At 72.1% G+C, this 54,573-nt stretch carries 51 protein-coding genes, 7 tRNA genes and 1 pseudogene (1 of these 59 cut by a window edge); 19 read left to right on the plus strand and 40 right to left on the minus strand.

Going from position 1 to position 54,573, the window contains the following annotated elements:
- Positions 1-1,167: the 3' portion of an ATP-binding protein gene (locus tag PV410_RS13985; protein ID WP_500324426.1), read on the plus strand. The gene continues 981 nt to the left of window position 1, outside the view; only the last 1,167 of its 2,148 coding nucleotides appear in the window; the start codon falls outside the window, past its left edge; the stop codon is at positions 1,165-1,167.
- 98 nt (positions 1,168-1,265) lie between these two features.
- Here PV410_RS13985 and rpsD read toward each other — a convergent pair whose 3' ends face one another.
- Entirely contained in the window at positions 1,266-1,877 is a 612-nt protein-coding gene (rpsD, locus tag PV410_RS13990) for a 30S ribosomal protein S4 (RefSeq protein ID WP_018564200.1), read from the minus strand.
- Positions 1,878-2,076: 199 nt separating this feature from the next.
- Between rpsD and PV410_RS13995 the strand changes: the two genes are divergently transcribed.
- Positions 2,077-2,793 carry a DUF2470 domain-containing protein gene (locus PV410_RS13995; protein WP_500324502.1) on the plus strand — a complete coding sequence of 239 codons (717 nt, stop codon included), beginning with the start codon at positions 2,077-2,079 and terminating at the stop codon, positions 2,791-2,793.
- Between the two features lie 43 nt (positions 2,794-2,836).
- On the opposite strand, the gene PV410_RS14000 is transcribed toward PV410_RS13995, so the two are convergent.
- Positions 2,837-4,186 carry a replication-associated recombination protein A gene (locus tag PV410_RS14000; RefSeq protein WP_500324427.1) on the minus strand — a complete coding sequence of 450 codons (1,350 nt, stop codon included), beginning with the start codon at positions 4,184-4,186 and terminating at the stop codon, positions 2,837-2,839.
- Between the two features lie 44 nt (positions 4,187-4,230).
- Positions 4,231-4,875: a vitamin K epoxide reductase family protein gene (locus tag PV410_RS14005; RefSeq protein WP_500324428.1), complete on the minus strand. Its 645-nt coding sequence runs from the start codon at positions 4,873-4,875 to the stop codon at positions 4,231-4,233.
- Between the two features lie 280 nt (positions 4,876-5,155).
- Between PV410_RS14005 and PV410_RS14010 the strand changes: the two genes are divergently transcribed.
- Positions 5,156-5,965: an SAM-dependent methyltransferase gene (locus tag PV410_RS14010; protein WP_500324429.1), complete on the plus strand. Its 810-nt coding sequence runs from the start codon at positions 5,156-5,158 to the stop codon at positions 5,963-5,965.
- Entirely contained in the window at positions 5,962-8,067 is a 2,106-nt protein-coding gene (locus tag PV410_RS14015) for a putative bifunctional diguanylate cyclase/phosphodiesterase (RefSeq protein ID WP_500324430.1), read from the plus strand. Before PV410_RS14010 ends, PV410_RS14015 begins: the two co-directional genes overlap by 4 nt.
- 94 nt (positions 8,068-8,161) lie before the next feature.
- Here PV410_RS14015 and hisS read toward each other — a convergent pair whose 3' ends face one another.
- Together hisS and PV410_RS14025 are read right to left on the minus strand one after the other, a co-directional pair.
- Complete coding sequence (gene hisS, locus PV410_RS14020; RefSeq protein ID WP_500324431.1) at positions 8,162-9,424, minus strand: histidine--tRNA ligase; 1,263 nt, start codon at positions 9,422-9,424, stop codon at positions 8,162-8,164.
- Between the two features lie 13 nt (positions 9,425-9,437).
- The gene (locus PV410_RS14025; RefSeq protein WP_500324432.1) at positions 9,438-10,154 is read right to left on the minus strand and encodes an MBL fold metallo-hydrolase; all 717 of its coding nucleotides are present in this window, start codon (positions 10,152-10,154) and stop codon (positions 9,438-9,440) included.
- 194 nt (positions 10,155-10,348) lie between these two features.
- Between PV410_RS14025 and PV410_RS14030 the strand changes: the two genes are divergently transcribed.
- Together PV410_RS14030 and PV410_RS14035 are read left to right on the plus strand one after the other, a co-directional pair.
- Entirely contained in the window at positions 10,349-11,173 is an 825-nt protein-coding gene (locus tag PV410_RS14030; RefSeq protein ID WP_500324433.1) for a peptidylprolyl isomerase, read from the plus strand.
- Between the two features lie 220 nt (positions 11,174-11,393).
- The gene (locus tag PV410_RS14035; protein WP_500324434.1) at positions 11,394-12,623 is read left to right on the plus strand and encodes a DUF349 domain-containing protein; all 1,230 of its coding nucleotides are present in this window, start codon (positions 11,394-11,396) and stop codon (positions 12,621-12,623) included.
- Positions 12,624-12,731: 108 nt separating this feature from the next.
- Here the strand turns inward: PV410_RS14035 and PV410_RS14040 are convergent, their stop codons facing one another.
- From PV410_RS14040 to pgsA, 15 genes are all read right to left on the minus strand, one after another.
- Positions 12,732-15,284 (minus strand): RelA/SpoT family protein, encoded by a 2,553-nt coding sequence (locus PV410_RS14040; protein ID WP_500324435.1) that lies wholly within the window; start codon positions 15,282-15,284, stop codon positions 12,732-12,734.
- A gap of 244 nt (positions 15,285-15,528) precedes the next feature.
- Positions 15,529-16,089 carry an adenine phosphoribosyltransferase gene (locus PV410_RS14045; RefSeq protein ID WP_499510796.1) on the minus strand — a complete coding sequence of 187 codons (561 nt, stop codon included), beginning with the start codon at positions 16,087-16,089 and terminating at the stop codon, positions 15,529-15,531.
- A gap of 55 nt (positions 16,090-16,144) precedes the next feature.
- Complete coding sequence (gene secF / locus PV410_RS14050; RefSeq protein ID WP_500324436.1) at positions 16,145-17,284, minus strand: protein translocase subunit SecF; 1,140 nt, start codon at positions 17,282-17,284, stop codon at positions 16,145-16,147.
- Entirely contained in the window at positions 17,284-19,044 is a 1,761-nt protein-coding gene (gene secD, locus PV410_RS14055) for a protein translocase subunit SecD (protein WP_500324437.1), read from the minus strand. The genes secF and secD overlap by 1 nt, the downstream gene beginning before the upstream one ends.
- Before the next feature lie 105 nt (positions 19,045-19,149).
- Positions 19,150-19,575: a preprotein translocase subunit YajC gene (gene yajC / locus PV410_RS14060; protein ID WP_500324439.1), complete on the minus strand. Its 426-nt coding sequence runs from the start codon at positions 19,573-19,575 to the stop codon at positions 19,150-19,152.
- 161 nt (positions 19,576-19,736) lie between these two features.
- Positions 19,737-20,801, minus strand: a complete 1,065-nt coding sequence (gene ruvB / locus PV410_RS14065; protein WP_500324441.1) for a Holliday junction branch migration DNA helicase RuvB — start codon at positions 20,799-20,801, stop codon at positions 19,737-19,739.
- Between the two features lie 31 nt (positions 20,802-20,832).
- A complete protein-coding gene (ruvA, locus tag PV410_RS14070; RefSeq protein ID WP_500324442.1) occupies positions 20,833-21,447 on the minus strand; it encodes a Holliday junction branch migration protein RuvA in 615 nt (204 codons plus the stop codon).
- Positions 21,444-21,974 carry a crossover junction endodeoxyribonuclease RuvC gene (gene ruvC / locus PV410_RS14075; RefSeq protein WP_499510802.1) on the minus strand — a complete coding sequence of 177 codons (531 nt, stop codon included), beginning with the start codon at positions 21,972-21,974 and terminating at the stop codon, positions 21,444-21,446. Before ruvC ends, ruvA begins: the two co-directional genes overlap by 4 nt.
- A gap of 136 nt (positions 21,975-22,110) precedes the next feature.
- Complete coding sequence (locus PV410_RS14080; RefSeq protein WP_499510803.1) at positions 22,111-22,863, minus strand: YebC/PmpR family DNA-binding transcriptional regulator; 753 nt, start codon at positions 22,861-22,863, stop codon at positions 22,111-22,113.
- A 61-nt stretch (positions 22,864-22,924) separates the two neighbouring features.
- Entirely contained in the window at positions 22,925-23,524 is a 600-nt protein-coding gene (pdxT, locus tag PV410_RS14085; protein WP_500324444.1) for a pyridoxal 5'-phosphate synthase glutaminase subunit PdxT, read from the minus strand.
- Positions 23,525-23,609: 85 nt separating this feature from the next.
- Positions 23,610-24,524, minus strand: a complete 915-nt coding sequence (pdxS, locus tag PV410_RS14090) for a pyridoxal 5'-phosphate synthase lyase subunit PdxS (RefSeq protein ID WP_500324446.1) — start codon at positions 24,522-24,524, stop codon at positions 23,610-23,612.
- A 148-nt stretch (positions 24,525-24,672) separates the two neighbouring features.
- Positions 24,673-25,230: a LemA family protein gene (locus PV410_RS14095; RefSeq protein ID WP_500324448.1), complete on the minus strand. Its 558-nt coding sequence runs from the start codon at positions 25,228-25,230 to the stop codon at positions 24,673-24,675.
- Positions 25,231-25,331: 101 nt separating this feature from the next.
- Positions 25,332-26,519, minus strand: coding sequence for a glycosyltransferase family 4 protein (locus tag PV410_RS14100; RefSeq protein WP_500324449.1), 1,188 nt, complete (start codon positions 26,517-26,519; stop codon positions 25,332-25,334).
- Positions 26,516-27,499: a phosphatidylinositol mannoside acyltransferase gene (locus tag PV410_RS14105; protein ID WP_500324451.1), complete on the minus strand. Its 984-nt coding sequence runs from the start codon at positions 27,497-27,499 to the stop codon at positions 26,516-26,518. Before PV410_RS14105 ends, PV410_RS14100 begins: the two co-directional genes overlap by 4 nt.
- Complete coding sequence (gene pgsA, locus PV410_RS14110) at positions 27,496-28,155, minus strand: phosphatidylinositol phosphate synthase (RefSeq protein ID WP_499510809.1); 660 nt, start codon at positions 28,153-28,155, stop codon at positions 27,496-27,498. Before pgsA ends, PV410_RS14105 begins: the two co-directional genes overlap by 4 nt.
- A gap of 247 nt (positions 28,156-28,402) precedes the next feature.
- Between pgsA and PV410_RS14115 the strand changes: the two genes are divergently transcribed.
- Positions 28,403-30,607, plus strand: a complete 2,205-nt coding sequence (locus tag PV410_RS14115; RefSeq protein WP_500324452.1) for an elongation factor G-like protein EF-G2 — start codon at positions 28,403-28,405, stop codon at positions 30,605-30,607.
- Between the two features lie 179 nt (positions 30,608-30,786).
- Complete coding sequence (locus PV410_RS14120) at positions 30,787-32,430, plus strand: AbeC-like domain-containing protein (RefSeq protein ID WP_500324454.1); 1,644 nt, start codon at positions 30,787-30,789, stop codon at positions 32,428-32,430.
- Between the two features lie 64 nt (positions 32,431-32,494).
- Here PV410_RS14120 and PV410_RS14125 read toward each other — a convergent pair whose 3' ends face one another.
- Entirely contained in the window at positions 32,495-33,055 is a 561-nt protein-coding gene (locus tag PV410_RS14125; protein ID WP_499510812.1) for an HIT family protein, read from the minus strand.
- A 66-nt stretch (positions 33,056-33,121) separates the two neighbouring features.
- Here PV410_RS14125 and PV410_RS14130 point away from each other — a divergent pair, with 66 nt between their 5' ends.
- Entirely contained in the window at positions 33,122-33,796 is a 675-nt protein-coding gene (locus tag PV410_RS14130; RefSeq protein ID WP_500324456.1) for a potassium channel family protein, read from the plus strand.
- A 37-nt stretch (positions 33,797-33,833) separates the two neighbouring features.
- Here PV410_RS14130 and thrS read toward each other — a convergent pair whose 3' ends face one another.
- The 3 genes from thrS to PV410_RS14145 form a co-directional block, all read right to left on the minus strand.
- Positions 33,834-35,816 (minus strand): threonine--tRNA ligase, encoded by a 1,983-nt coding sequence (gene thrS / locus PV410_RS14135; RefSeq protein ID WP_499510814.1) that lies wholly within the window; start codon positions 35,814-35,816, stop codon positions 33,834-33,836.
- Between the two features lie 133 nt (positions 35,817-35,949).
- Entirely contained in the window at positions 35,950-37,137 is a 1,188-nt protein-coding gene (locus PV410_RS14140) for a hypothetical protein (RefSeq protein ID WP_500324458.1), read from the minus strand.
- A complete protein-coding gene (locus PV410_RS14145; protein WP_499510816.1) occupies positions 37,137-37,703 on the minus strand; it encodes a DUF4365 domain-containing protein in 567 nt (188 codons plus the stop codon). Before PV410_RS14145 ends, PV410_RS14140 begins: the two co-directional genes overlap by 1 nt.
- Before the next feature lie 172 nt (positions 37,704-37,875).
- Here PV410_RS14145 and PV410_RS14150 point away from each other — a divergent pair, with 172 nt between their 5' ends.
- Positions 37,876-38,616 carry an exonuclease domain-containing protein gene (locus PV410_RS14150; protein ID WP_500324460.1) on the plus strand — a complete coding sequence of 247 codons (741 nt, stop codon included), beginning with the start codon at positions 37,876-37,878 and terminating at the stop codon, positions 38,614-38,616.
- 47 nt (positions 38,617-38,663) lie between these two features.
- On the opposite strand, the gene PV410_RS14155 is transcribed toward PV410_RS14150, so the two are convergent.
- Positions 38,664-38,735 (minus strand) — tRNA-Val (locus PV410_RS14155).
- Between the two features lie 38 nt (positions 38,736-38,773).
- Entirely contained in the window at positions 38,774-39,250 is a 477-nt protein-coding gene (locus PV410_RS14160; RefSeq protein WP_500324462.1) for an SRPBCC family protein, read from the minus strand.
- Between the two features lie 80 nt (positions 39,251-39,330).
- Here PV410_RS14160 and PV410_RS14165 point away from each other — a divergent pair, with 80 nt between their 5' ends.
- Positions 39,331-41,676, plus strand: a complete 2,346-nt coding sequence (locus PV410_RS14165; protein ID WP_500324464.1) for an SCO7613 C-terminal domain-containing membrane protein — start codon at positions 39,331-39,333, stop codon at positions 41,674-41,676.
- Positions 41,677-42,216: 540 nt separating this feature from the next.
- Here PV410_RS14165 and PV410_RS14170 read toward each other — a convergent pair.
- The 6 genes from PV410_RS14170 to PV410_RS14195 form a co-directional block, all read right to left on the minus strand.
- Positions 42,217-42,798: a DUF624 domain-containing protein gene (locus tag PV410_RS14170; protein ID WP_500324466.1), complete on the minus strand. Its 582-nt coding sequence runs from the start codon at positions 42,796-42,798 to the stop codon at positions 42,217-42,219.
- Positions 42,799-42,803: 5 nt separating this feature from the next.
- Positions 42,804-43,661, minus strand: a complete 858-nt coding sequence (locus tag PV410_RS14175) for a carbohydrate ABC transporter permease (RefSeq protein ID WP_500324468.1) — start codon at positions 43,659-43,661, stop codon at positions 42,804-42,806.
- The gene (locus PV410_RS14180) at positions 43,658-44,617 is read right to left on the minus strand and encodes a carbohydrate ABC transporter permease (protein WP_500324504.1); all 960 of its coding nucleotides are present in this window, start codon (positions 44,615-44,617) and stop codon (positions 43,658-43,660) included. The genes PV410_RS14175 and PV410_RS14180 overlap by 4 nt, the downstream gene beginning before the upstream one ends.
- A 32-nt stretch (positions 44,618-44,649) precedes the next feature.
- Positions 44,650-45,930 carry an extracellular solute-binding protein gene (locus tag PV410_RS14185; RefSeq protein WP_500324470.1) on the minus strand — a complete coding sequence of 427 codons (1,281 nt, stop codon included), beginning with the start codon at positions 45,928-45,930 and terminating at the stop codon, positions 44,650-44,652.
- A gap of 223 nt (positions 45,931-46,153) precedes the next feature.
- A tRNA-Val gene (locus tag PV410_RS14190) sits at positions 46,154-46,225 on the minus strand.
- Positions 46,226-46,287: 62 nt separating this feature from the next.
- A complete protein-coding gene (locus PV410_RS14195; protein ID WP_500324471.1) occupies positions 46,288-46,761 on the minus strand; it encodes a TIGR02611 family protein in 474 nt (157 codons plus the stop codon).
- 190 nt (positions 46,762-46,951) lie between these two features.
- On the opposite strand from PV410_RS14195, the gene PV410_RS14200 reads away from it, so the two are divergent.
- Together PV410_RS14200 and PV410_RS14205 are read left to right on the plus strand one after the other, a co-directional pair.
- A complete protein-coding gene (locus tag PV410_RS14200; RefSeq protein ID WP_003959770.1) occupies positions 46,952-47,365 on the plus strand; it encodes an SsgA family sporulation/cell division regulator in 414 nt (137 codons plus the stop codon).
- Between the two features lie 156 nt (positions 47,366-47,521).
- Positions 47,522-48,106 (plus strand): CGNR zinc finger domain-containing protein, encoded by a 585-nt coding sequence (locus PV410_RS14205; RefSeq protein ID WP_499510824.1) that lies wholly within the window; start codon positions 47,522-47,524, stop codon positions 48,104-48,106.
- Here PV410_RS14205 and PV410_RS14210 read toward each other — a convergent pair.
- Complete coding sequence (locus PV410_RS14210; RefSeq protein ID WP_499510825.1) at positions 48,085-48,219, minus strand: hypothetical protein; 135 nt, start codon at positions 48,217-48,219, stop codon at positions 48,085-48,087. The two genes, PV410_RS14205 and PV410_RS14210, sit on opposite strands and share 22 nt — an antisense overlap.
- 143 nt (positions 48,220-48,362) lie before the next feature.
- Positions 48,363-48,809: a hypothetical protein gene (locus PV410_RS14215; protein ID WP_500324473.1), complete on the minus strand. Its 447-nt coding sequence runs from the start codon at positions 48,807-48,809 to the stop codon at positions 48,363-48,365.
- Between the two features lie 126 nt (positions 48,810-48,935).
- Between PV410_RS14215 and PV410_RS14220 the strand changes: the two genes are divergently transcribed.
- On the plus strand, positions 48,936-49,442 hold the full coding sequence (locus tag PV410_RS14220) for a DsbA family protein (protein ID WP_500324475.1): 507 nt from the start codon (positions 48,936-48,938) through the stop codon (positions 49,440-49,442).
- Between the two features lie 135 nt (positions 49,443-49,577).
- Here PV410_RS14220 and PV410_RS14225 read toward each other — a convergent pair.
- The 4 genes and pseudogenes from PV410_RS14225 to PV410_RS14240 form a co-directional block, all read right to left on the minus strand.
- Positions 49,578-49,823, minus strand: a pseudogene (locus PV410_RS14225) (transposase); the annotation flags it as partial.
- Positions 49,824-50,245: 422 nt separating this feature from the next.
- The gene (locus tag PV410_RS14230) at positions 50,246-51,088 is read right to left on the minus strand and encodes a GNAT family N-acetyltransferase (RefSeq protein WP_500324477.1); all 843 of its coding nucleotides are present in this window, start codon (positions 51,086-51,088) and stop codon (positions 50,246-50,248) included.
- A 65-nt stretch (positions 51,089-51,153) separates the two neighbouring features.
- Positions 51,154-52,017 (minus strand): aminotransferase class IV, encoded by an 864-nt coding sequence (locus PV410_RS14235; protein ID WP_500324478.1) that lies wholly within the window; start codon positions 52,015-52,017, stop codon positions 51,154-51,156.
- A complete protein-coding gene (locus PV410_RS14240) occupies positions 52,004-53,071 on the minus strand; it encodes a chorismate-binding protein (RefSeq protein WP_500324479.1) in 1,068 nt (355 codons plus the stop codon). Before PV410_RS14240 ends, PV410_RS14235 begins: the two co-directional genes overlap by 14 nt.
- 202 nt (positions 53,072-53,273) lie before the next feature.
- Between PV410_RS14240 and PV410_RS14245 the strand changes: the two genes are divergently transcribed.
- The 5 genes from PV410_RS14245 to PV410_RS14265 all read left to right on the plus strand — a co-directional run bounded on the left by PV410_RS14245 (position 53,274) and on the right by PV410_RS14265 (position 53,737).
- Positions 53,274-53,346: transfer RNA gene (locus tag PV410_RS14245), tRNA-Gly, on the plus strand.
- A 27-nt stretch (positions 53,347-53,373) separates the two neighbouring features.
- A tRNA-Cys gene (locus PV410_RS14250) sits at positions 53,374-53,444 on the plus strand.
- Positions 53,445-53,448: 4 nt separating this feature from the next.
- Positions 53,449-53,520: transfer RNA gene (locus tag PV410_RS14255), tRNA-Val, on the plus strand.
- Between the two features lie 47 nt (positions 53,521-53,567).
- A tRNA-Val gene (locus PV410_RS14260) sits at positions 53,568-53,639 on the plus strand.
- A gap of 23 nt (positions 53,640-53,662) precedes the next feature.
- Positions 53,663-53,737: transfer RNA gene (locus PV410_RS14265), tRNA-Val, on the plus strand.
- A 41-nt stretch (positions 53,738-53,778) separates the two neighbouring features.
- On the opposite strand, the gene PV410_RS14270 is transcribed toward PV410_RS14265, so the two are convergent.
- Together PV410_RS14270 and PV410_RS14275 are read right to left on the minus strand one after the other, a co-directional pair.
- A complete protein-coding gene (locus tag PV410_RS14270) occupies positions 53,779-54,069 on the minus strand; it encodes a TFIIB-type zinc ribbon-containing protein (protein ID WP_499510831.1) in 291 nt (96 codons plus the stop codon).
- Positions 54,070-54,076: 7 nt separating this feature from the next.
- A partial coding sequence (locus tag PV410_RS14275; protein ID WP_500324481.1) for a phosphotransferase family protein occupies positions 54,077-54,573 on the minus strand: 497 nt, incomplete at its 5' end.

A 54,573-nucleotide genomic window follows, 5' to 3' on the forward strand; every position in this document is an offset into this window, starting at 1 on the left:
GAGTACGGGCTGGGCTGGCTGCGCGAGCTGGGCGAGGAACGGCGGCTGCGGACCCGGCACCGCGACTGGTACCTGGGGTTCGCCACCTGGGGCGAGATGGAGTGGTTCGGCGCGCGGCAGGAGGAGATCTCGGCCGGCACCGAGCGGGAGCTGGCCAACCTGCGGGCCGCGCTGGAGTTCTCCCTGGAGGTCCCCGAGGAGCTGCGGACCGGGCAGTATCTGGCGGCGAGCCTGTGGTTCTTCTGGGTCGGCTGCGGCCGGCTCGCCGAGGGCAGGTACTGGCTGGAGCGCGCGCTGGCGGCCGACCACGAGCCCACGGGTCAGCGCGCCAAGGCGCTGTGGGTGTGCGGTTACGTCTCGATCCTCCAGGGCGACGGCACCGCGGCGCTGGGCATGCTGTACGAGTGCCGGGAGCAGGCACTGGCCACCGGCGACGCGACGGCGGTGGCGTACGCGGTCCACCGCATGGGGTGCGGGGCGCTGCTCAGCGACGACCTGCCGCGCGCCAAGGCGCTGTTCGAGGAGGCGCTGGGGCACTACCGGACGCTGGGCGAGCTCAACAGCAACGTCATCATGGCCGAGGTCGAGCTGGCGATGGCGGTGGCCTTCGAGGGGGACCTGGAGGGCGGGATCGAGCTCTGCGAGCACATCCGCGAGGTCTGCGAGGACCACGGGGAGCGCTGGGCGCTGGCGTACGCGCTCTACACGCGGGCGGTCATCGCCTGGTGGCAGGACGACCCCGTGCTCGCCGCCGAACTGGCGGCCGAGTGCGTGCGGATCAACCACACCTTCCGCGACATGGTGGGCATCGTGCTCGGCATCGAGCTGCTCGCGCTGCTGCGGGTCCCGGGGGACGCCCGGGAGGCGGCGGTGCTGCAGGGCGCGGCGGGCGGCATCTGGCGGCTCGTCGGGCTGCCGGTGTTCGGCTCGCGCCACTTCGGCATCCCCCACCAGCGCTGCGAGGAACTGGCCCGCGCCGAGCTGGGCCGGGTCGGCTACGAGGGGGCGTACGCCGAGGGGGGCGTCCTCGACCTCGACGCGGCCGTCGCCCGGGCCCTGACCGGGCTGCCCCCGACACGCACCGGCCCGCGTCCGCCCCGCGGTCCCGTGCCACCCGCCGATTCGCTGCCCGCGGGCGCGCCGCTCGGCCGGTCCGCCCAGGACTGACCGGGGCGAGCAGGGTCGCCCCGGGCACGCGAAAGCCCCGGCGCCCCGCCGGAAGGGCGGGGCGCCGGGGCTGACGTGCGTGCCGGGTGGGGCAGGCGTCAGCGAGCGTAGTACTCGACGACGAGCTGCTCGTCGCAGATCACGGGGACCTCACGACGGTTCGGCAGACGGTCCAGGCGGAAGGCCAGCGCCTGCAGGTTGACCTGCAGGTACTTCGGGGTCTCGCCCTCGCCGGCCCAGCCGCCCTCACGGGCGACCTGGAACGGGGTCTTGGCGCGGGAGCGCTCGCGGACCATCACGACGTCGTCGGGGGTGACGCGGAACGACGGCTTGTCGACCTTGTGGCCGTTGACCTCGATGTGGCCGTGGACGACCATCTGGCGGGCCTGGTAGATCGTGCGGGCCAGGCCGGCGCGCAGGACGAGGGCGTCCAGGCGGCGCTCGAGCTCGACGATCAGGGCCTCGCCGGTCTTGCCGCTGACCTTGCGGGCGCGGTCGTAGGCACGGGCCATCTGGCGCTCGGAGATGTCGTACTGCGCGCGCAGCCGCTGCTTCTCCAGCAGTCGGACCTTGTAGTCACTGTTCTGCTTGCGGCCACGGCCGTGCTCGCCCGGCGGGTAGGGACGGGCCTCGAAGTACTTGACGGCCTTCGGCGTCAGGGCGATGCCGAGGGCACGCGACTTCTTGACCTTGGGACGCGACTGGTTCACGTTTCCCAGACCTCCATGTAAGTTAGGTAAGGCTTACCTTAGCGAAGGAGATCGTATGTCTCGCCCTGGGAACACCACGCGCATCACGGACGGAATGGACGCCACGCAGGGCGCCGCCGACGCCACGGCGGGCGCCGACTTGACGGGGGTCCGATCAGCTCATGGTCAGCCGCGTCCCAGCGGGCATGAAACCGCCCGACTGCCGTCAGCAGCCGAGCGCACACGAACTCTCGTACAGAGTACCGCCTCCGCCATCCTGGTGATTCCCGGCCTGGTGCCCGACCTCCCCGAGCTCATGGTCCCGGACGAGCGGATCGTGGGCACCGACGGTGACCTGTTCCTGCTGTTCCCCGCGGAATCGCCCGCCGTACGGGCCGCCACGCACGCCGAGGACGACGACCTCACGGCTGTGCTCGACATCACTGACGTCGCCCCGGTCGCGGTGCCCGGACGCATCCGCGGCCGCGCCTGGATCGCCGGCTGGCTCACCGTCGCGCGAGACCTGCCGGCCCCGGCCGGGAAGGTGCGGCTACGGCTGGAGGTCGGCGAGGCGTCGCTGGACGACCTGTGGGGCGCGGAGCAGGTGGAGCCGGACGAGTTCGCCGCGGCCCGTCCCGACCCGCTGGTCGAGCACGAGGCGGAGCTGCTGCAGCACCTGGCGGCCGCCCACGCCGACCAGGTGGGCTGGCTGTGCGCGCTCGCCGGCGGCACCGGCGCCTGCCGCAGCACGCCGACCACCGCGGTGCCGCTCGCCCTGGACCGCTTCGGGCTGCGGGTGCGCTTCACCGGCGAGGACGGCACCTTCAACGCGCGCTTCGAGTTCCTGGAGCCCGTACGGGGCCACGCCGACCTGCACCGGGCCATGCACACGCTCTTCGACGCCGCGCAGGAGGCCGCGGCCGCACAGGAGCACTGACCCGGCCCCGGCCCCGGCGCACCCGGCCCCAGCGGGCGTGGCGCTACTCCCCCGCCAGCCGCTCCCTGACCCGTTCCAGGACGTCGGCGTAGCGGGCCTCGGCGCCGTAGCGCGTCGGCTCGTAGTAGCGCCGGCCGTGGATCTCGTCCGGCGCGTACTGCTGGGCGGCGATGGCACCGGGCAGATCGTGCGGGTACTGGTAGCCCTGGCCGTGCCCGAGTTTCGCGGCGCCCTTGTAGTGGCTGTCGCGCAGGTGCGCGGGGACCGGCCCCGCCTTGCCCGCGCGTACGTCGGCGAGCGCGGCCCCGATGGCCGTCGTCGCCGCGTTGGACTTGGGGGCCAGGGCGAGCGCGATCGTGGCGTGGCTGAGGGTCAGCGCGGCCTCCGGGAAGCCGATCATCGCCACCGCCTGGGCCGCGGCGACCGCCGTGGGCAGCGCGGTCGGGTCGGCCAGGCCGATGTCCTCGCTCGCGGAGATCATCAGCCGGCGGGCGATGAACCGCGGGTCCTCCCCCGCCTCGATCATGCGGGCCAGGTAGTGCAGGGCGGCGTCCACGTCCGAGCCGCGGATGGACTTGATCAGGGCGCTGGCCACGTCGTAGTGCTGGTCGCCGTCGCGGTCGTACTTCACGGCGGCGCGGTCGACGGTCTCCTCGAGGGTGCTCAGGGAGATCTCCGGCTCGCCCTTCGCCAGGGCCGCGCCCGCGCCGGCCTCCAGGGCGGTCAGCGCCCGGCGGGCGTCCCCGCCGGCGATCCGCAGCAGGTGCTCCTCGGTGTCCTCGGGCAGCGTGACCGCGCCCTTGAGCCCGCGCTCGTCGGCGAGCGCCCGCCGCAGCAGGCCGCGCAGGTCGTCGTCGGTCAGGGGCTCCAGGGTGAGCAGCAGGGACCGGGACAGCAGCGGGGAGATGATCGAGAAGTACGGGTTCTCGGTGGTGGCGGCGATCAGGGTGACCCAGCGGTTCTCGACGGCGGGGAGCAGGGAGTCCTGCTGGGCCTTGCTGAACCGGTGGATCTCGTCCAGGAAGAGCACGGTGTCGCGGCCGTAACCGCCGGACTCGCGCTTGGCGCTCTCGATGACCGCGCGGACCTCCTTGACGCCCGCGGTGATCGCCGACAGTTCGACGAAGCGCTTGTTGGTGGCGTGGCTGACGACGTAGGCGAGGGTCGTCTTGCCGATGCCCGGCGGACCCCACAGGATCACCGAGGACGGTCCCGCCGGTCCGCCGCCGCCCTCGCCGACCAGGCGCCGCAGCGGCGACCCGGGCCTGAGCAGATGGCCCTGCCCCACGACCTCGTCGAGGGTGCGCGGGCGCATCCGTACGGCCAGGGGGCTGCCTCCGGGCTCCCTCGACTGGCGTTCCTCTGCGGCGGCGGTGAACAGGTCGGGCTCCACGGCAAGGAAGCCTATGTCACGGCACCGACACCGCGGCCCCGCCGTCAGATCAGGGTGCTCCAGTACGTCCACCAGCGGGTCAGGATCGCCACCGCGATCACGCCGTACCAGAGGACGGGGACGACCCAGTGGAATTCCAGCACCAGGTCCCGGACACGGGCGGGCGCCGGGATGATCTCGTGCTTGAGGTTGTGGACGAGGGTGTACCAGAACAGCGCGATGGTGACGACCCACGCCAGCGAGCACCACAGGCACAGCGAGCCGATGCTGTACAGCGACTGGTACTGCAGCCATGTGACGAAGCCGACGCCGAAGAGCGTCCCGGCCTGCAGTCCGAGCCAGAACCAGCGACGGTAGCGCGCACCGGCGAGCATTCCCACGGCGAGGGCGATGACGACCGGGTAGGCGACCATGCCGATCATCGGGTTGGGAAAGCCGAAGGCGTGCGCCTGCTCGCTCTTCATGATGTTGCCGCAGGAGATGATCGGGTTCAGGCTGCAGCCGGGGACGAAGTTCGGGTCCTCCAGCAGCTTGAACTTGTCGATCGTGATGACCCACGAGGCGAGCAGGCCGAGCGCACCGCAGACCACGAGCAGCCAGGTGAAGGCCCTGCCCGCGCCGACGAGCCCGTCCGTGGACTCCTGGCTCCCGCCGTCGGTGCGAGCCGTGTCAACCACCGTAGTCACCATGTCGCCGTTTCCGTGGGTCGGGGATGTGCCGCACTGCCCAACGCGTCGAACCTGCCGGAAGTGCCGGGTCCCATGGTGCCGTGTCACCCGCGCGAGCGACAACGGCCGGGCGGGAGGGCGGAATTCTGCTGCTCTTCGTGTGGCAGCCGTCGCGCCGTGTTATCGGCCGCCGCGCAGGCGCGATGGACCGCACCCTCCAAAAATGCGCATACATAAGACATATAGGATTCTCAGAGGACCCGGAGATCCGAGGATCCACTTCGACGGGGAGAGGTGCCCCATGCGTCGACCCGAGTGGGTGCCCGCAGGGACGGACGTCGAGACGCCGAACGCCGCCCGGGTCTACGACTACTACCTGGGCGGATCCCACAACTTCGAGGCCGACCGCGACATGGCGCGGCAGGCCATGGCGCTGTGGCCCGACCTGCCGGTGATCATGCGTGCCAACCGCGCCTTCCTGCGCCGCGCGGTCCAGCACCTCGCCGGCCTGGGCATCACCCGCTTCCTGGACATCGGCTCCGGGATCCCGACCTTCGGCGCCGTGCACGAGGTCGCGCGGGCCGTCCGCCCGGAAGCACACGTGGTGTACGTCGATCTGGACCCGATCGCGGTGGCCCACAGCCGCCTGCTGCTCCAGGACGACCCGCTGAGCGCCATGGTGATGGCCGACATGACCGACACCGGCGACCTGCTCTCCCGGCCCGAGGTCACCGCCCTGCTGGCACCCGGGGAACCGGTGGCGGTGCTGCTGGTGGCGATGCTCCACTTCGTCACCGACGCCGAGGACCCCCCCAAGATCGTGGGCGCGCTGCGCGACGCGGTACCGCCCGGCAGCCATCTGGTACTCACCCACGCCTCCCGGGACAGCCGCCCCGAGCAGGCGGACTCGCTGGCGGAGCTGTACGCGCGGCGCACCACGACGCCGCTGGTCATGCGGACCAGGAAGGACGTGACGGCGTTCTTCGACGGCTGGGACCTCCTGCCGCCGGGCCTGGTGTGGCTGCCCGAGTGGCGCCCGGAGGGCCCCGAGTCGGTGGGGCCGCATCCGGAGTGGATGTCGGGCCTGGCCGGCGTGGGGAGGCGGCCGTGAGCCAGTCGCCGTCGCCCGTCGCGGGACGCGCCCCGGACTTCGCGGACGCCTGGTCGCACCTGCTGCGTTCCGGCCCGGGGCTCGCCCTGCCCCCGTTGACCCTGCACCGGGTGGCGGCAACGACCGCGGAGCTGCTCGGGCGGGCGCTGGGCGACCCCACGTGCGACACCGCGCAAGCGGAACAGGCCGGCATGCTGCTGGTGGAGGCCCACTTCACCGACCCGGAGATCCTGGCGGCCGCCGTGGCGCTGCTGCAGATCCAGCCGGCTGCTCCCGACCGGGTGCCGGTGGTGGCCGGCGCCTTCGCCTCCGGCTGGGCGGCGGCGCTGCGCGAGCGGACGCTTCGCGAGCAGGAGGCGATCCAGCGCGCGGCCTTCCGTGCCCGTGAGGACGCCGAGCGGGCCCGGCACGCCTCGGAGGCCCGGTTCCGCGCCCTGTTCGAACACGCCGCCATCGGCATCGGCATCGCGGACGTGGACGGCACGATCGTGCAGTTCAACCAGGCGCTCCGGGATCTGCTCGGGGCCCGCCCGGAGGACCTGCGGGGCCGCCGGGTCACGGAGCTGGTGCACCCCGAGGATGCCCCGGGGGTGTGGGAGGCGTACGACGACCTGGTCAACGGCCGCCGCGAGCGGTTCCAGTGCGACAAGCCGTACTACCGGCGCGACGGCGAGGTGGTGTGGACCCACCTGACCGTCTCGCTGATCCGCGACGAACACGGCGAGCCCCGCTACCAGGTGGCGATGGTCGAGGACATCACCGACCGCTACCGGCTGCAGGAGCGGCTGCGTCACCAGGCCACCCACGACCCGCTGACCGGGCTGCCCAACCGCACGGCGTTCTTCGAGCGGCTGGAGGGCCTCTTCGAGCAGCCGCAGCCCGGCGCCCGCTTCGGCCTGTGCTACGTCGACCTCGACGGCTTCAAGGTCGTCAACGACAGCCTCGGTCACGGGACCGGGGACCAGTTGCTGACGGCCGTGGCCGAGCGGCTGGACGCCGCGCTCGCCCCGCTGGGGCACCTGGTCGCCCGGCTGGGCGGGGACGAGTTCGTGGTGCTGCTGGAGGAGTGCCGCGGCGACCAGGAGGCGGTGGCGGTCGCCAAGCTCGTCCTGACCACGCTCGCGCGGCCCTTCCTCGTGGGCGGCCAGCAGTTGACGATCGGCGCGAGCGTCGGGGTGCTGGCGCAGCGGATCGCCGCCACGACCCCGGGGGCGGCGGTACGGGCGGCGGATCTGACGCTGTACCGCTCCAAGGAGGCCGGCCGCGGCCGCTGGACGCTCTTCGACCCCCGGCACAACGCGCGCGCCGTGAGCCGGTACGCCATCTCCGTACGGCTGCCGGTGGCGCTGGACCGCGGGGAGTTCTTCATCGACTACCAGCCGCTGTGCTCGCTCGCCGACGGCTCCCTGGCGGCGGTGGAGGCGCTGGTGCGGTGGCGTCACCCGCAGTTCGGGGTGCTGGGGCCGGACGAGTTCGTGGGGACGGCGGAGGAGACCGGGCTGATCATGCCGCTGGGCCGGTGGATCCTGGAGCGGGCGGTCGGGCAGGCGGCCGCCTGGGTGCGGCGCTACGGGGAGGCGGCCCCGCAGATCAACGTCAACCTGGCGGTCCGTCAGATCCGCAACCCCGGCCTGGTGCACGACGTCACGTCGATCCTGGAGAGCACCGGGCTCGAACCCGGGCGCCTGGAGCTGGAGATCACCGAGAGCGCCGTGATCGGGCCCGAGGACGAGTCGCTGCGCGCCCTGCAGGCGATCGCCGACGCCGGGGTCTCACTGGCCGTCGACGACTTCGGCACCGGCTGGTCGAACCTCGCCTACCTGAGGGATCTTCCGGTGTCCGGGCTGAAGATCGCCGGCGCGTTCGTCACCGACCCCCACCGCGCCGGAACGGACGACCCGGTGGGCTGGCGGATCGTCGGCGGCCTGGTGTCGCTGGCGCACGCGCTCGGCCTCACGGTCACCGCCGAGGGCGTGGAGAGTTCCCAGCACGCCCGGCGGCTGCGCTCACTGGGCTGCGACTGGGGCCAGGGCTGGTACTTCGGGCGGCCGATGCGGCCGGAGCGGATCGCCCGGTGGATCGAGCGGGGACGGCCGGAGTGACCCACGGCCGGGAGGCCGGTGGCCGACGGCCGGTGCGCGCGCACGGCGCGGCCGGCCGGTGGGGACACCGGTCGGCCGCGTGACCGCCGGACGGTCAGACGAGCCGCTCGCGCACGGCCGCGACGACGCCGTCGAGCGGCACCGCGCTCTGCTCGCCGCTCTCCAGGTCCTTCACCTGCACGACGCCCTCGGCGAGGTCGCGCTCGCCGGCGACGATCGCCAGGCGCGCTCCCGAACGGTTGGCTGATTTCATCGCGTTCTTCAGCCCCTTGCCGCCGAAGGCGAAGTCCGTGGCGACGCCCGCCCGGCGCAGCTCGGTGACCACCGCGAACAGCACCCGGCGCGCCTCCTCGCCCATCGGCACGGCGAACACCTGCGTGGCAGCGGGCAGTTCGAGCTCGATGCCCTCGGCCTCCAGGGCCAGCACCGTACGGTCCACGCCCAGCGCCCAGCCCACCGACGGCAGCGCGGGGCCGCCGATCATCTCGGACAGGCCGTCGTAGCGGCCGCCGCCGCCGACCGCGGACTGCGAGCCGAGGCCGTCGTGCACGAACTCGAAGGTGGTGCGGGTGTAGTAGTCCAGACCGCGCACCAGCTTCGGGTCGTCCTCGTAGGCCACGCCCGCGGCCGTCAGCAGCTCGCGCACCTGCTCGTGGTAGGCCTTGCAGGCCTCGCACAGGTGGTCGCGCATCATCGGGGCCCCGACGAGCTGCTTCTGCACGCTGTCGCGCTTGTCGTCCAGGACGCGCAGCGGGTTGATCTCGATCCGGCGCCGGGTGTCCTCGTCGAGGTCGAGGCCGCGCAGGAAGTCCTGGAGGGCGGCCCGGTAGACCGGACGGCACTCGCGGTCGCCCAGCGAGTTGAGCAGCAGGCGGAAGTCACGCAGCCCCAGCGAGCGGTAGGCGTCCACGGCCAGGATGATCAACTCGGCGTCCAGCGCCGGGTCCTCGGCGCCGATCGCCTCGGCGCCGACCTGGGAGAAGTGGCGGTAACGCCCGGCCTGCGGCCGCTCGTAGCGGTAGTACGAGCCGGAGTACCAGAGCTTGACCGGCAGGTTGCCGGCCTTGTGCAGGTTGGCCTCCAGCGCGGCGCGCAGCACGGAGGCGGTGCCCTCGGGGCGCAGCGCGAGGTTCGTGCCGCCCTTGGTGGTGAGGGTGTACATCTCCTTGGTCACGATGTCGGTGGACTCGCCGACGCCGCGGGAGAAGAGCTCGACCTGCTCGAATCCGGGGGTCTCGACGTAGCCGTAGCCGGACCGCCGCAGCGGCGCGGCCAGCGCCTCGCGGACCGCCAGGAACACGGCGGAATCGGGCGGCAGGAGGTCATAGGTGCCCTTGGGGGCCTGGAAGGTGCTCACAGGAGGTCTCTCGTCACATTCCTCGTCGCGGAGGGGCGGGGTGGTCGTCCCCTCCGAGGCCGCGGGCCACCTCCGCCAGGTACGGGTTGGTGGCGCGCTCACGGCCGATGGTCGTCTGGGGTCCGTGGCCGGACAGCACCACGGTCGAGTCGTCGAGCGGCAGGCACACACGGGCCAGCGACACGAACAGCTCGTCCATGGAACCGCCGGGCAGATCGGTGCGGCCGACGGAGCCGGCGAACAGCAGGTCGCCCGAGAAGAACACCGAGGGGATCTCGGCGGTCTCGGGGAGCCTGAAGGTCACCGACCCCTCCGTATGGCCGGGCGCGTGCGCCACGGACAGCTCGAGACCGGCGAGCTCCAGCGTGCTGCCGTCGGTGAGCTCCTTCAGGTCGTCGGGCTCGCCGATGGTCAGTTCGCCGAGCAGCTGCGCGCCGATCGAGCGGCCGAGGGCCTTCTCCGGGTCGTTCAGCATGTAGCGGTCCCGGGGGTGGATCCAGGCCGGGACGCCATGGGCCCCGCAGACCGGGACGACCGAGGCCGTGTGGTCGAGATGGCCGTGGGTGAGGATGACGGCGACGGGCTTGAGACGGTGTTTGGCGAGCGTGTCCTCGACGCCCTGGGCCGCTTCGTGGCCCGGGTCGATGATCACGCACTCCTCACCGGCGGCGGGGGCGACCACGTAGCAGTTGGTGCCCCAGGCCCCGGCGGGGAACCCGGCAATGAGCACGTTCGTCCTTCTGTCGGCAGTCGTTCTCGGCAGGTCGTACCGCACGACGGCGGTCCCACGAGCCTACCGGCGCCGACGCGGCCATCGCGAACCAGTAACGTCGCTGGACTGGGGGGCGCGCCGGGCGCGAAGATCGGCGGCGAACGTTTGTCACATTCGGACGCGACGAGCAGAACGCATCGGGAGACGGCTCAGTGGTCACCAAGGATCAGCGGCGGCGCCAGCTCGCCCGGGAGAAGTTCGAGCGGCAGCACGACCGCCGTGTGCAGGCCCACCGGAAGACCGTACGGCGCAACGCGGTGGTCGCCGCCGTGCTCGCCGTGGTCCTGGCGGCGGGCGCCACGGCCTGGGCGGCCGGCGCCTTCGGTTCGGACCCCAAGAAGGACGACGCCGCCGCCGCGGGCGCCTCCCCCACCCCCGCGGAGACGAGCAAGGCGCCCGACCCGTGCGCCAAGCCCGCCGCGGGCAGCCCCGGCACGGAGCAGTGGAAGAAGGAGCCCGCGGTCACCGTCGACACCGCGGCGAAGTACACCTTCGCGCTGCAGACGACCTGTGGCGACATCGCGCTGGACCTCGACGCGAAGAACGCCCCGCACACGGTCAACTCCTTCGCGTTCCTGGCCGGCAAGGGCTACTTCGACCACACGAAGTGCCACCGGCTCACCACCAGCGGCATCTACGTGCTGCAGTGCGGCGATCCGACGGCCCAGGGCAGCGGCGGCCCCGGCTACACCATCCCGGACGAGAACCTGAAGGCGAAGGAGATCGCCGGGGGCACGTACCCGGCAGGCACGGTCGCCATGGCCAACACCGGCCAGGCGCACACCGGCGGCAGCCAGTTCTTCCTGGTCTACAAGGACAGCCCGCTGCCGCCGAACTACACCCCGTTCGGGACGATCAGCGCGGCCGGCATGAAGGTGCTGGACAAGATCGCGGCCGCGGGCGAGTCGACCGGTGCCGGAGACGGCGCCCCGAACGCCACCGTGGTGATCAACAAGGCGACGGTCGGGAAGTCCTGACCGCCGCGTCCCGCACCCGCAGGTGAATTTCGCGGGTGCGGGATGCGGACAGCCGGGGCACCGGTCGCCTATGTTGGCGTTGTGTAGGGTGCCTGCTCCGACGGCTGCACCATGGATGTGAGCGGACCGTCGGACCGGTCAGGGCACGGCCCGGCCGAATGGAACTGTGGACGATGCCCGCGAGCCGTACGGCGGCCGGGCATCACGTGGAGGAGGCGCTGTGAGCAGCGACCCGTGGGGCCGCGTCGACGAGACGGGGACCGTGTACGTGCGTACGGCCGATGGCGAGCGTGAAGTCGGCTCGTGGCAGGCAGGCTCCCCTGAGGAGGCGCTCGCCTACTTCGAGCGGAAATACGAGGGCCTCGTCGTCGAGATCGGCCTCCTCGAACGCCGGGTGAAGACCACCGACCTGTCCCCCAAGGACGCGTTGACCGCCATCGATCACCTGCGCGCCACGGTGACCGAGGCCCACGCCGTGGGAGACCTGGAAGCCCTCGCCAAGCGGCTGGACGCGCTGACCGACCAGGTCGACGCGCGCCGCGAGGAGCGCAAGGTCGCCAAGGCCAAGGCCTCCGAGGAGGCCAAGACGGCCAAGGAGGACCTGGTCACCGAGGCCGAGCAGCTGGCGCAGAGCGAGCAGTGGCGGGCCGCCGGTGAGCGGCTGCGCGCCCTGGTCGACATCTGGAAGGGCCTGCCCCGGCTGGACCGCAAGACCGACGACGAGCTGTGGCACCGCTTCAGCCACGCCCGTTCGGTCTTCTCCAAGCGGCGCAAGGCCCACTTCGCGGCGCTCGACTCGCAGCGCGAGGACGCCCGCCGGCGCAAGGAGAAGCTGGTGGAGGAGGCGCAGGCGCTGTCCGGCTCCACCGACTGGGGTCCCACGGCGGCGCGCTACCGCGAGCTGATGACCGACTGGAAGGCCGCCGGCCGCGCCCAGCGCGAGGCGGAGGAGGACCTGTGGAACCGCTTCCGCGGCGCCCAGGACGTCTTCTTCGCGGCCCGCTCCGAGGTCTTCGCCGAGCGCGACACCGAGCAGCGCGAGAACCTCACGCTGAAGGAGGAGCTGGCCATCGAGGCCGAGAAGCTGCTCCCGGTCACCGACTTGAAGGCGGCGCGCGCCGCCTTCCGCGGCATCAACGAGCGCTGGGAGGCGATCGGCCACGTGCCGCGCGACGCCCGGCCGCGCATCGAGGGCCGCATGCACGCGGTGGAGCGCTCCATCCAGGAGGCCGAGGAGGCCGAGTGGCGCCGCACCAACCCCGAGGCGCGGGCGCGTGCCGCGGGCCTGACCGGGGCGCTCCAGGCGGCCGTCGACAAGCTGCGCGAGCAGATCGAGGCGGCGCGGGCGGTGGGGAACACCTCCAAGGCCGACAAGCTGCAGCGGGAACTGGACGGGCGGCAGGCGCTGCTCGACCAGGCGCTGAAGTCCCTGGACGAGTTCGGCGGCTGAGGCTCGGCTGATGCTCCGCTGAGCCACCGGGGCATCGGCAGGACCACGAAGGACGAAGGGCCCGTACGCGAGGCGTGCGGGCCCTTCTGCGTGCTTCTCCGCGCCGTGTCAGCGCTGGCGCGCCGACGTCACCCGGTACACGTCGTAGACGCCCTCGACGCCGCGCACGGCCTTCAGGACGTGCCCGAGGTGCTTGGGGTCGCCCATCTCGAAGGTGAAGCGCGAGGTGGCCACCCGGTCGCGGGAGGTCTGGACGGCGGCGGACAGGATGTTGACGTGCTGGTCGGACAGGACACGCGTGACGTCCGACAGCAGACGGGACCGGTCCAGCGCCTCGACCTGGATGGCGACCAGGAAGACCGAGGACTGGGTCGGCGCCCACTCGACGTCGATGATCCGCTCGGGCTGCTGCGAGAGCGACTCGACGTTCACGCAGTCCGCCCGGTGCACGGAGACGCCGTTGCCGCGGGTGACGAAGCCGATGATCGGGTCGCCCGGCACCGGGGTGCAGCAGCGGGACAGCTTGACCCAGACGTCCTTCTCGCCCTTGACGATGACACCCGGGTCGGCGGCCGAGCGGCGCTTGGTGCGGCTGCGCGACGGGGTCGTGACCTCGGCGATGTCCTCGGTCGCGCCCTCCTCACCGCCCAGGGCCTCGACGAGTTTGTGCACGACGGACTGCGCGGTGATGTGCCCCTCGCCGATCGCCGCGTAGAGCGCGGAGATGTCGGGGTAGCGCATCTCGTGGGCGAGCGTGACGAGCGAGTCGCCGGTGAGCACCCGCTGGATCGGCAGGTTCTGCTTGCGCATCGCACGCGCGATGGCTTCCTTGCCCTGCTCGACGGCCTCCTCGCGGCGCTCCTTGGAGAACCAGGCGCGGATCTTGTTGCGGGCGCGCGGGGACTTGACGAAGCCGAGCCAGTCGCGGGACGGGCCGGCGCCCGCCGCCTTGGAGGTGAAGACCTCCACGGTGTCGCCGTTGTCGAGGGTCGACTCCAGCGGCACCAGGCGGCCGTTGACCCGCGCCCCTATCGTGCGGTGGCCGACCTCGGTGTGGACTGCGTACGCGAAGTCGACGGGGGTCGCGCCGGCGGGCAGCGCGATGACATCACCCTTGGGGGTGAAGACGAAGACCTCGTTGCGGGACAGGTCGAAGCGCAGCGACTCCAGGAACTCGCCCGGGTCCTCCGTCTCCTTCTGCCAGTCGAGCAACTGCCGCAGCCACGCCATGTCGTTGACGGCGTCGTCCTTCTTGGCGGACTTCGGGCTGTCGGTGCGCACCTTGGAGGCGCCGGCGACGGCCTCCTGCTTGTACTTCCAGTGCGCCGCGATGCCGTACTCGGCGCGGCGGTGCATGTCGAAGGTGCGGATCTGGATCTCGACCGGCTTGCCGCTGGGCCCGATGACCGTCGTGTGGAGCGACTGGTACATGTTGAACTTGGGCATCGCGATGTAGTCCTTGAACCGCCCCGGCACCGGGTTCCACCGCGCGTGGATGGTGCCCAGCGCCGCGTAGCAGTCGCGGACGGTGTCGACCAGGACGCGGATGCCCACCAGGTCGTAGATCTCGGCGAAGTCCCGGCCCCGCACGATCATCTTCTGGTAGACGCTGTAGTAGTGCTTGGGGCGACCGGTGACGGTCGCCTTGATGCGGGCGGCGCGCAGGTCCTGCTGCACCTGGTCGGTGACGACCGCCAGGTACTCGTCCCGCTTGGGGGCACGCTCGGCGACCAGCCGGACGATCTCGTCGTACATCTTGGGGTAGAGGATCGCGAACGCGAGGTCCTCCAGCTCCCACTTGATGGTGTTCATGCCCAGCCGGTGCGCCAGCGGGGCGTAGATCTCCAGCGTCTCGCGGGCCTTCTTCTCCTGCTTCTCCCGCTTGAGGTAACGCATGGTGCGCATGTTGTGCAGGCGGTCCGCGAGCTTGATGACCAGCACGCGCGGGTCCTTCGCCATGGCGACGACCATCTTGCGCACCGTCTCGGCCTGCGCGGCCTCGCCGAACTTGACCTTGTCCAGCTTGGTGACGCCGTCCACCAGCAGCGCGACGGAGTCGCCGAAGTCGCGGCGCAGCGCGTCCAGGCCGTACTCGGTGTCCTCGACGGTGTCGTGCAGCAGCCCGGCCATCAGCGTCGCCGGGTCCATGCCCAGCTCGGCCAGGATCGTCGTGACCGCCAGCGGGTGCGTGATGTACGGGTCGCCGCTCTTGCGCTTCTGGCCGCGGTGCCAGCGCTCGGCGACCTGGTAGGCGCGCTCGATCTGGCGCAGCTGCGACGTGTCGCCCTTGGGGTCGTTGCTGCGGACTATGCGCAGCAGGGGCTCCAGGACCGGGTTGTACGGGCTGGAACGCTGGACGCCGAGCCGGGCGAGACGGGCACGAACACGGTTGGAGGAGGTGGCGGGCCGGTTCGGGGCCACGCTCCCGGGAGTGCGTGCGGGCCGGGCGGCGGGGGTCGCCGGGGCGGCGGGAGCGGGCCCTGCGGCCTTGCTCTCCGCGGGTGCGGCGGGCGCGACGGGAGGAGCCGCGGAGAGGGCAGCCGCCTGCTTCCCGTCTGCGGTCGTCGTCGGCTGAGCCTGCCTGGCCTCTTCTTGCAAGGGCACTCCTTCTGGTCCCCTCCCGGCCGGAGACGGGCGAGGAGGGAGGTTCCGAGACACCATGGTAGCGATCTGACCGGGTGGACCGCGTCCCGTCCGCCCCGTGGACCCCCCGCAACGCCCGGAGGCGGGCCCCGGACCGCTTCCGGGCCGGGAGCCCGCCTCCCGCCGTCGAGCCGCCGACGGGCTGGTCAGGCCCTCGGCGCCCGCGGTCGTCCCGGCATCCCCGCGTCCTCGCGTCCCCGCATCCGGACATGCGTGTGGCGCCGGAGCCGGGACTCTGGCGCCACACGTCGGAGAAGGGTGCTCAGACCGCGATCAGTGCCTCCAGGGGGGCACCGCCCAGGGACCGGGCGAGGCGGGCGCGCCCGCCGAGGAAGCCCAGTTCCAGGAGGACCGCGACACCGGCGACGTCGGCGCCGGTGCGGCGGATCAGCTCCAGGGACGCCTCCGCCGTGCCGCCGGTGGCGAGCACGTCGTCGATGACCAGGACCCGGTCACCGGCCGAGAAGGCGTCCTGGTGGACCTCGATCTCGGCGGTGCCGTACTCCAGCTCGTACGCCTGGCCCAGCGTCGCCCCGGGCAGCTTGCCCGCCTTGCGCACGGGCACGAACCCGAGTCCGGCGCGGGCGGCCGCCGGGGCGGCGAGGATGAACCCGCGCGCCTCGAGGCCGACGACCTTGTCGGCGCCGTGCCGGGCACAGAGCCCGGCCAGGGCGTCGATCAGCGCGTTGAACGCCGCGGGGTCGGCCAGCAGCGGGGTGATGTCCTTGAACGTCACGCCCGGCTTCGGGTGGTCGGGCACGTCCCGTATGCGGCTGAGCAGCAGGCTGCGCAGCCCTTCCGGGGTGGCGTCCGCGATGGTCATCGGTGGTGTTCCTCGGTCCTTCGTCGCTGCGACTCGTCGAACGTCCGCTGCGTCCTCAGCGGCGCTTGCCGGAGGGACGGTTGCGGCTGCGGTTGCGGGCCGGCTGGTTGCGCTGGCCGCCGACGACGGCGGCACCCGCGTGGGTGTCGTCCTCCGCCGGTCCGCCGTCCTCGTCCGCGGGGATCCCGTCCTGCGGCTCGTCCACGCCGTCCTCGCCGCGGCGGGCGTCGGCGGCGCGCTTGGCGAGCACGCGCTTGCGCAGCGCCTTCATCTCCGGGGCGCGCTCCTTGAGGTCCGCGACCAGCGGGGTCGCGATGAAGATCGAGGAGTACGCACCGGCGGTGAGGCCGACGAAGAGCGACAGGGCGATGTCGTTGAGCATGCCCGCGCCGAGCAGACCGCCGCCGACGAAGAGCAGGCCCGCCACCGGGAGCAGCGCCACGACCGTGGTGTTGATCGAACGCACCAGGGTCTGGTTGAGGCTGCGGTTGGCCAGCTCGCTGTACGTGTAGCGGTTCTGCTTGGTGATGTCCTTGGTGGACTCCTTCAGACCGTCGAAGACGACGACGGTGTCGTAGAGGGAGTAACCGAGGACGGTCAGCAGGCCGATCACGGTGCCCGGGGTGACCTCGAAGCCCACGATGGCGTAGACGCCGATGGTGATCGTGAGGTCGTGGATCAGGGCGATCAGCGCGGCCACGGCCTTGCGCCACTCGAAGGCGATCGCCAGGTAGATCGTCACCAGGACCATGAAGATCACCAGGCCCTGGAAGGCCTTCTTGGAGATCTCGTCGCCCCAGCTCGGACCGATGATCTGCGGGTCGATGTCCGCCGACTTGACGTTCAGGTCCTCGGCGATCTCGCCCTGGATCTTCTTCGCCTCGGTGAGCGAGATGTCGCTGATCTGGACGCGGACGGCGCCCGTGCCGAGCTTCTGCACGATGGCCTGGTGGCCACCGGTGTTGCCGGCGATCTTGTCCTGGACCTGGCTGACCGACATCTCGGTCTTCGGGGTCGTGAAGACCGCGCCACCGGAGAACTCGATGCCGAGCTTGAGGCCGTTGACGGCGAGACCGACGATCGCCGCGATGGTGATCAGGATCGAGACGCCGTACCAGAGCTTGCGCTTGCCGACGAAGTCGTAGGCGATCTCGCCTCGGTGCAGGCGGTGCCCGAGGTTGCCGAGCCGGGACATCAGGCCTCCTTGACGTCGGTACGGGCCGCGGGGCGGCGAGTGCGGCGCAGCGGGGGGTTGACGCCCAGGGCACGCGGGTCGAGCCCGGACCAGGGGTGTCCGCTGGCGTAGAACTTCTTGCGGGCCAGGATCGTCATCAGCGGCTTGGTGAAGAGGAACACCACGGCCACGTCGAGCAGCGTCGTCAGACCCAGGGTGAAGGCGAAGCCCTGCACCTTGCCGACCGAGACGACGAAGAGCACGGCGGCCGACAGGAACGACACGAAGTCCGAGACGAGGATCGTGCGGCGGGCGCGCGGCCAGCCACGGGCCACGGCCGGCTGCAGGGAGCGGCCCTCGCGCAGCTCGTCACGGATGCGTTCGAAGAAGACGATGAACGAGTCCGCGGTGATGCCGATGGCCACGATGGCGCCGCAGACCGCCGGCAGGTTCAGTGCGAAGCCGATGGCCGGGCCGAGCAGCGTCATGATCTCGTAGGTGAGGATCGCCGAGACGATGAGGCTCAGGATCGCCACGAAGCTCAGGCCGCGGTAGTAGGCGACCAGGTAGAGCACGACCAGGGCGAGGCCGACGCCGCCGGCGATGAGGCCGCCGTGCAGCTGCTCGCCGCCGACCGCCGCCGAGACCTTGGTGACGTCCGACTTGTCGAAGGTGAGCGGCAGGGAGCCGTAGGACAGGACGTTCGCCAGGTCCTGGGAGCTCTCCTGGGTGAAGCTGCCGTAGATCTCGGCGCTTCCGCTCAGGGTCTGGTTCACCGAGGGGGCGGAGACGACCTCGTTGTCCAGCACGATCGCGAACTGGTTGTTCGGCGGCTGCTGCTGGGACAGCTGAGAGGTGATCTTCGAGAAGGCCTTGGAGCCGGTGCCGTCGAAGTTCAGGGTGACGACCCAGCCGTTGCCGCCCTGGGTGTCGAACTGCGCGGCGGCCTTGCTGACGTTCTTGCCGTCGACCGCGGAGGGACCGAGGGCGTACTTGGCGCCGCCGTCCTGGCTGCACGCGACGATCTTGTCGGTCGGCTTGGCCTTGAGGTTCAGGTTGGCGCGCGTCTTCGCGTCGGAGCAGTCCAGCGCGGCGAGCTTCGCCTGCAGGTCCTCCGGGATGGAGGTGTCCAGCGTGCTCCCGGGGGCCGCGGCGCTCGCCGAAGGCGTCGGGGTCGGCGAGGGCGAGCCCGAAGCGGAGGCGGACGGCGTCGACGAGGCCTTCAGCGCGTCGGTGACGGCGCGGCCCTGCGTCGAGGCGCTCGCGGACGGGGAGCCGGGGACCTTGGCACCGGTGGAGGCGCTCGCGGACGGCGAGGCCGGGGACGAGGGCGAGCCCGAGGGGCTGGCGCCGGGCGACTCCGACGCCGCCGGGGCGTTGGCCACCTCGGCGAGCACCGGGCGGAAGTAGAGCTGGGCCGTGGTGCCGACCTGCTGCTCGGCCTGCGCGGCGTTGGTGCCCTTGGGGATGTTGACGATGATGTTCCGGTCGCCCTGGATCTGGCTTTCGGCTTCCGAGACACCAAGACCGTTGACACGCCGGTCGATGATCGCCTTGGCGGTGTCCATGTTGGTCTTGTTGATCGCGCCGGCCTGGTCGCTCTTGGCCGTCAGCGTGATGCTCGTACCGCCGGCGAGGTCGATGCCCAGCCGGGGGGTGGTGTGGCCGGAGAGGAACATCCCTCCGGTAAGCGCCACGATGGCCAGCAGGATCACTGCCAGCGCCCGCCCGGGGTATCCCTGGCTCCCCGAGGGCTTACGGCCCCTCTTCGGTGCTGCCACCTTCTCGATTCTCCCTGTCCAACCGCCCTGCGGACCTGCGCGCGCAGCAGGGCGGCACGATGAGTAGTACGGACTTGCCGAACCTGAAACGTACCGGCCGGGCCGTTACTTCTTGTCGGTGCCGTCCGTCTTGGAGGCGTCCTCGGTCACGCCCTCGTCGGCGGTCTTGCTCAGGTCGACGTGCTCGTCGGCCTTCTCGACGTCCTCGACGTCCTCGGCGTCGTGCGCCTCGAGCTCGGGCTCCGGGTCGATGCCGTGGACGACACGGTCGTACTCGGCCTGGTCGAGGACGGCGGCGATGGCGTTCTTCGCGAAGTGCGCGTGGACGCCGTCGGCCAGCTCCAGCAGGACCGTGTCCTCGTTGACCTCCTTGACGACGGCGTACATGCCGCCGATCGTCCGGACGCCCGAGCCGGGGGACATCTGGTCACGCATCTGCGTGGCCTGGCGCTGACGGTTCTTCGCGGAACGGGTCATCAGCAGCATGACACCGATGATCAGGACGAAAGGCAGGATTTGAACCAGATTCATGGTGTCTTGACGATCCTTCGCACGGCCGCTGGGGCCTGGTCTACGGGATTGTGGGTGTCGGTCCCGGAGGCACGACGTCGGCGGAGTCTAAGCGTTCGTTCGCCGGTGGAACAACGCCAAGCATTACACCGAGGTTCCTGCGGCGGCGAGTCTCCCCGCCGTCAAGGGCCGAACAGCCCGTCTTGCCCGGGTCCGCCGCCCTGTGGCGGCACGAGTCCAAGGTGTGCCCAGGCAGCGGGAGTGGCTACGCGGCCACGGGGTGTGCGCGCCAGGAGCCCCTCGCGCACCAGGAACGGCTCGGCCACCTCCTCCACCGTCTCCCGCTCCTCCCCCACGGCCACCGCCAGTGTCGACAGCCCCACCGGACCGCCGCCGAAGAGCCCCAGCAGGGCCTGCAGCACGGCGCGGTCCAGCCGGTCCAGGCCGCGGCCGTCGACCTCGTACACGTCCAGTGCCCGGGCGGCGACCTCGCGCGTGACCACGCCGTCGACCTTCACCTGCGCGAAGTCCCGTACGCGGCGCAGGAGTCGGTTGGCGATGCGCGGGGTGCCCCGGGAGCGGCCGGCGATCTCCGCAGCCCCCTCGGGCTCGATCTCGACGTCCAGCAGGCGCGCGGAGCGGTGGATGACCCGCTCCAGCTCGGCCGGGGCGTAGAACTCCATGTGGCCGGTGAAGCCGAAGCGGTCGCGCAGCGGCGGCGGCAGCAGACCGGCCCGGGTCGTGGCGCCGACCAGGGTGAACGGCGGCAGCTCGAGGGGGATGGCGGTGGCGCCGGGTCCCTTGCCGACGATGACGTCGACCCGGAAGTCCTCCATCGCCATGTAGAGCATCTCCTCGGCGGGCCGGGACATCCGGTGGATCTCGTCGAGGAAGAGCACCTCGCCCTCGGCGAGGGAGGAGAGGATCGCCGCGAGGTCCCCGGCGTGCTGGATGGCGGGGCCGGAGGTGATGCGGATCGGGGCGCCCATCTCGGCCGCGATGATCATCGACAGGGTCGTCTTGCCGAGCCCGGGGGCGCCGGAGAGCAGCACGTGGTCCGCGGTGCCGCCCCGCTGGCGCGCGGCCTTCAGCACCAGGTCGAGCTGCTCGCGGACCCGCTCCTGGCCGACGAACTCCTCCAGCGCCTTGGGCCGCAGCGCCGCCTCGACGGCCTGGTCCTCGCCGTCTGCGGCAGCGCCGACGAGACGGTCGGCGGTGGTCGGTACGGACTCGTCGTCCCAGTTCACTTCGGTGCGCCTTACGCTCGGCGGGCTACGGTCAGCGGGCTCGGTTCAGGGTCTGCAGGGCGGCCCGCAGGAGGGCGCCGACCTGCGGCTCGGCGCTCGCCTCCGCCTGCGGCGTCACCGCGGCCACGGCCTCCTCCGCCTCGCGCGGCTGGTAGCCCAGGCCGATCAGCGCGGCGTGCAGCTGCTCGCGCCAGGAGGCGGGCCCTGCGGCCACCGCGGGGCGTGCGACGCCCGCCGCGCCCACGGGGGCGCCGAGGCGGTCCCTCAGCTCCAGCAGCAGCCGCTGGGCGCCCTTCTTGCCGATGCCCGGGACGGCGGTCAGGGCCTTCTCATCGCCGGTGGCGACGGCCGTGCGCAGCGCGTCGGGGCTGTGCACCGCGAGCATGGCCTGGGCGAGCCGGGGACCGACGCCGCTGGCGGTCTGCAGCAGTTCGAAGACCTGGCGCTCGTCGTCGTCGGCGAAGCCGTAGAGGGTGAGGGAGTCCTCGCGGACGACGAGGGAGGTGGCGAGCCGGGCCTGCTCCCCCAGGCGCAGCGATGCCAGGGTGCCCGGGGAGCACTGGACGGCCATGCCGATGCCACCGACCTCGATCACCGCGATGTCCGGGGCGAGGGCGGCGACGGGCCCGCTGACGAAGGCGATCATGTGCTGGGCTCCTGGGTTCGTGCTCGGGCGACGGCCTGCTGGAGGCGGTTGGTCGCGGTGCCGCGCCAGATGTGACAGATGGCGAGCGCCAGCGCGTCGGCGGCGTCGGCGGGCTTCGGTGGGGCGTCGAGCCGCAGCAGCCGGGTGACCATGGCACCGACCTGTGCCTTGTCGGCCCGGCCGCTGCCGGTGACGGCGGCCTTGACCTCGCTGGGGGTGTGCAGGTGGACGGGCAGGCCGCGGCGGGAGGCGCAGAGCATGGCGACGGCGCTGGCCTGGGCCGTGCCCATCACGGTGCGCACGTTGTGCTGGCTGAACACCCGTTCCACGGCGACGGCTTGGGGCGCGTACTCGTCCAGCCAGGCCTCTATGCCGCGCTCGATCAGCACCAGGCGATGGCCGATGTCGGCCTCCGCCGGGGTGCGGACGACCCCGACGCCGGCCATGCGCAGCGGCTTGCCGGGGGCACCGTCCACCACGCCCACGCCGCAGCGGGTCAGCCCCGGGTCCACACCCAGCACACGCACCGCGCCCCTCCCTCCCTCGGACAGCCGTTCAAGCGGCCCCTGGAGGCTATCGGGTGCCACCGACAACGACGGCGGCCCGGTGGGGGTGTGTCCTCCCCACGGGCCGCCGTCCTGCCGTACGTCCTGCCGGACCGGATCAGGCCTCGACCTTCTCCATGATCTCGTCGGAGACGTCGAAGTTGGCGAAGACGTTCTGCACGTCGTCGCTGTCCTCGAGCGCGTCGATGAGCTTGAAGATCTTGCGCGCGCCCTCCTCGTCCAGCTCCACCTGCATGGTGGGGACGAAGTTGGCCTCGGCGGAGTCGTAGTCGATGCCCGCATCCTGGAGCGCCGAGCGCACCGCGACGAGGTCGGTCGCCTCGCTGAGCACCTCGAAGGACTCACCGAGGTCGTTGACCTCCTCGGCGCCCGCGTCCAGGACCGCGCCGAGCACGTCGTCCTCGTTGAGCTCGCCCTTGGGGACGATCACGACGCCCTTGCGGTTGAACAGGTAGGACACCGAGCCGGGGTCGGCCATGGAGCCGCCGTTGCGGGTCATGGCGACGCGCACGTCGGAGGCGGCGCGGTTGCGGTTGTCGGTGAGGCACTCGATGAGCACCGCGACACCGTTGGGGCCGTAGCCCTCGTACATGATCGTCTCGTAGTCGGCACCGCCCGCCTCGAGCCCGGCACCGCGCTTGACCGCGCTGTCGATGTTCTTGTTGGGCACCGAGCTCTTCTTCGCCTTCTGGATGGCGTCGAAGAGGGTCGGGTTACCGGAGATGTCGGCGCCGCCCGCGCGGGCGGCGACCTCGATGTTCTTGATCAGCTTCGCGAAGAGCTTGCCGCGCTTGGCGTCGATCACGGCCTTCTTGTGCTTCGTCGTAGCCCATTTAGAGTGGCCGGACATCAGCCTGTCTCCTTCACGTCACCGATTGCTTCACGAACACTGCGATCCTACCGGGATCACCTCACCGGGCGGCGCGCACCATGTCGACGAAGTACCGGTGCACCCGGTGGTCCCCGGTCAGTTCGGGGTGGAACGAGGTGGCCAGGAGGTTGCCCTGGCGCACGGCGACGACCGTTCCGTCGTCGAGCCGGGCCAGCGTGGCGACCCCGCTGCCGGTGGACTCGACCCAGGGTGCGCGGATGAAGACGCCCTCGACCGGGCCGCCTTCCACGCCCTCGACCTCGACCGCGGTCTCGAAGGACTCGTTCTGCCGGCCGAAGGCGTTGCGGCGCACGATCATGTCGATCCCGCCGAAGGTCTCCTGGTCGTCCCTGCCGTCCAGGATCTTGTCGGCGAGCATGATCATCCCGGCGCAGGTGCCGTAGACCGGAAGCCCGTCCCGGATGCGGTCGCGCAGCGGCTCCATCATGCCGAAGAGCGTGGCGAGCTTGGACATCGTGGTCGACTCGCCGCCCGGGACCACCAGACCGTCCACCTCGGCCAGTTCCTCGGGCCGCCGCACGGGGCGGGCCAGGGCGTCGGCCTCGGCGAGCGCGACCAGGTGCTCGCGGACGTCGCCCTGCAGGGCGAGGACTCCGATGGTCGGGGTGCTGCTGGACACGGGCTGGGACCTTCCGGAACGTCGGGTGGGGCAACGGACGATGGGCAGGCCGTCGCCGGCCTGCCCATCGCGGGGCGTGGGGCGCCTACCAGCCGCGGTTGGCGTAGCGCTCGGCCTCGGGGAGGGTGTCGCAGTTGATGCCGACCATGGCCTCACCCAGGTTGCGGGAGGCGTCCGCGATGATCTTGGGGTCGTCGTAGAAGGTGGTGGCCTTCACGATGGCGGCGGCCCGCTTGGCGGGGTCGCCGGACTTGAAGATGCCGGAGCCGACGAAGACGCCCTCGGCGCCGAGCTGGCGCATCAGCGCCGCGTCGGCAGGGGTGGCGACACCGCCCGCGGAGAACAGCACGACCGGCAGCTTGCCGAGCTCGGCGACCTCCTTGACGAGCTCGTACGGGGCGCGCAGCTCCTTGGCCGCGGCGTACAGCTCGTGGTTGTCGTAGCCGCGCAGGCGGGCGATCTCGTTCTTGATCTGGCGCAGGTGACGGACGGCCTCGACCACGTTGCCGGTGCCGGCCTCGCCCTTGGAGCGGATCATGGCCGCGCCTTCGGCGATGCGGCGCAGGGCCTCGCCCAGGTTGGTGGCGCCGCAGACGAAGGGCGTGGTGAAGGCCCACTTGTCGGAGTGGTTGACCTCGTCGGCCGGGGTGAGCACCTCGGACTCGTCGATGTAGTCGACGCCGAGCGACTGCAGGACCTGGGCCTCGACGAAGTGGCCGATGCGGGACTTGGCCATCACCGGGATCGAGACGGCGTCGATGATGCCCTCGATCATGTCCGGGTCGGACATGCGGGCCACGCCGCCGTCCTTGCGGATGTCGGCGGGGACCCGCTCCAGCGCCATGACGGCGACGGCGCCCGCGTCCTCGGCGATCTTGGCCTGCTCGGGGGTGACGACGTCCATGATCACGCCACCCTTGAGCTGCTCGGCCATACCGCGCTTGACGCGGGCGGTGCCGGTCTCGGGGGACTCGGGGGTGCTGGGAAGCGTGGTGGACACGGGGACCTCACTCGGAGACTCAACTGCAGGGTCACGGCAGCCCACGGCGTCTGCGGGCCTCCTCACGGACGGCCGGCGGAACACCGATGGCTGCTCTGTGTTTCATGGTGGACCGCACGAAGTGGACCGCAAAAGGGCCAATCGCTCCTCAGTGGCCTGCCACGCCCTCCGCGGTCAGGACGACCGGGGGCTCGTCGTCCATCTCGAACGTCACCGGCTGCGCCGCGTGCCCGGCGAGCCGGAACCAGCGCACCTTGCGGTGCTCGCGCAGCGCCCTGGCGGCGCGCACGGCGTCGTTGTGGAAGCGCCGCGCCATCGGCACCCGGCGTACCGCCTGGGTGAGCTCGCGCGCGGCCTCGTCGCCGCCGGGGGCGGCCCGGACGGCGTCGACCGCGTCGGACTCGGCGAAGACCGCGCGCAGCGCCTGGCTGAGTTCGCTCTCGGCCACCTCGCGCTGTTCGTCCAGGGCCTGCCGGGCGGAGTGCGCGGCCTCGTAGAGCACGATGCTCGCCGCCGGGTCCAGCACCCCCGCCGTGGCCAGCTCCTGGGCCACGGAGGCCCTGCGCAGCAGCTGCGCGTCCAGCGCGGCCCGGGCGGCGTCGATACGGGCGTGCAGGCGGTCCAGCCGGCCCGCGGTCCAGCTCAGGTAGAGGCCGACGGCGACCAGCGCCACGGCGACCCAGATGAAGGTGGTCACGGGCCGCAAGGCTACCGGTGCGCCCGGTGCGGCCCACCGGGCGGCGGACCGCCGGGGCGCCGGCGGCGGGCTTCGGTCGCGGGCTTCGGTCGCGGGTGGCGGTTCCGGGGTCAGTCGCGGGCGAAGCCCAAGCGGGCCCGCAGGCCCACCCGCTCGTCGGCGGCGACCGCCACGGCGCCGGCGGTGACGGTCTCGTACACCGCGAGGATGTCGGCGGCCACGACCGACCAGTCGAAGCGCCGGACGTGCCGGGAGCCCAGCTCGCGCAGCTGGGCACGCCGCTCGGCGTCGCCCAGGAGCCGTACGGCGGAGGCGGCCAGCGCGTCCGGGTCCTCGTTGGGGAAGAGCTCGCCGGCCGCGCCCCCGTCGAGCACCTGGCGGAAGGCGTCCAGGTCGCTGGCGAGCACCGGCGCCCCGGCCGACATGGCCTCGACCAGGATGATGCCGAAGCTCTCGCCGCCGGTGTTGGGCGCCACGTACAGGTCGACGCTGCGCAGCAGCCGCGCCTTGTCCTCGTCGCTGACCATGCCGAGGAACTCGACCCGGTCGCGCATCTCCTTGGGCAGGCCCTCCACGGCCTCGGCCTCGTCGCCGCGCCCGGCGACCAGCAGCCGGGTGCCCGGCTGCTGGGCGAGGATCTTCGGCAGGGCCTTCATCAGCACGGGCAGGCCCTTGCGGGGCTCGTCGATCCGCCCGATGAAGCCGATGGTCCTCCCCCTGTCTTCGCCGGGGGGACCTCCGCCCTGCCACTCCGTCTTCGGCTCGGCGTCGGCGAAGAAGCCCACGTCGACGCCGTTCGGGATGACCACGGCGTCCCCGCCCAGGTGCTCGACCAGGGTGCGCCGGGCGTACTCGCTGACCGCGATGCGGGCGCTGATCTTCTCCAGCGCCGCCTGCAGGATCGGGTAGGCGGCGATCATCGCCCGGGAGCGCGGGTTGGAGGTGTGGAAGGTGGCCACGATCGGCCCCTGCGCGGCCCAGCAGGTCAGCAGGCCGAGGGAGGGCGAGGAGGGCTCGTGGACGTGGATGACGTCGAAGGCGCCCTCGTGGAGCCAGCGGCGCACCCGCGCGGCCGACAGGAAGCCGAAGTTCAGCCGCGCGACCGAGCCGTTGTACGGCACGGGCACGGCACGGCCGGAGGAGGTGACGTACGGCGGCAGCGGGGTGTCGTCGTCGGCCGGCGCCAGGACGGAGACCTCGTGGCCGAGCGCGATGAGGTGCTCGGCGAGGTCGCGGATGTGGAACTGGACGCCGCCTGGGACGTCCCACGAGTACGGGCTGACGATCCCGATCCTCAAGGCTTCTCCGTTCCGGAGCGGTCGGTGGGGTCGCCGGACACCGGGGAGGACGCCGCTTCGCGCCCTGCCGGTTGCCCGGCGGGCGCGTCCGCCCGCGGTTCCAGGTCGGCGAGCCACAGCCGCTGCAGCATGTGCCAGTCCTCGGGGTGCGCGGCGATGCCGGCGGCGAAGACGTCCGCCAGGCGCTGCGTCATGACGGCGGTCCGCTCCGCCCGCGTGCCGTCCTCCGGCACCTCGATCGGTGCGTGGACCTGGCCCTGGAGGTTGGGCGAGTCGTCGTACCACAAGGTGACCGGCAGCAGCAGCGCCCCGGTCTGCTGGGCGAGGAGCGCGGGGCCCGCGGGCATGCGCGTGGCCTCGCCGAAGAAGTCCACCTCGACGCCGGAGGAGGACAGGTCGCGGTCGGCGACCAGGCACACCAGGCCGCCGCCGCGCAGCCGCCGGGCCAGCGCGCCGAAGGCGGCGCCGCCGGTGTGCGGCAGTACCTCCATGCCCAGGCCCTCGCGGTAGGCGACGAAGCGGTCGTACAGGCTCTCGGGCTTGAGCCGCTCGGCGACGGTGGCGAAGGGCACCCCGAGCCGGGTGGTGACCCAGGCGCCCGCGAGGTCCCAGTTGGCCATGTGCGGCAGGGCGAGGACGACGCCGCGGCCGGAGGCCAGGCCGTCCTCGAGGTGGTGCAGGTCCTTGCAGTCGAACGCGGAGCGGATGCGTTCCTTACTCCAGGCCGGCAGCCGGAAGGACTCCATCCAGTAGCGCAGGTACGAGCGCATGCCGGCCTTCGACAGCTCCCGCAGCCGCGCCTCGTCGGCGTCGGGCACGACCCTGGCCAGGTTGGACTCCAGGCGCTGCACGCCCTTGCCGCGGCGGCTCCAGGCCAGGTCGGCGACGGACCGGCCGAGCCGCGCCGCAGCGGGTTCCGGCAGCCGTTTGACCGCACCCCAGCCCAGTCCGTACAGCGCGTCGGTCAGCCCGTCCTTCACGCCCGCCCGCTCCCTTCGTGCGCCGCCGCGTCGGCCTCGAAGGCCTCGCGGCGCACGGTGATCACCCGCTGCACCAGCGTCACCAGGCTGCCGACGGCCACGATCCACAGGGCGATCGGCAGCAGCCACTGGATGCCGGGGACGCCGAACTTGTGGAGCCCCGCGAAGCCGCAGGCCACCAGTGAGATCACCAGTCGCTCGGCCCGTTCGACCAGGCCGTTGACCGCGACCGGCAGTCCGATGCTCTCACCGCGCGCCTTGGTGTACGAGACCACCTGGCCGCTGGCGAGGCAGAAGATCGTCACCGCGCACAGCACGAGGTCGTCCCCGCCCCCGGCGTACCAGAGCGCCAGCCCGCCGAAGATGGCCGCGTCGGCCACCCGGTCCAGGGTGGAGTCCAGGAAGGCGCCCCAGCGGCTGGAGACGCCCGCCTGGCGGGCCATGTTGCCGTCCACCAGGTCCGAGAAGACGAACAGGGTGATGACGACCGTGCCCCAGAAGAACTCGCCCCTGGGGTAGAAGACCAGCGCTCCCGCGACCACGCCTCCCGTGCCGATCAGCGTGACCGTGTCCGGGCTGACGCCCCGGCGGAGCAGAAACGCGGCGAACGGTGTGAGGACACGCGTGAAGAAAGCACGCGCGTACTTGTTCAGCATGGCCTTCCCGGAGGTTCGTGGGGTGCACCGGCACGACCCCGTCGGCCGTCCGGCTGGCCCATCGTAGCCAGGCGCGTTCCGCGGCAGGTCCGTGGCTCCCGTCCTACCGCGGCACGTACGACGTATGGACGCACCGTGACGGGCGTGGGAAGGTCGAATTACCGCGGGCGTCACTGCAGACCGCCCTGGGCGGGTGGTCTCCCGTGGCGCCAGTCCCCATGCCGTGACGGACCGGGAGGCGAGGCACATGGGCGACAGGAGAGACGCAGGTCCGGGAGCCGCCGGAAGGGCATTGGCGGCCGGCCGGCCCCAGGATGTACGCAACGTGGTGCTGGTCGGCCACAGTGGCTCCGGGAAGACGACGCTGGTCGAGGCGCTCGCCCTGGCGACAGGGGCGGTGAACCGCGCCGGACACGTGGCCGACGGCGGGACCGTCTCCGACCACGACGAGATCGAACACCGTCAGCAACGCTCGGTACAGCTCTCGCTGGTACCGGTGGAGTGGGACGGAATCAAGATCAATCTGCTGGACACCCCCGGGTACGCCGACTTCGTGGGGGAACTCAGGGCCGGTCTGCGGGCAGCGGACGCGGCCCTCTTCGTCGTCTCGGCGGCCGACGGCGTCGACGGCGCCACCCGGATGGTCTGGGAGGAGTGCGCGGCGGTCGGCATGCCGCGTGCGGTCGTCGTCACGCACCTGGAGGCGGCACGGGCCGACTTCGAGGAGATGACCGAGACGTGCCGTGAGGCCTTCGGGGGCGACTCCCCCGACTCGGTGCTGCCGCTGTACCTCCCGCTCCACGGGGAGGAGACCGCGGACGGCCACACACCCGTGACCGGGCTCATCGGCCTGCTGTCGCAGCGGGTCTACGACTACTCCTCCGGCAAGCGCGAGGAGCGCCCGCCGGACGAGGCGCAGCTGCCCGCGATGGACGACGCGCGCGCCCGGCTGATCGAGGGGATCATCGCCGAGAGCGAGGACGAGACCCTCATGGACCGCTACCTGGGCGGCGAGGAGCTCGACCTCAAGACGCTGGTCCAGGACCTGGAGCGTGCCGTGGCGCGCGGCTCCTTCCACCCCGTGCTGGCCGCCGCGCCGGCCGCGGAGGGCTGCAAGCAGGGCATCGGCACCGTGGAACTGCTGGAACTGGTCACCGGCGGCTTCCCGACGCCGCTGGAACGTGAGGTCCCCCAGGTCAGCACGCCCCAGGGGACGTCGCACGCGCAGCTCACCTGCGATCCGGACGGACCGCTGGCCGCCGAGGTCGTGAAGACCTCCTCCGACCCGTACGTGGGGCGGATCAGCCTCGTGCGGGTGTTCTCCGGCACCCTGCGCCCCGACGAGACCGTCCACGTCTCCGGCCACGGCCTGGAGGACCGCGGCCACGAGGACCACGACGTCGACGAGCGCGTCGGCGCCCTGTCCTCGCCCTTCGGCAAACAGCAGCGGACGGTGCCGCACTGCGTGGCCGGCGACCTGGCCTGCGTCGCCAAGCTGACCCGCGCGGAGACCGGCGACACGCTCTCCGCCAAGGACGACCCGCTGCTCATGGAGCCCTGGCTGATGCCGGACCCCCTGCTGCCGGTCGCGATCCAGGCGCACAGCAAGGCCGACGAGGACAAGCTCTCCGTCGGCCTGTCCCGGCTCGTCGCCGAGGACCCCACGATGCGGCTGGAGCAGAACCCCGACACCCGGCAGGTCGTGCTGTGGTGCCTGGGCGAGGCCCACATGGACGTGGCGCTGGAGCGGCTGCGCACGCGCTACGGCGTGCAGGTCGACGCCGTGCCGCACAAGGTGGCGCTCCGCGAGACCTTCGGCGAGAAGTCGACGGCGCGCGGACGGCACGTCAAGCAGTCCGGCGGGCACGGCCAGTACGCCATCTGCGACATCGAGGTCGAACCGCTGCCGGTCGGCTCCGGCATCCAGTTCGTCGACAAGGTCGTCGGAGGCGCGGTACCGCGGCAGTTCATCCCCTCGGTGGAGAAGGGCGTCCGCGCCCAGGCCGCCAAGGGCGTGGCCCTCGGCTTCCCGGTCGAGGACATCCGCATCACCCTGGTCGACGGCAAGGCGCACTCGGTGGACTCCTCCGACGCCGCCTTCCAGACCGCGGGCGCGCTCGCCCTGCGCGAGGCGGCCACGCAGTGCCGCATCCACCTGCTGGAACCGGTCAGCGAGATCCGCGTCATGGTGCCGGACGAGTACGTCGGGCCGGTGATGAGCGACCTGTCCGGGCGCCGCGGACGGGTGCTGGGCACCGAACCGGTCGGCCTGGGACGCACGTTGGTGCGGGCCGAGGTACCGGAGATCGAGATCGGGCGCTACGCGGTCGACCTGCGGTCGCTGTCGCACGGCACCGGACGGTACGGCCGCAGCTACGCCCGGCACGAGCCGATGCCGCCCCAGCTGGCGCAGAAGCTGAGGGAGCAGCACGCCCAGGAGTCCGGCAAGTAACCCCCGTACGGGGGACGTTGGCGGCCCGGCGGAACGATCTTCTTCCGCCGGGCCGATGACGCACGTCACACCCCCCGTATACGCTGGGTGGGCGGCCTCGCAGGTGTGCCGGTGCCGCGACCGGGGAAAGGGCCGTGCGGGTTCACGTCCGCACGGGCGGGGACCAGAAGGGGGCGGCAGTGACCGACGGTTTCGACTTCCTGAGCCCGGGCGCGCAGATACCGCTGAGCGGTGTCGACGGGCAGACGGGGGCCACCCAGGCCCTCGCGTCGGCCGCGTACCGCGACAGTCCCATGGATGCCCTCGCCACGGCCGACGCGGGCAAGTCGTCGGTCAAGGAGGCGAAGGTCAAGCTGCTGCAGGCGAACCTGGGCGAGGCCTTCGCCCGCGCCGTGCAGAACCGGATGCTGGGCGCCTCCCGGAACGAGCTGGTGCAGTCCTTCGGCGCGGAGCCGCAGACCGTCGTCGAGCACTGCCTGGCCGCCAACCGGATCCGCCAGGAGCGCGACAACAAGCTGACGGCCGTGATGGTCGTGTTCGGCCTGCTCTTCCTGCCCGGGATGCTGGTCTGGCTGGGCGCCTTCCAACTGCGGGCCCTCGTACGGAGGTCCGAGGGCTCCCGGGCAGGGCTGCTCGGCTCGGTGGTGCTGCTCGTGGTCGGCTTCTTCGCCGTCCTCTTCGTCGTCAACCCGCCGCTCACCGGCTTCTGGTCGCAGTACCTGCGGGTGATGATGGTGGCCCCGGTCCTCGGCTGGTTCTGGGCGAAGCGGCTCTGCGAGCAGACCGCCAAGGACCTGCGCGAACGCTGGGCGGGGCTGGTCTCGGGCAGCGGCGTCGGCGCGAAGATCCCCGAGGCCGTGCCGCGCAACCCCAACCAGACCCGGGCCGAGAAGCTGCGCCAGAGCCTGGCCAAGCTCTCCGCCGAGCAGCAGAGCAACGTGGTCTTCTACCAAGGCCCCAAGGGCGTGCTCGGCATGGGCGCCCGGTGGGGCGCCTGGCACATGGCCGAGGAGCTGACGCCCCGCGAAGGGCTGAGCGAGATCCACCCCTTCCGCAGCTGGGACGTCATCAAGGTGATCCACGGCAAGTTGCGCGGCCTGCAGCGCGGCCCGCTGCACACCGGTGGTTTCCCCAAGCCGCTGATACAGCACTGGGTCGTCTCCCACGTCGGCGAGGGCGCCAAGAAGATCACCCGGCCCACCGGCTCCGACGTCGACGGCTACACCGTCCGCGACTTCGAGATCCAGCGGATCTGCAACGAGCAGCAGTTCGACAAGGGCAACCGGCACTACCTGGGTCTGCAGTTCGTGGTCTGGGACGGTCAGCTGGTGATCACCATGATGGTCACCGTGACCGTGCTGGCGAGCACGCTGCGGATCGAGGTGACCGGGCACGCGCTCGGACCGGTGCACTCCCTGTTCACCACGGCACCGGAGGCCAAGGAGAAGGAGATAGCCCACCCGGTCAAGTTCTGGGAGACGAAGAAGGTGCAGCTGCCGCTCGTGACGAGCGACGAGGTGGTGCGGCTGGCCGCCCGCGCCCCCCTGACCCGTTTCCCCCAGGTGCTCGACCACCTCGGCGGCAAGATCGTCCTGCCCGAGCCCTTCGGTCTGCGGCACAGCTGGGCCTCACAGCCCTGGAACCACCGTTTCATGGCCGACGACGCCCTGCGCGCCGCCACCCCCGTGCTGCGGGCGGTGCACTCCGCGGCCATCACCGTCATGGAGGAGAACGGGGTGGACGTCTCGAAGTTCAACAACCGCTCGGGCATATTGAGCAACATGGTGCAGGACGCCTCGCCCAGCGAGGCCGACGTCTACTGACGGGCCCCGGGGCGGACGGCCCGCGCGCCGCCCGGCCCCGGCCCGGTCGGCGGGACGGACCGGGTCAGCCGGCCGGCCAGGCGTCGGCGAGCATCTTGCGGGTGTCGGCGAGGAGCTGCGGCAGCACCTTGGTGTGGCCGACCACCGGCATGAAGTTGGTGTCGCCGCCCCAGCGCGGCACCACGTGCTGGTGCAGGTGCGCGGCGATCCCGGCGCCCGCCACGGTGCCCTGGTTCATGCCGATGTTGAAGCCGTGCGCGCCCGAGGCCGAGCGCAGCGCGACCATGGCGCGCTTGGTGAACTCGGCGAGCTCGATGGTCTCCGGCCCGTCGAGGTCGGTGTAGTCCGCGACGTGACGGTAGGGCACCACCATCAGGTGGCCGCCGTTGTACGGGTAGAGGTTGAGGACCGCGTAGACGGCGTCGCCGCGCGCGATGACGAGCCCGTCCTCGTCGCTCATCTCCGGAATCGCACAGAAGGGGCAGCCGTCGCCGGCCCCTGGGCCGGTCGGCTTGTTCTCGCCCTGGATGTACGCCATGCGGTGCGGCGTCCACAGGCGCTGGAACGCGTCCTGCGTCCCGACTCCGTTCTGCAGTTCCGGCTCACTCGTCATGCCTTGCAGCATATGGCGTCGTCCCGGCCCTGCGTGTCGCCGGGGGCGCTCCCGCGTGCGGGGCACGATGCTGGCTCCATGCCCATGGATGACGACCGGCGGCTGCGGGAGTGGGAGCGTCGGGGCAGTGTGCCGCTGTCCATCGCGTCCCTGGTGTTCCTCGTCACGTACGCGGTGCGCGTGCTCGTCCCGGACCTGCCGCCCGAATGGTCCGACCTGCTGCTGACGGTCACCGTCGTGACCTGGGGACTCTTCGTGCTGGACTACCTGGTCCGGGTGGCCGTCGCGCCCCACCGCTGGAGTTACGTCCGCCGCCGCTGGCTCGACCTGGTCGTGGTGGTCCTGCCGCTGCTGCGCCCGCTGCGTCTGCTGCAGATCTACGGGAGGGTCCAGGACCTCCACAAGCAGCCGCGGTTCTCCCTGGAGGCCCGGGTGATGGGGTACGCGGGGCTCAGCGCGCTGCTCCTCGGCTTCGCGGCGAGCCTGCAGGTGTACGCGGACGAGCACAACGCGCCCGGCGCGCAGATCCGCACCTACGGCCAGTCGGTGTGGTGGCTGTGCTCCACGATCACCACGACCGGCTACGGCGACCTCGTGCCGGTGACGGTGCGCGGACGGGTGATCGCGGTGGGGGTGATGTTCCTGGGCGTCGTCCTGATCGGCGCGGTCGTCGGGTCGTTCTCGGCCTGGCTCACGCAGAGCTTCCGCCGTGCCGACGAGCGGCCGGACGCGGGCGGGCCCCCGGAGGGCTGACCTCCGGGGGCCCGTCGCCGTGCGTCGTTCCGGCGGCTCAGACCTGGACGCGGTCCTCGACGGCCTTGGCGATCTCGGCGATCGCCTCGTCGCGCGGGATGCCGTTCTTCTGCGAGCCGTCCCGGTAGCGGAAGGAGACCGAGCCCGCCGCCATGTCCTCGTCGCCGACGATGACCATGAACGGCACCTTGCTGCGCTGCGCGTTGCGGATCTTCTTCTGCATCCGGTCGGCGGAGGCGTCCACCTCGACGCGCAGGCCCTTCCTCTTCGCCTCGGCGGCGAACTCCTGCAGGTAGGACACGTGCGCGTCGCCGATCGGGATGCCGACCGCCTGGACGGGGGCCAGCCATGCCGGGAAGGCGCCCGCATAGTGCTCGAGCAGCACCGCGAAGAAGCGCTCGATGGAACCGAAGAGCGCGCGGTGGATCATGACCGGGCGCTGCTTGGTGCCGTCCGCCGCCGTGTACTCCAGGTCGAAGCGCTCGGGCAGGTTGAAGTCGAGCTGCACGGTCGACATCTGCCAGGTGCGGCCGATGGCGTCCTTGGCCTGGACGGAGATCTTCGGACCGTAGAACGCGGCGCCGCCCGGGTCGGGGACGAGCGGGAGGCCCTGCTTCTCGGCCACCTGCCGCAGCGTCTCGGTGGCCTCCTCCCAGATCTCGTCGGAGCCGACGAACTTCTCCGGGTCCTTGGTCGACAGCTCCAGGTAGAAGTCGGTCAGGCCGTAGTCGCGCAGCAGGTTGAGGACGAAGGTGAGCGTCTTGTCGAGCTCGTCCGCCATCTGCTCCTTGGTGCAGTAGATGTGCGCGTCGTCCTGGGTGAAACCGCGGGCCCGGGTGAGGCCGTGCACGACACCCGACTTCTCGTACCGGTACACGGTGCCGAACTCGAACAGGCGCAGCGGCAGTTCACGGTACGAGCGGCCGCGCGCGTCGAAGATCAGGTTGTGCATCGGGCAGTTCATGGGCTTGAGGTAGTAGTCCACGCCCTCGTCGAGCTGCATGGGCGGGTACATGCCGTCGGCGTACCAGTCCAGGTGGCCCGAGGTCTCGAAGAGCTTCCCCTTGGTGGCATGCGGGGTGTAGACGAACTCGTACCCCTCCTCCTCGTGCCGGCGGCGCGAGTAGTCCTCCATGACCCGGCGGACGATGCCGCCCTTGGGGTGGAAGACCGCCAGGCCCGAGCCGATCTGCTCCGGGATGGAGAACAGGTCGAGCTCGGAGCCGAGCTTGCGGTGGTCGCGCTTCTCGGCCTCGACGAGGAAATCCAGGTACTCCTTGAGCTCGTCCTTGGACGGCCAGGCGGTGCCGTAGATGCGCTGCAGCTGCTTGTTCTTCTCGCTGCCGCGCCAGTAGGCGGCGGCCGAGCGCATCAGCTTGAACGCCGGGACGAACCTGGTGCTGGGCAGGTGCGGACCGCGGCAGAGGTCCTTCCAGCACAGCTCGCCGGTCTTGGCGTCCAGGTTGTCGTAGATGGTCAGCTCGCCGGCGCCGACCTCGGCGGAGGCGCCCTCGGCGGCCTCGGCTGCGGAGCCCTTGAGGCCGATCAGCTCCAGCTTGTAGGGCTCGTCGGCGAGTTCCTCGCGGGCCGCGTCGTCGCCGACGGCACGGCGGGAGAAGCGCTGGCCGCGCTTGACGATCTCCTGCATCTTCTTCTCGATGCGCTTGAGGTCGTCGGGGTGGAAGGGCTTCTCGACGTCGAAGTCGTAGTAGAAACCGTCCTTGATCGGCGGGCCGATGCCGAGCTTGGCCTCCGGGAAAAGCTCCTGCACGGCCTGGGCCATCACGTGCGCGGTGGAGTGGCGCAGGATGTTGAGGCCGTCCTCGCTGGCGATCCCGACGGGCTCGACCTCGTCGCCGTCGGCGACCTCGTAGGCGAGGTCCTTCAGCTGGCCCCCGACCCGCGCGGCGACGACGGTGCGGTCGCCGTCGAAGAGCTCGGCGGCCGTCGTGCCCGTCGTGACCAGCCGCTCTTCCTGCTCATCGGAATCGCGTTTGATGATCACACGGACGTCTGACACCGGTCTCTCCTGACGTATGTCCCACTGGGTCCGGCAGCGGAAAGCTGCACCGGTGAATCCTACCGAGCCGGGCGGGTGCCCCGCGAAGCGATGGCCCCCGGCGTCGGGGGCCCCCGCCCGGTGCGCCCCCCGGTCAGCCGCCGAAGGAGTCCTCGAAGGTGTCGACGCCGCCGTGCAGGGCCTTCATCAGCCGGTCGCGGTCGGCCTCGTCGACGTGGACGGGGGTCAGCGCCGACGGGTGGGTGAGGTGGCGGAAGCCGGTACGCCGTTCCAGCCGCCCGGAGAGCCGGACCGGCAGCCCGACCAGGTGCGCCTGGGCCGCGATGCGGTACCCCTCCTCGGGCAGGCGGATGCGTACCTGGCGGACGTCCGCACCGGCCAGGACGCGCAGCCGGATGCTGCCGCCCCCGGAGGGGCGCGGCCGGCGCAGCCGGGTGACGGTGCCGGTGACGCGCACGTCGACCGAGGGTTCCTCGCGCACGTAACGCTCACTGGCGGCCTCCAGCGCGGGGAGGTCGCCAGGGGAGAACTCGACCGGCTCCGGCACCCTGGCGAACCCCACGGGCGGCCCGGCCGCCGGGGCCCAGGCGAGGGTGACCACCACGCCCTCGGTGCCGCGCACCATCCGGATCAGGGAGTCGGCCAGTTCGTGGCAGACGCCGAGGCCCACCGCCGCGTCGAAGGCCTCCATGCCGCCGGTGGTCCGCTGGTAGTCCACGGCGTCCCGGGCCGCCTGCAGCGCGCGCAGCAGCGTGGTCACGGTGCGGCGGCCCTCGGGGACCGGCGCGTACGCGGTGAGCTGGTGCCCCGGCGCGGCACCGACCAGCACCTGCTCCAGGAAGGCGTTGGCGTGCCCGGTGTGGCGCGCGCCGAAGTAGCCGAAGCGGTCCCGCTCGGCGCGGGCGGCGGACATGAGCATGGCGCGGGCGGCCGCGCGCAGCTGCTCCGCCGCCGTCCACGGCACGGCCGCGCCGGCGGCCGGCGGCAGCTCTTGGTGCCAGTGGATCTCGTCGCCGGGGACGGCGAGCGCGGTCAGCACCTCGCGCGCCGAGGGCTCGCCGCAGCGGGCGAGGGCGTCGAGGGCCTCGCCCAGCAGCTCGGCGTGGTCGGCGTAGCGGGCGCCCGCGGTACGCCGCTCGGGCACCAGGAGGCTGGTCCGGGCGGCGGACTCAGGCTCGCCCGGGGGCGTCCAGCGTGTGTAGCGGCCCGGGGCGCCGCCACGCCGCCGCCAGCCGTGGCGGACGAGCAGCGCGACGAGGACGCCGGGGTCGACCCGCTCGGGGTCGGGCGGGACGAGTGCGTCGTCTGCCGTCCGGCTCATCAGGGCCTCCCTCCCGCCCCGACCCGCGTCATGATCTCGCACAGGGCCCGGTCGTCGAAGATCCGCGCGGTGGGTATCCGCACGGTCGTCTTGCGCTTGCCGGTCGCGGCGTGACCGGCGAGGTTCGTCCAGTAGCAGCAGTGCCGCAGCTCCAGCCGGTCGTGGCCGGCACGCAGCCACTCCTCCTGGGTGCGCGGCACGAGCATCACCACGAGGATCTTGTGCACCGAGACCGGGGTCCGGGCCAGCTTCACCAGGTGCTCGTTCTCCAGGGTGAAGCCGAAGGTCGGACCGGGAGGCCGCGGGGCGACCTGGTAGGTGCACTTGAGCTGCACCTTGATCGTGACCTCGTCGTCCACACCGTGGCCGTGCGAACTGTGGCTTATGTGCCAGTCGATGCCGTTGTCCGGGAAGGGCTGGGCGAGCGAACAACCGGCGGCCGCCGCCACCGCGTGCAGATATCCCACTTGGAGGGTTTCCATGCAGCTGGTGGTGGCGAGTCCGCCGCGCAACGGTGCGTTCGGTTCGGACAGCAGCCCACCCGGGCCGGGCTGCTCGAGCGCCATCGCTCTCCGTGCCTTTCCGGGCGCGGGAATCCTAGTGATCCCCGTTGCCCTCTTCATCCCCACCAGCGACAAGTCGCAAACCGTTGCGGTTCGGTGACGTGCGGTCACGGGTACGTACCGTAAGGGCGGCCGCCGGCCGCCCGCATCCTGCGATCCGCACGGGAGGTGCGCCATGCCGCACTGGTACGACGGCCCGCTGGCCGCCTTCGACACGGAGACCACGGGGGTCGACGTGGAACACGACCGGGTGGTCTCGGCCGCGTTGGTGGTCGAGGACGCCCCCGGCATACCGGCCAGGACGACCCGCTGGCTGGTGGACCCGGGGGTCCCGGTGCCCGAAGGGGCCCGCGCGGTGCACGGGCTGGACGACGACTACCTCCGGGCGAACGGACGCCGTCCCGGCCCGGTGATGGAGGAACTGGCACGCGCGCTGGCCGACCAGGCCGCGGCCGGCGTGCCGCTCGTGGTGATGAACGCACCCTTCGACCTGACGCTGCTCGACCGGGAGTTGAAGCGCCACCGCGGCATGGCGCTCGACGCCTACCTGGTCCGCGGCCCGCTGCGCGTCCTCGACCCCCGGGTCCTGGACAAGCACCTCGACCGCTACCGCAAGGGCCGCCGCACCCTCACCGACCTCTGCGCGCACTACGGCGTGGTGCTGACCGACGCCCATGACGCCGCGGCGGACGCCCTCGCCGCGCTCGCGCTCGTACGGGTGCTGGGCCACCGCTTCGCCACACGGATCGGCGGGGTGCCGCCCGCCGAACTCCACGCCCGCCAGGCCCTCTGGCACGCCGGCCAGGCCCGCGGGCTGCAGGCGTGGTTCGCCCGCAGCGGCACCGACGACCGGGTCGACCCGGCCTGGCCGCTGCGGCCGACACCCGCGCGGGCCCCCGAGGAACCGGCGGCCTAGGCACACGCCGAAGGGCCGGTCCGTGATGGACCGGCCCTTCGTGACGGTGGGCGATACTGGGATCGAACCAGTGACCCCTTCGGTGTGAACGAAGTGCTCTCCCGCTGAGCTAATCGCCCGGGACGACCTGAACAATACAGGGCGCGGGCGGCTGCGTTCAAACGGCTTCCCGGCCCGGTGCCCCCTCCGCGCGCAGCCGGGCGGACAGGCCCCGCCGCCCCTGCCGCATCATCAGGGCGTGGTTCGCACGGAACAGCGGCCGGCACGGGACGGCCAGCCGCCGCATCAGCGGCTTGTTGACGATCACGTCCTCCTCGAAGACCAGCCGGGTGCCGCCGCCCGCCCCGTCCGCGCCGACCGTCCAGCGCACCCACCCCTCCAGGTCCCCGTACATCGCCACCTCCAGCACCCCCGCGCGCGGGTCGCGGCGGGTCTGGTGCGCGGTGACGAACAGGTCGTACGGCAGGACCGAGCGGAAGCGCAGGGTGCCGGCGGTCTCGCCGGTCTGCCGCACCTCGCGGACCTGGGGCCACCAGACCGGGTACTCGTGCGGGCGCTCCAGGAGGCCGTACACGGCCTCGGGCGGGGCGGCGATCCGCCACAGGCTGCGGAAGCGGTAACGGCTCCAGTCCATGGAGCCAGTGTGCGTACTCAGCGCGGATCTGAGTACCGGCGCGCATGCCCGCGCACGTGGGCCGCGCCACACTCCGAGCCATGGAGACGATGCCCCCGCCGCACGACCGCTGTCCCGCGTGCGGCACCTACCTGCCCGCGACGGCGCCGCCCGCGTGCCCGCGCTGCGCGCTGCCCCTGGTCGGGCCGGTCGCCGAGGAACTGCGCGAGACCGACCGCGCCCTCCTGCGGCTGGACGCCGAACGCGGCCGCCTCATCGCGCGCCGCGGGCAGTTGCTGGCGCAGCTGCGGCCGCCGTACCCGCCGGCGCCGTGGGGCACGCCGTGGGGTGCCCCGCCGCGCCGCGAGACGTCGCCCCGCGCGGTGCAGAACCTGCTGCTCGCCCTGGGCGGTGTGCTGCTGGCGGTCGCCGCGATCGCGTTCACCGTCATCAGCTGGGGCCACCTCGGCATCGGCGGACGTGCCGCCGTCCTGGGCGCGCTGACCCTCGCGGCGACGGGAGTGCCCGTACTGCTGCTGCGCCGCACGCTGACCGCCACGGCCGAGGTCGTCGCCTGCCTCGGCCTCGTGCTGCTGCTGCTCGACGTGTACGCGCTGCACCGCGTGGCGTTCCCCGGCGCCGACGGGCTGCGCTTCGCGGCGGTGTCCCTGACCGTCGTCGCCGCGCTCTGGGCCGGGTACGGGAAGGCGCTCGGGCGGCTCGTGCTGCCGGTGCCCTTCGCCGTGGTGATCGGTCAACTCCCCCTGGCGCTGTGGGCGTCGGCCGCGGAGTCGGCGTACGGGCTCGCGGCCGCCCTGCTCGTCACGGCCGCGCTGGACGCGGCGGTCGCCCTCCTCACCGGCGGGCGCGGGACGCGGATCACCGCCGCCGTCGCCGGGACGGCCGTCGGTCTGGGCGCGCTGCTCACCGCGGGCGGGCTCTCCGTCTCTGCCGACGACGGCGGAGCGGCACTGCGCGCGGGCGTACTGCTGCTGGGCGCCGCCGCGGTGGCGCTCACCGTCGCACTGCGGCCCTCGGTGCCCGCCACCGTGTCGGGGATCCTGTCCGGGGTCGCGGCGCTCGCAGTCGTGGGCGCGGCCGGCGGGATCCTCCGGTCGGACGTGCCCGGCGACTGGATCGTGCCGGGGTACCTGGCGTGCGCGGCGGTCGTGCTCGGCGCGGCGGCCCTCGCCGTCCCGGCCCGCCTCCGCACGGTGGCCGCCGGTCTCGCGGCCGGCGCCGCCGTCGTGCACGCCCTCGCCCTGCTGTGGGCGCTGCCCTCGCTGATCGTGGGCGTGGTCGCGCCCGACGCGTGGGAGGGCCGGTACGGCGCGGTCGCCGTGGCCGGCCTGCTCGCGGCGGAACTGGCCACGGCGGCGCGGCTGCACCGCGCCACCCCGTACGGCCCGCTCGCCGCCTCCGGCGCCCTGGTGGCGGCCGCGGTCGCCGTGTGCGTTCCCGGTCCGCTGCCCGTACGGCTCGTCGTCGTGGCCGCCCTGCTCGCGCTGTCGGCCCGGGCGCTCACCTGGACCGCCCTGGTGAGCGCCTGCGGGCTCGCCGTGACGGCCGTCGCGTGGGCCCACCCGGAGCCCACGACGACGCTCACCGTGCTCGCCGTGCTGCTGGCCTGCTTCGGCGCGCTGTACGTCGTGGCCCCGCGCACCCGCGTGGTGAGCGCCGCCGCGGTGGTCGCCTGCGCGGCGGGCCTCGCCTGGACCGGACTGCCCGCCCACGCGGCCGCGTTCACCCTCCTCGCGATCGCCGCGACCGCCCAGGCCGCCGCTTTCCGCGCCGCCGGACACCCCTTCGAGCACCCCGGCCACGCCGCGGCCCTCCTCACGATCGGCCTCGTCGCCGACGACCCCGCACTCCTCGCCCTGGCCCTCGCCCTCGCAGGTGTCCTCGCCGCGGCCGTCGCGGCGCTGCGGGCCGACCGGCGGTGGCTCGGCTACGTCGCGACCTGCCTGATGATCGTGGCGAGTTGGGTACGCCTCGCGGCGTCCGACGTCCACGTCCCGGAGGCGTACACCCTCCCCGTCACGGTCGCCGCCCTGGCCGTCGGAGCCCTGCGGCGGCGCCGCGACCCCACGTCCTCGTCCTGGGCCGCCTACGCCCCCGGGCTCTGCGCGACCCTCCTGCCCAGCCTCGCCGCCGTCTGGGGCGACCCCGGCTGGGTCCGCCCCCTGACCCTGGGCGCGGCCTCGCTCGCCGTGATGCTCCTCGGTGCCCGCCACCGTTTGGCGGCGCCGCTCCTGCTGGGGGCGGGCGTGCTCGCGCTCGACGCGCTGCACGAACTGGCCCCCTACATCGCCCAGGCCCTCGGCGCGGTCCCCCGCTGGGTGCCGCTCGCCCTGGCGGGCGTCCTCCTGCTCGGGGTCGGGGCGACGTACGAGCGCCGTCTGCGCGACGTCCGGCGCGTGCGGGACGCACTGGGGCGCCTCCGCTAAGAATGTGCCGGTGGGTTGTGGTTGCGGGCCCGGTGGTTGTGCGCGGCTCGTTTGCGCCTGCGGCGGGCGGTTTCCCCGCCGCCCGCCCGATTGCCCGGCGCGGTTGGTGCGGGCCTCGCGCGGTACGTAGTGGGCCGGGGTCGGGGCCTCCGGGGCTGGGCATTCTGGACCGCATATTTATGTGCATGACGGGCGGTCCAGGTCGTGCCGTCCGTGCCGCACAACACATACACGTCAGCGTCCAGAACGCCCACCCTCCCCCCCAGCCTTCGGCCGGGGGTGCCCCCACCTCCCCCGCCCTATCGCGGGCGGCCAACGGCCGGTGGGGGTTCAGAAACCGGTCCGGGGTCGCCGCAAGTGCCTCACTCATCCCCCACCGGCCGTCATGCGCCCACACAGCGGGAGGGGGTGTGGCGGGGTGCGCCCATGGGGGTCCCCCCGGCCGAAGGCTGGGGGAGGGCGGGCGGCGGGAAACCGCCCGCCGCAGGCGCAAACAACCCGCACACAACAACGGGCCGCAAGGAGCACCCCCACCCGCCATCACAACGCACCGGCAGAGGAACCGCGTTCCACCGCCACCGCCGCCCCCGCCACGCACCCCAACGCCACCGCCCCCAGCGGCAAAAGCATCCACGCGGCCACCCCGACCACCACCACCCCGCCCACAAGAAGCAGCGTCCCCCCGGGGTCGCCCACGACGCGCCGCACCGCACGGCCGGCCGCACCCCGGCCGCTCTCCCCGGGCCGCCAGAGCGCAGCCGCGCGAATCCCCGTCACCACGAGGACGACCGCGGCCAGGACACCGGCACACGTGAACGCTCCCCCAGCGGGCATCCCGGAACGGGCCACCGCCAGGTCGAGCCCGAGCAGCGCGAGCCCGCCCCACCACAGCAGCGTGCAGCGCCACCCGGCGCGGGTCGCGGCCGCGGTCTCCGCCATGAAGTCGCGCCACGTGGACCGCTCTCCGTCCAGGTGCCGCCGCAGGTGCTTGCAGGCGGCGGCGAACGCGGCCAGCGCGGTGACCAGCGGCAGCGCGGCGGCCACCAGCCACACCCCGGTCAGCAGGCACTCGGCGAACAGCGCGAACCGGCCCACCGCAGTACGGGCACCGCCGAACGCCATCGGCCTCAGCCCTTCAGTCCGGAGGTGGCCGCTCCCTCGACCAGGTGGCGCTGGAAGGCCAGGAAGAAGAGGAGCACGGGCAGGAGGGCGACCAGCGACATGGCGACCATGCCGCCGTAGTCGGCCACGCTGTCCTGGTCGATGAACATCTTCAGCCCGAGCGAGACCGTGTACTTGTCGGGCTCGTTCAGGTACAGCAGGGGCCCGATGAAGTCGTTCCAGGACCAGATGAACGTGAAGATGGCGCTCGTGATGAGGGCGGGCCGGCACAAAGGGAGCACGATGCTCCAATAGACGCGCAGATGTCCGCAGCCGTCCAGGCGCGCCGCCTCGTCCAATTCCCGCGGGAGATTGCGCATGAATTGCGCCATGAGAAAGACGAAGAACGCGTCCGCGGCGAGGTATTTCCCGAGCAGCAACGGAACGTAAGTGTTGATCAGGCCGAGTTTCTGGAAGAGCACGTACTGCGGGATGATGAGCACCTGGAAGGGCAGCAGCAGCGTCGAGATCATGACCGCGAAGAGCAGCTTGCGCCCGGCGAAGCGGATCCTGGCGAAGGCGTAGGCCGCCAGCGAGCAGGAGATGAGCACGCCCACCACCGAACCGACGGCCAGGACGAGCGAGTTGGTGAAGAAGGTGGAGACGGGGATGTCGGCGATGCCGCGGGTCAGCCGCCGGTAGTTGTCGGCGATGGGGCGGCCGGGCAGCAGTTCCAGGCTGCCGACGATCTCGTCGCCGGGCTTGAGCGAGGCGCCGACCAGCCACACCACCGGGTAGAGGATCACCGCGAGCAGGGTGAGGGCGCCGGCGTGCCAGGCGAGGGTGCGTGCCGTGCGGCGGCGGGCCGTGGCGGCGGGGGTCATCGGGCGTCCGTCCCGTCCTCGTAGTGGACCCAGCTGCGCTGGGTGCGGAACAGCAGCGCGGTCAGCAGGCCGATGCCCAGCATCAGCATCCAGGCCATGGCGGACGCGTAGCCCATGCGGAGGTTGCGGAAGCCCTGTTCGTACAGGTACCAGGTGTAGACGAGCAGGGAGTCGGCCGGGCCGCCGACCCCGCCGCCGCTGCCGCCGAGGGCCACCGCCGAGGTGAAGACCTGGAAGGAGTGGATGAGTTCGAGCAGCAGGTTGAAGAAGAGCACCGGCGAGATCAGCGGCAGGGTGATGGAGCGGAACCGCCGCCAGGCCCCGGCCCCGTCGACCTCCGCCGCCTCGTACAGCTCCCGCGGCACCTGTTTCAGCCCCGCCAGGAAGATCACCATCGGGGCGCCGAACTGCCAGACGGTCAGGGTGACGAGGGTGGGCAGCGACCAGTCGGGGTCGCCGACCCAGCCGCCGACGTCCCAGCCGGCGAGGTGCAGCGCACGGTCCACGACGGCGTCGTCCTGGAAGACCGAGCGCCACACGATGCCGATGCTGACGCTCGCCCCGATCAGCGACGGGGCGTAGAAGGCGGAGCGGTAGAAGCCCTGGCCGCGACGGGGCCTGACCAGCAGCAGTGCCACGGCGAGGGCGGCGGCGAGCTTGAGCGGGGTGCCGACCAGTACGTACTCCAGCGTCACCCGCACCGAGCGCCACCAGCGGTCGTCGGCGAACATGTCGCGGAAGTTCCTCAGCCCGGTCCACTTCGGGGAGTCGAAGAGGTTGTAGTCGGTGAAGGCCAGGTAGAGCGAGACGAGCATCGGGCCCAGTGTCAGCAGCAGGACGCCGACGCACCACGGGGTCAGGAACAGGTAGCCGGCCAGGGTCTCCCGGCGTCCCCGCCGCCGGCCTTCCGGGGGCCGGTCCTGCGGGGTGCGGCGCCGCTCGGCGACATCCGGCACGGCGGTCTGGGTGCGCGTCACGGGATGTCCCCTCAGGAGCCGAGCGCGGTCTTCGCCTCGCCGAAGAACTGTGTGACGGCGTCGTCGACCGAGGTCTTGCCCAGGGCGACGTCGCCGTAGATCCGCAGGAAGGCCGCCTCCGCGACGTCTGCGCCCGCCGGGTGCGGGGTGATCGGCTCGATGACCCCGGTCACGGACTTCTCGTACGCGGCGATCTGCGCGTCGACGCCGGTCGGCCGGTACGCGTCGAACTGGGCGTGCGTGGGCAGGACGCCGCGGTTGTAGCCCATGATCTTCCCGACCTCGGGGTCGTGGACCATGAAGTCGATGAACTCCGCGACCTCCTCGGGGTGCTGGGTGCGGGCCGATCCGCTGAGCATCAGCGAGGAGATGTACTGGCCGGTCCTGGTGCCGTCGGTGGTCGGGACCGGGGCCAGGGCGAGCTTGGTGCCGGTCTCGGCGGCGTAGCGGACGATGAAGTTGTCCCAGGTGAACTCGGCGGCGGAAAGGTCGCCGCTGACCGAGGACTTGGGCTTGATCTGCTCGCTCTTCTTGGCCGGGACCAGGTCGCCCGCCTCGTTGTCGGCGTAGTGGTCGCCCCACCACTGCCTGAGGTCGGCCTCGGTGAACCCGAGCTCGTTGTCGGCGGTGAAGAACGCCGTGCCGTTCTGGCGCAGGTAGAGGTCGTACAGGTACATGACCCCGCCGTTGTCGCTGGCGCCGTAGAGGTCGCCCTCGGCTGCGCTGATCTTGTGGACGGCGGCGTCGAACTCGTCCCACGTCCAGCCGGCGGCGGGGGTGACGCCGACGCGCTCGAAGGCCCCGGGGTTGTAGACCAGGGCGAAGGTGTTGCCGCCGACGGGGACGCCGAGCAGCTTGCCGTCGACCTCGCCGGCCTTCTCCAGGCCGGCCCGGAAGTCGTCCATGCTGAGGTTGCCGGCCTTGACCTGGGTGTTCAGGTCGAGCAGCAGGTCCTTCTCGCCGTACTTGCGCAGGAAGGCGACGGAGTTCTGGAAGACGTCGGGGGCGTTGCCGCCGGCGGCCTGGGTGTTGAACTTGCTCCAGAAGTCGGCGTACTCGGCGAAGTCGGTCTTGACCTTGATGTGCGGGTGGTCCTTCTCGAAGAGCGCGATCGTCTTCCGGATCAGCTCGGCGCGGTCCTGGGCGCCCCACCACGAGTAGCGGATGGTCACGGTCCCGCCGTCCGGGTCGCCGCCGCCCCCGCAGCCGGCCGCCAGCAGCGCCAGCGCGGCGACCGCGGCCCCGGCGGCCCTGAGGCCCCACGGCCCGCGCACACTCCGTCGAACGCCCACGACATGCCCCCTTCGGGCAGACGCCGCCCCGCGTCCAGCGGAGGGCCTGAAACGATTAAGGCAAGCGCTTGCCGAGAAACCGTAGGGAGACCCTGCCGAGGCGTCAATGGTTAGGGCGGAGAATGACGGAAAGCGCTTCCCGTGCTCACTGGCACGGCACCACCGCCGGATACGACGACGAGGGCCCGGAAGCCGCTCTCGGCTTCCGGGCCCTCGGTCCGGGTGGGCGATACTGGGATCGAACCAGTGACCCCTTCGGTGTGAACGAAGTGCTCTCCCGCTGAGCTAATCGCCCCGGTGCGGGAACAACATTACCGCATGTCAGCGGGTGCCCCGACCATCGCGGACGGTGCGCCCTCAGTGCAGGTCGGCCTTCCACGGCATCACGAAGCCGAAACGCCAGAGGTAGTACCCCAGGAGGACGCCGATGATCACCAGCCCGATGGCGGTCAGCGTCAGGTTCCGCCGCCGCACCTTCGGGTCGAGCGCCTTCTGTGCCGCCTCGGTCACCTTCCGCTTCGTCCAGCGCAGCACCAGCTGGGCCCAGACGAACTCGGTCGCCCAGACGGCCATGCCGGCGAAGATCACCACCCAGCCGGGTCCCGGCAGCGGGAGCAGGACCACGCCCGTCCCGACGATCGCCAGACCCACCAGGAAGACCCCGACCTGCCAGCTCACGTGCAGCGCGCGGGAGCGCCGGATGAAACGTGGCGCCCTCGACCCCAGCGGGCGCTCGGAGCCCTCGGGCTCCACGTCCCCGCCGTCCCCGTTGTCGACGGTCGCGGGATCCATGGCCACGGCCACCTCCCGCTCGTCACTCTCCGCAGTCATGCTCCCAAACTTACCCGAAGCCACTTCGTCACCGGAATGGCTCGCCGGGGAGGAAAAGAACTCGGCCGGACGAGGTACCGGAACCCTCACAAACCCGTCAGAGGGGTTTACAACGTCCCCGCAGGTGGCATGTCGATTTCGCCGACGTGCGAATCCCCGAGCGCACACTGAGCGAAAGGCCCTGGCGCTTATGAACACCACGGTCAGCTGCGAGCTGCACCTGCGCCTCGTTGTGTCGAGCGAATCGTCACTGCCCGTACCCGCGGGCTTGCGGTACGACACGGCCGATCCCTACGCCGTGCACGCCACCTTCCACACCGGTGCCGAGGAGACAGTCGAATGGGTCTTCGCCCGCGACCTGCTCGCCGAAGGTCTGCACCGGCCCACCGGCACCGGCGACGTCCGGGTCTGGCCGTCCCGCAGTCACGGCCAGGGCGTCGTGTGCATCGCCCTCAGCTCTCCGGAGGGGGAGGCGCTGCTCGAGGCCCCGGCGCGGGCCCTGGAGTCGTTCCTCAAGCGGACCGACGCCGCGGTGCCCCCCGGCACCGAACACCGTCATTTCGACCTGGACACCGAGCTCTCGCACATCCTCGCCGAGAGCTGAGTCCACCGACCGTCCGTCGCCGTACGCATCTCGGGGGTACGGCGCGGACCCGACCTGCCGGAGCCGTCGTCGGGGAGCAGCACGCTCCACGACGACGGCTCTCGCGCTAAAGTCACCGGAACGCCCGACCCACCAGGCCAGGGAGAGAGCGATTCCGTGCTGATCAACCATGACACCAGGTGCGCACTCGACTGCGTGGTGGATCTCATCAACACCACACCGGAGAGTGACGGCCGCGAGGGTCTGGCCGACCTCGCGGCGCTGCGCGCCTTCGTGGAGCGCAACGAGATCAGCGACGTGGGATCGCTCGACGAGGACGACCTCGTCGCGGTGCGCGCCGTACGGCAGCTCTTCGCCCAGGTCTTCTCCGCGCCCGCCACGCCCGAGGCCGCGGCGCTGGTCAACTCGCTCGTCGCCGAGGCCGGCACCACGCCCCGGCTGACCGACCACGACGGCTACGACTGGCACGTCCACTACTTCGCCCCGGGCGCCTCCCTCGCCGACCACCTGGCCGCCGACTGCGGGATGGCCCTGGCCTTCCTCCTCGTCGCCGGGGAGCGGGAACGGCTGCGCCGCTGCGACGCCCCGGACTGCCGGCGCGCCTTCGTCGACCTGTCACGCAACCGCTCACGCCGCTACTGCGACAGCCGCACCTGCGGCAACCGGCTCCACGTCGCCGCCTACCGGGCGCGCCGCCGCGAGGCCGTCGCCGTGCCGGCTCAGAACGGCCAGAGGTCATAGAGCCCGCCGAAGGCGAGCAGACTGCCGATCACGGTCAGGAAGAGCATGAGCGGCGGCTGGGAAAGCGCGAACAGGCAGCCGCGGGGCTCGTCGTCGTCTGCTTGGGCTTCCATGGCCTTACGGTGTGCTCGGAGGGACGCGAACTCGCACAACCGTACGCCCCCGGACACACCAAATCCCGCTCAGGGGGCGGTAGTTGAGGTCCGCCAGGGCGATGATGACGTAACCCCGCCACCCCCTGCCACCAACACGCCGCTCAGATCCCCCTGCGCTTGAGGATCTCCTCGATCTCACCGAATTCGGCCAGGTCGGGATCGGTCTTCGCCGCCTTCGGGACCGGTTTCTTCCCCTGCTCCAGAGCCGGCGCCCCCGCGCCCGACGCGACCTCCCGGCGCGGGCTCGCCTCCGCGACGCCCTTGCGGCGCCCCGATACCCGTGCGACGAAGTACAGCACCACCGACAGGGCGAGCACGCCGAAGCCCGCCCACACCGAGGGCTTGAACACCAGGTCCGCCGCCCAGTCGGCGACGGCCCGGACGACGGTCCCGGCCAGCGACACCAGTCCCGTCATGTACAGGCCGACGGGCAGCAGCGCCACCGCCGCGATCATCGTCGCCCTGCGGAACCTGCGCCGGTAGGCGGTGAGCAGGGCGATCGCCAGGCCCGCCGCGGACAGCGCGACACACACGGTCGAGGTCAGCATGCGGAGCTCCTCCGAAATGGTCTGCTCGCTCCATCGTGCACCCGTCCCCCGCCTGCGGGCCACGGCCCGGCGGCAACCTCAGGGTGATCTCCGGGACGGCTCCTCCCCCGGTGGGAGACTGGCCCCATGAACGAAGCGACTCCCCGCACCGTCGTCCTCGAGTACTGGTGCGAACTCCAGTGCCCCGACTGCGCCACCGCCCTCACCGACCTGCACGCCCTGCGCGAGCGGTACGGCGACGCCCTGGAGATCCAGCTGCGGCACTTCCCCCTGGAGAAGCACAAGCACGCCTACGCCGCCGCCCAGGCCGCGGAGGAGGCCTTCGCCCAGGGCCGCGGCTGGGAGTACGCGGAGGCGGTCCTCGCCCGCACGGACGAGCTGGGCGAGCGCGGCGAGGCACTGCTGGTCGAGATCGCGGCGGACCTGGGCCTCGACGCGGAAGAGGTCGACACGGCGCTCGTCGACGGGCGGCACCTCCTCATCGTCGACGCCGACCAGGCCGAAGGCAAGGCCATCGGCGTCACCGGCACCCCCACCTACGTCATCTCCGGCGAACGCCTCGACGGCGGCACGTCCCAGGACGGCCTCCGCACCCGCATCGAGTCCCTCGCGGACGCCGCCCTGGGCCGGTAACCGGCATCCTGGCGTGTGCACGCCGGTGGTGGGGGTGTGCCAACCCTCCGCCAGCCTTCGGCCGGGAGGCCCCTCATGCCTTGCGGAACGACTTCCCACAACCCCCACCTCGTCCGGCCGAAGCTCCTATAGACGTCAAGGGGTCTGGAGGAGGGCTGGGGGTGCTGTGGGTCGTTGGAGGTGTTTGTAGATTTCGCGGGCGATGAAGCGTTTGAGGCAGCGCAGGATGTCCTTTTTGGACATGCCTTCTTTGGTGCGGCGGATGACGTGGGCCTGGGTGCGGGGGTCATGGCGCATGCGGACCAGGGCGATCACGTGGAGTGCGTTGTTGGCCTGACGGTCGCCGCCGCGATTGAGGCGATGGCGGTTGGTGCGGCCGGAACGCACGCCGCCGATCACCGATAGCTGTTCTGCCATCCTGGGAACTGCCGTCCTTCCGTGCCATGCGTGAGGGGGACGGCACGGGCCGGTCAGGCGGCGGGACAAGACTGTGATGGGACCTTTGGCCGGGCTCCTATGAAGTCACCGAAGCCCGACCGGCCCGTGCAGGACGACACCGCCTACGCAGCCGACGATTCGACCGCAGGACAGCCGCAGCGTCAGTCAGTCGCCGGGTCAGACCACCCAGGCGATGCCACCCACATCCTCACAGTCAGTCGCGCACACGACCGGAGGGGGTGTGGCGGGGTGCGCCCATGGGGGTCCCCCCGGTCGAAGGTTGGGGGGAGGGAGGGCGGGGGACGCCCGCCGCAGGCGCAGACAACCCGCACACAACCGGCCGCAACCTCCACACCCCCGGGCACTCAGAGAAGCGGCTTCGCCAAATGCACCTCCGTCACCCCGTACCCCAGCGCCCCGTAGAGCCCCTCCGCCGCCTCGTTCCCGGCGAAGACGTTGAGCCCGATCCACCGCAGCCCCGCCGCCAGGCACTCCCGCTCCGCGGCAAGCATGAGCGTGCGCCCGTGACCCCGGCCCCGGTGCCCCTCGGCGACGTGGACGTCGAAGACGAACCCCGTGGCCTCGTCCCTGTGCCCCACCCACAGCTCCCCCACCACCTGCCCGGCCTCCCCGGCTCCGCCGACCTCCAGCACCCTCAGCACGGCGCCGGGCGTCCCGAGCCCCTCGGGGAGGGCGGCCAGGTCGTCCGCCTCGGCCTTGGCGCGGGCCTGCTCCTCGGGCACGCCGCGCCGCGTCCAGGACCGGACGTACTCGTCCCGCCTGCGGGCCGCCCACGCCGGGTACTCCGCCTCCGTCATGGGCCGCACGACGCTGCCGTCGGGCAGCGCGGGCGGCGCGTCGGGCAGCGCCTTGAGCATGTTCCGGTTGCGGACGACGTACCCCAGCACGCCCGCGAGCCGGAGCGCGGCCGCGTCCTCCGTCCGCACCGAGACCTCGATGCGGCGGCAGCCCCATCCCCGCAGGACCTCCTCCGCGGCGAGGGCCGCGACCGTGCCGCGGCCGCGGTGCTGCTGGTCGGGGTCGATCCGCAGTGCGGCGATGCGTCCGACCTCGGGCCCGAACCGGGCGTCGGTGCACAGGGTGGTCTCCCCCACCGGGCGCCCGTTGACACAGACGTGGAAGCGGCGGGCGCGTACTCCGCCGCGCCAGCGCTGTTCGGGCTCGGCCGGGCGCAGGGTGGTGGTCATGGTGTGGAGTTCTACCGGGTCGCCGCGGTTACGTCACGGGTTCAACCACCCGGGACCGCCCCGGCTCAGGGGTTCGGGTGCTCCACGGACCGCTCCGCGAAGACCCGCATCGCCTTGGCCGTGACCGGGCCGGGGCGGGCCCCGGTGGCCAGCTCGCGGTCGTCGACCCGGTGGACGCCCTGGACGTCGCGGAGCGAGGAGGTCACGAAGATCTCCTCCGCCTCGGCGAGGGCCTCGAAGGGCAGGTCGGCCTCTTCGGCGCCGGCCCACTCGATGACGAGCTCGCGGGTGATCCCGGCGAGGCACCCGGAGGCGAGCGGCGGGGTGAGCAGCTTGCCCCCGAGGACGACGAAGACGTTGGAGCCGGTGCCCTCGCAGAGGCGTCCCTGCGTGTTGGCGAAGAGCGCCTCGGAGGCGCCGTGCTGGTGGGCGCGGGCCAGGGCCACGACGTTCTCCCCGTAGGAGGTCGTCTTGAGCCCCGCGAGGGCACCCTTCTCGTTGCGGGTCCAGGGGACGGTGACGACGGCCGTCGTGTCGGGGCGGACGGTCGCGGTGCCGAGGGCGACGACCAGGGTGGGGCCCGTGGTTCCGCGCTCGGAGCCGAGCGGCGAGGTGCCGCCGGTGTAGGTGACGCGGAGCCGGCCGTGGGGCGCCGGGTTGGCGGCGAGGACGGCCTCGCAGGCGTGGCGCACCTCGTCCAGGTCGGGCTCGGGCAGGCCGAGGCCGCGCGCGGAGCGGGCCAGCCGGCGCAGGTGGCGGTCCATCGCGAAGGCGGTGCCGCCGGTGGCCTTGAGCGTCTCGAAGACGCCGTCCCCGACGGTCAGGCCGTGGTCCATGACGGACACGGACGCCTCGTCGGTCTCGCGCAGCGCGCCGTTGACCCAGATCGCGCCGGCGGTGGTCGTGCTCACGGTGTCACTCTGCCCCATGGTTCCGTTCGCCTTCGTTCGAGTCGTACGTACCCGACGCTACTGCCAGCAGCCGGGAGGCCTTCAGTTCCGTCTCGTCCCACTCCCGCTCGGGATCGGAGCCCCAGGTGATCCCGGCACCGGTGCCGAAGCGCAGCACGGGGCCGCCGGGGGCGGCGCGGTCGATCCAGAAGGTGCGGATGCCCACGGCGAGCTCGCCGGTGCCGCGGTCGGCGTCGACCCATCCGATGCCGCCGCAGTAGGGGCCGCGGGGGGCGGTCTCCAGTTCGGCGATGATGCGCAGGGCGCTGGACTTGGGGGCGCCGGTGACGGAGCCCGGCGGGAACGCGGCGTCCAGCAGCGCGGCCCAGCCGGCACCCTCGCGCAGTTCGCCGTGCACGGTGGAGACGAGGTGGACCAGGCCGGGGTGCTTCTCCACGACGCAGAGGTCGGGGACGGTGACCGTGCCGGTGGCGCAGACCTGCCCGAGGTCGTTGCGGACCAGGTCGACGATCATGACGTTCTCGGCGTGGTCCTTGGGCAGCAGGTCGGCCTCGGTGCGGCCGGTGCCCTTGATGGGTCCGGACTCGACCACCTCGCCGCGGCGGCGCAGGAAGAGTTCGGGGGAGGCGCTGGCCACCTCTATGCCGTGCGCGGGCAGCCGGACCGTTCCCGCGTGCGGGGCGGGGTTGCCGCGGGCGAGGACGGCCGCGAGGGCGTCGACGTCGGCGTCCGGCTCGGGCAGCGGCGCGGTGAGCACCCGGCAGAGGTTGGCCTGGTAGACCTCGCCGGCCGCGATGTACTCGCGGACGCGGCGCACTCCGGCGGTGTACCCGGCGCGGTCCAGTGAGGACGTCCAGTCGCCGCGGGCGGGGCCCTTCCAGAGCCGGCGGGGGGCGGCCGCGGCAGGTTCCGGCCGGACGTTCCCGAAGCGCGCGCAGACCATGTCGCCCTCGAAGCCGGCGACCACCGCCCAGAAGCCGGAGGAGTCCAGCGCGGCCGGGTCGGTGGTGACATCCCGCAGGTCGGAGGCGACGAGGCCGCCGAATCTGGCGAGGGGCTCGAGGTCGGGCACGGGGCTTCCCAGGTCGGTCCGGTGGGGCGAGTGCGAGTCTAAGTCGGCGCCGACGAACGAGATGCGCTGGTCACCGACCCGGCACGCTGCGGAAACGCGTTTTGGTGGCGGAGCCGTAATCCGCTAGAGTTCAACTCGTCGCCGGGACGCGCAAGCGCATCGGCGGAGGTCCCGCCCGGGTGCGAGCTCCGGGGGAGACACTGCGGACGTGGCTCAGTTGGTAGAGCATCACCTTGCCAAGGTGAGGGTCGCGAGTTCGAATCTCGTCGTCCGCTCGAAGTGGGGGTCACCGCCCCCGCGCTGGTGGAGTGGCCGAGAGGCGAGGCAACGGCCTGCAAAGCCGTCTACACGGGTTCAAATCCCGTCTCCACCTCTGAGGACGATTAGCTCAGCGGGAGAGCGCTTCCCTGACACGGAAGAGGTCACTGGTTCAATCCCAGTATCGTCCACTGGGCCCGGGAGGGCCTTCCCCGACGCTTCGGCACGGGGGAACCGAGCGCGATTAGCTCAGCGGGAGAGCGCTTCCCTGACACGGAAGAGGTCACTGGTTCAATCCCAGTATCGCGCACGCTGCACCACCCGCAGTACCGAGGACGATTAGCTCAGCGGGAGAGCGCTTCCCTGACACGGAAGAGGTCACTGGTTCAATCCCAGTATCGTCCACCAGCAGCCGAGGGCCGGAGCGTTCGCTCCGGCCCTCGGTCGTGTCATGACGAGAAGAGCATGTGCGCCCAGCTCTGCTGCTTGTGGTGGCCGTGGTGGCCCCCGTGGTGCCCGCCGTGCGGGGCACCCCAGGCCGGGGCGGCGTGCTGCTGCGGGTACGCCTGCGGGTAACCGGGCGGCGGCGGGGCGGGCTGGGCGTACTGCGACTCCATGCGGGTCAGCGCCTCGAGCTCCCCGTAGTCCAGGAAGATCCCCCGGCAGTTGCCGCACTGCTCGATCTGGACGCCGCTGCGGGTGAACGTCTGCATCGGGCCATGACACTTGGGACAGAGCATCGTCGGCTCATCTCCTCGTTCGCGCCGGCCGGGGGTCCTCCCCCGGCGTAGGACTGCACTTTACTTCCGCGATTCGGCGGCACGTATCGAGGACGGTACGTTCCGTCCCGTCGAGTGCGCGGCCCTCCTGCGCGGCCTTGGCGACGGCTGTCGCCGCGGTCTGGACCGCCAACGCCCGTGCCGCCACGTCGAGATGCGGCCACGGGTCGCCGTCCGCGGGAACGGCGGGGCCGCCGCCGGCGCGGTACGCGCCGAGGAAGCGGCCCCAGTCGGCGGGGTCGAGCAGCCCGGCGGCGAACCACATCGCCGGCCGGGCCAGGTCCCAGGCGGGCTCGCCGAGCCCGAGGTCGTCCACGTCGATGAGGCACCACGGCCCGTCGGGCGCCGGGTGGCGCACCAGTTGGCCCATGTGCAGGTCGCCGTGGCACAGCACCTGCCGCGGCTGCGGGGCCTCGCCGCGCGCCCAGGGCGGCAGGCCGCGCCAGGCGGCGAGCACCGCCGGGT

The organism is Streptomyces sp. PA03-5A (assembly GCF_033792725.1).
Classification (GTDB): domain Bacteria; phylum Actinomycetota; class Actinomycetes; order Streptomycetales; family Streptomycetaceae; genus Actinacidiphila.

What these genes read in the sequence shown, in the direction of transcription:
- PV410_RS14080 (WP_499510803.1), bottom strand. Translation starts at nt 22,863, where the DNA reads ATGTCCGGCCACTCTAAATGGGCTACGACGAAGCACAAGAAGGCCGTG.
- PV410_RS14125 (WP_499510812.1), bottom strand. Translation starts at nt 33,055, where the DNA reads ATGCTGCAAGGCATGACGAGTGAGCCGGAACTGCAGAACGGAGTCGGG.
- PV410_RS14150 (WP_500324460.1), top strand. Translation starts at nt 37,876, where the DNA reads ATGCCGCACTGGTACGACGGCCCGCTGGCCGCCTTCGACACGGAGACC.
- PV410_RS14215 (WP_500324473.1), bottom strand. Translation starts at nt 48,809, where the DNA reads ATGCTGACCTCGACCGTGTGTGTCGCGCTGTCCGCGGCGGGCCTGGCG.
- PV410_RS14230 (WP_500324477.1), bottom strand. Translation starts at nt 51,088, where the DNA reads ATGACCACCACCCTGCGCCCGGCCGAGCCCGAACAGCGCTGGCGCGGC.
- PV410_RS14045 (WP_499510796.1), bottom strand. Translation starts at nt 16,089, where the DNA reads ATGACCATCGCGGACGCCACCCCGGAAGGGCTGCGCAGCCTGCTGCTC.
- PV410_RS14130 (WP_500324456.1), top strand. Translation starts at nt 33,122, where the DNA reads ATGCCCATGGATGACGACCGGCGGCTGCGGGAGTGGGAGCGTCGGGGC.
- PV410_RS14005 (WP_500324428.1), bottom strand. Translation starts at nt 4,875, where the DNA reads ATGGTGACTACGGTGGTTGACACGGCTCGCACCGACGGCGGGAGCCAG.
- PV410_RS14165 (WP_500324464.1), top strand. Translation starts at nt 39,331, where the DNA reads ATGGAGACGATGCCCCCGCCGCACGACCGCTGTCCCGCGTGCGGCACC.
- PV410_RS14010 (WP_500324429.1), top strand. Translation starts at nt 5,156, where the DNA reads ATGCGTCGACCCGAGTGGGTGCCCGCAGGGACGGACGTCGAGACGCCG.
- PV410_RS14140 (WP_500324458.1), bottom strand. Translation starts at nt 37,137, where the DNA reads ATGAGCCGGACGGCAGACGACGCACTCGTCCCGCCCGACCCCGAGCGG.
- PV410_RS14210 (WP_499510825.1), bottom strand. Translation starts at nt 48,219, where the DNA reads ATGGAAGCCCAAGCAGACGACGACGAGCCCCGCGGCTGCCTGTTCGCG.
- yajC (WP_500324439.1), bottom strand. Translation starts at nt 19,575, where the DNA reads ATGAATCTGGTTCAAATCCTGCCTTTCGTCCTGATCATCGGTGTCATG.
- PV410_RS14200 (WP_003959770.1), top strand. Translation starts at nt 46,952, where the DNA reads ATGAACACCACGGTCAGCTGCGAGCTGCACCTGCGCCTCGTTGTGTCG.
- pgsA (WP_499510809.1), bottom strand. Translation starts at nt 28,155, where the DNA reads ATGCTGAACAAGTACGCGCGTGCTTTCTTCACGCGTGTCCTCACACCG.
- PV410_RS14235 (WP_500324478.1), bottom strand. Translation starts at nt 52,017, where the DNA reads ATGGGGCAGAGTGACACCGTGAGCACGACCACCGCCGGCGCGATCTGG.
- secF (WP_500324436.1), bottom strand. Translation starts at nt 17,284, where the DNA reads ATGTCCCGGCTCGGCAACCTCGGGCACCGCCTGCACCGAGGCGAGATC.
- PV410_RS14175 (WP_500324468.1), bottom strand. Translation starts at nt 43,661, where the DNA reads ATGACCCCCGCCGCCACGGCCCGCCGCCGCACGGCACGCACCCTCGCC.
- PV410_RS14160 (WP_500324462.1), bottom strand. Translation starts at nt 39,250, where the DNA reads ATGGACTGGAGCCGTTACCGCTTCCGCAGCCTGTGGCGGATCGCCGCC.
- PV410_RS14195 (WP_500324471.1), bottom strand. Translation starts at nt 46,761, where the DNA reads ATGACTGCGGAGAGTGACGAGCGGGAGGTGGCCGTGGCCATGGATCCC.
- ruvA (WP_500324442.1), bottom strand. Translation starts at nt 21,447, where the DNA reads ATGATCGCCTTCGTCAGCGGGCCCGTCGCCGCCCTCGCCCCGGACATC.
- PV410_RS14270 (WP_499510831.1), bottom strand. Translation starts at nt 54,069, where the DNA reads ATGCTCTGTCCCAAGTGTCATGGCCCGATGCAGACGTTCACCCGCAGC.
- PV410_RS14145 (WP_499510816.1), bottom strand. Translation starts at nt 37,703, where the DNA reads ATGGCGCTCGAGCAGCCCGGCCCGGGTGGGCTGCTGTCCGAACCGAAC.
- PV410_RS14040 (WP_500324435.1), bottom strand. Translation starts at nt 15,284, where the DNA reads ATGGTGTCTCGGAACCTCCCTCCTCGCCCGTCTCCGGCCGGGAGGGGA.
- PV410_RS14220 (WP_500324475.1), top strand. Translation starts at nt 48,936, where the DNA reads ATGAACGAAGCGACTCCCCGCACCGTCGTCCTCGAGTACTGGTGCGAA.
- PV410_RS14170 (WP_500324466.1), bottom strand. Translation starts at nt 42,798, where the DNA reads ATGGCGTTCGGCGGTGCCCGTACTGCGGTGGGCCGGTTCGCGCTGTTC.
- PV410_RS14115 (WP_500324452.1), top strand. Translation starts at nt 28,403, where the DNA reads ATGGGCGACAGGAGAGACGCAGGTCCGGGAGCCGCCGGAAGGGCATTG.